55 protein-coding genes, 1 tRNA gene and 5 pseudogenes (1 of these 61 only partly in view) are annotated in these 55,955 nt (G+C 61.9%); 31 read left to right on the plus strand and 30 right to left on the minus strand.

What is annotated here, in order from left to right:
- The 3 genes from NMAG_RS06905 to NMAG_RS06915 all read left to right on the plus strand — a co-directional run.
- Positions 1-87: the 3' portion of a DUF367 family protein gene (locus NMAG_RS06905; RefSeq protein ID WP_004217245.1), read on the plus strand. It extends 441 nt beyond the left edge of the window; 87 of the gene's 528 nt are visible here — the last part of the coding sequence; the start codon falls outside the window, past its left edge; the stop codon is at positions 85-87.
- A gap of 55 nt (positions 88-142) precedes the next feature.
- On the plus strand, positions 143-292 hold the full coding sequence (locus NMAG_RS06910; RefSeq protein ID WP_004217246.1) for a 50S ribosomal protein L40e: 150 nt from the start codon (positions 143-145) through the stop codon (positions 290-292).
- A 350-nt stretch (positions 293-642) separates the two neighbouring features.
- The gene (locus NMAG_RS06915) at positions 643-1,359 is read left to right on the plus strand and encodes a hypothetical protein (protein ID WP_049916424.1); all 717 of its coding nucleotides are present in this window, start codon (positions 643-645) and stop codon (positions 1,357-1,359) included.
- A 120-nt stretch (positions 1,360-1,479) separates the two neighbouring features.
- Here the strand turns inward: NMAG_RS06915 and NMAG_RS06920 are convergent, their stop codons facing one another.
- On the minus strand, positions 1,480-2,091 hold the full coding sequence (locus NMAG_RS06920) for an MBL fold metallo-hydrolase (RefSeq protein ID WP_004217249.1): 612 nt from the start codon (positions 2,089-2,091) through the stop codon (positions 1,480-1,482).
- Positions 2,092-2,289: 198 nt separating this feature from the next.
- Here NMAG_RS06920 and NMAG_RS06925 point away from each other — a divergent pair, with 198 nt between their 5' ends.
- Both NMAG_RS06925 and NMAG_RS06930 read left to right on the plus strand, forming a co-directional pair.
- Positions 2,290-2,484 (plus strand): DUF5786 family protein, encoded by a 195-nt coding sequence (locus tag NMAG_RS06925; RefSeq protein ID WP_004217250.1) that lies wholly within the window; start codon positions 2,290-2,292, stop codon positions 2,482-2,484.
- 33 nt (positions 2,485-2,517) lie between these two features.
- Complete coding sequence (locus tag NMAG_RS06930) at positions 2,518-3,279, plus strand: endonuclease dU (protein ID WP_004217251.1); 762 nt, start codon at positions 2,518-2,520, stop codon at positions 3,277-3,279.
- A 6-nt stretch (positions 3,280-3,285) separates the two neighbouring features.
- Here NMAG_RS06930 and NMAG_RS22755 read toward each other — a convergent pair whose 3' ends face one another.
- On the minus strand, positions 3,286-3,777 hold the full coding sequence (locus tag NMAG_RS22755; protein ID WP_004217252.1) for a DUF192 domain-containing protein: 492 nt from the start codon (positions 3,775-3,777) through the stop codon (positions 3,286-3,288).
- On the opposite strand from NMAG_RS22755, the gene NMAG_RS06940 reads away from it, so the two are divergent.
- Positions 3,776-5,608 carry a M3 family oligoendopeptidase gene (locus tag NMAG_RS06940; protein WP_004217253.1) on the plus strand — a complete coding sequence of 611 codons (1,833 nt, stop codon included), beginning with the start codon at positions 3,776-3,778 and terminating at the stop codon, positions 5,606-5,608. The genes NMAG_RS22755 and NMAG_RS06940 overlap by 2 nt on opposite strands.
- A gap of 83 nt (positions 5,609-5,691) precedes the next feature.
- Positions 5,692-6,294, plus strand: coding sequence for a uracil-DNA glycosylase (locus NMAG_RS06945; protein WP_004217254.1), 603 nt, complete (start codon positions 5,692-5,694; stop codon positions 6,292-6,294).
- 4 nt (positions 6,295-6,298) lie between these two features.
- On the opposite strand, the gene NMAG_RS06950 is transcribed toward NMAG_RS06945, so the two are convergent.
- Positions 6,299-6,703, minus strand: coding sequence for a nuclear transport factor 2 family protein (locus NMAG_RS06950; RefSeq protein WP_004217255.1), 405 nt, complete (start codon positions 6,701-6,703; stop codon positions 6,299-6,301).
- Between the two features lie 879 nt (positions 6,704-7,582).
- Here NMAG_RS06950 and NMAG_RS22435 point away from each other — a divergent pair.
- Positions 7,583-7,777: pseudogene (locus NMAG_RS22435) on the plus strand (IS5/IS1182 family transposase); the annotation flags it as partial.
- An 8-nt stretch (positions 7,778-7,785) separates the two neighbouring features.
- Here NMAG_RS22435 and NMAG_RS20860 read toward each other — a convergent pair.
- Positions 7,786-8,786, minus strand: a protein-coding gene (locus NMAG_RS20860) for an IS630-like element ISNma6 family transposase (protein WP_012996521.1) whose coding sequence is annotated in 2 segments (ribosomal slippage) — positions 7,786-8,294 and positions 8,294-8,786 — 1,002 coding nt in all. Because the reading frame shifts where the segments join, the coding sequence is not laid out codon by codon here.
- A 210-nt stretch (positions 8,787-8,996) separates the two neighbouring features.
- Here NMAG_RS20860 and NMAG_RS21365 point away from each other — a divergent pair.
- The 4 genes and pseudogenes from NMAG_RS21365 to NMAG_RS06970 form a co-directional block, all read left to right on the plus strand.
- Positions 8,997-9,513, plus strand: a pseudogene (locus NMAG_RS21365) (transposase); the annotation flags it as partial.
- A 192-nt stretch (positions 9,514-9,705) separates the two neighbouring features.
- Entirely contained in the window at positions 9,706-10,383 is a 678-nt protein-coding gene (locus NMAG_RS21550) for a hypothetical protein (protein ID WP_012996522.1), read from the plus strand.
- A gap of 167 nt (positions 10,384-10,550) precedes the next feature.
- On the plus strand, positions 10,551-11,213 hold the full coding sequence (hisH, locus tag NMAG_RS06965; RefSeq protein ID WP_004217260.1) for an imidazole glycerol phosphate synthase subunit HisH: 663 nt from the start codon (positions 10,551-10,553) through the stop codon (positions 11,211-11,213).
- 172 nt (positions 11,214-11,385) lie between these two features.
- Entirely contained in the window at positions 11,386-11,937 is a 552-nt protein-coding gene (locus NMAG_RS06970) for a hypothetical protein (RefSeq protein WP_004217261.1), read from the plus strand.
- A gap of 135 nt (positions 11,938-12,072) precedes the next feature.
- On the opposite strand, the gene NMAG_RS06975 is transcribed toward NMAG_RS06970, so the two are convergent.
- Positions 12,073-12,429, minus strand: coding sequence for a hypothetical protein (locus tag NMAG_RS06975; RefSeq protein WP_004217262.1), 357 nt, complete (start codon positions 12,427-12,429; stop codon positions 12,073-12,075).
- A 113-nt stretch (positions 12,430-12,542) separates the two neighbouring features.
- Between NMAG_RS06975 and NMAG_RS06980 the strand changes: the two genes are divergently transcribed.
- The 3 genes from NMAG_RS06980 to NMAG_RS06990 all read left to right on the plus strand — a co-directional run bounded on the left by NMAG_RS06980 (position 12,543) and on the right by NMAG_RS06990 (position 16,267).
- Positions 12,543-13,664: a tRNA (guanine(26)-N(2))-dimethyltransferase gene (locus tag NMAG_RS06980; RefSeq protein WP_004217263.1), complete on the plus strand. Its 1,122-nt coding sequence runs from the start codon at positions 12,543-12,545 to the stop codon at positions 13,662-13,664.
- 45 nt (positions 13,665-13,709) lie between these two features.
- A complete protein-coding gene (locus NMAG_RS06985; protein ID WP_004217264.1) occupies positions 13,710-15,164 on the plus strand; it encodes a YihY/virulence factor BrkB family protein in 1,455 nt (484 codons plus the stop codon).
- 191 nt (positions 15,165-15,355) lie between these two features.
- Positions 15,356-16,267, plus strand: a complete 912-nt coding sequence (locus NMAG_RS06990) for a phosphatase PAP2 family protein (protein WP_004217265.1) — start codon at positions 15,356-15,358, stop codon at positions 16,265-16,267.
- 64 nt (positions 16,268-16,331) lie between these two features.
- On the opposite strand, the gene glnA is transcribed toward NMAG_RS06990, so the two are convergent.
- A complete protein-coding gene (gene glnA / locus NMAG_RS06995) occupies positions 16,332-17,687 on the minus strand; it encodes a type I glutamate--ammonia ligase (protein ID WP_004217266.1) in 1,356 nt (451 codons plus the stop codon).
- Positions 17,688-17,813: 126 nt separating this feature from the next.
- On the opposite strand from glnA, the gene lrp reads away from it, so the two are divergent.
- Positions 17,814-18,278 (plus strand): HTH-type transcriptional regulator Lrp, encoded by a 465-nt coding sequence (gene lrp / locus NMAG_RS07000; RefSeq protein ID WP_004217267.1) that lies wholly within the window; start codon positions 17,814-17,816, stop codon positions 18,276-18,278.
- Positions 18,279-18,685: 407 nt separating this feature from the next.
- Here lrp and NMAG_RS07005 read toward each other — a convergent pair.
- Positions 18,686-19,432 (minus strand): annotated as a pseudogene (locus NMAG_RS07005) (ABC transporter transmembrane domain-containing protein); the annotation flags it as partial.
- Between the two features lie 160 nt (positions 19,433-19,592).
- Between NMAG_RS07005 and NMAG_RS07010 the strand changes: the two are divergent.
- Together NMAG_RS07010 and NMAG_RS07015 are read left to right on the plus strand one after the other, a co-directional pair.
- On the plus strand, positions 19,593-20,741 hold the full coding sequence (locus NMAG_RS07010) for an extracellular solute-binding protein (protein WP_004217271.1): 1,149 nt from the start codon (positions 19,593-19,595) through the stop codon (positions 20,739-20,741).
- Positions 20,742-20,778: 37 nt separating this feature from the next.
- Positions 20,779-23,952, plus strand: a complete 3,174-nt coding sequence (locus NMAG_RS07015; RefSeq protein WP_004217272.1) for an ATP-binding cassette domain-containing protein — start codon at positions 20,779-20,781, stop codon at positions 23,950-23,952.
- A gap of 93 nt (positions 23,953-24,045) precedes the next feature.
- On the opposite strand, the gene NMAG_RS07020 is transcribed toward NMAG_RS07015, so the two are convergent.
- A complete protein-coding gene (locus tag NMAG_RS07020; RefSeq protein WP_004217273.1) occupies positions 24,046-24,339 on the minus strand; it encodes an ArsR/SmtB family transcription factor in 294 nt (97 codons plus the stop codon).
- Positions 24,340-24,466: 127 nt separating this feature from the next.
- Here NMAG_RS07020 and NMAG_RS07025 point away from each other — a divergent pair, with 127 nt between their 5' ends.
- Positions 24,467-24,775 (plus strand): amphi-Trp domain-containing protein, encoded by a 309-nt coding sequence (locus NMAG_RS07025; protein WP_004217274.1) that lies wholly within the window; start codon positions 24,467-24,469, stop codon positions 24,773-24,775.
- Positions 24,776-24,793: 18 nt separating this feature from the next.
- Here the strand turns inward: NMAG_RS07025 and NMAG_RS07030 are convergent, their stop codons facing one another.
- The 4 genes and pseudogenes from NMAG_RS07030 to NMAG_RS07040 form a co-directional block, all read right to left on the minus strand.
- Positions 24,794-26,230 carry an ABC transporter substrate-binding protein gene (locus NMAG_RS07030; RefSeq protein WP_004217275.1) on the minus strand — a complete coding sequence of 479 codons (1,437 nt, stop codon included), beginning with the start codon at positions 26,228-26,230 and terminating at the stop codon, positions 24,794-24,796.
- A 90-nt stretch (positions 26,231-26,320) separates the two neighbouring features.
- Positions 26,321-26,461, minus strand: coding sequence for a hypothetical protein (locus tag NMAG_RS22020; protein WP_004217276.1), 141 nt, complete (start codon positions 26,459-26,461; stop codon positions 26,321-26,323).
- 299 nt (positions 26,462-26,760) lie between these two features.
- A complete protein-coding gene (thsB, locus tag NMAG_RS07035; RefSeq protein WP_004217277.1) occupies positions 26,761-28,413 on the minus strand; it encodes a thermosome subunit beta in 1,653 nt (550 codons plus the stop codon).
- A gap of 211 nt (positions 28,414-28,624) precedes the next feature.
- Positions 28,625-29,434: pseudogene (locus tag NMAG_RS07040) on the minus strand (SOS response-associated peptidase).
- A gap of 252 nt (positions 29,435-29,686) precedes the next feature.
- Here NMAG_RS07040 and NMAG_RS22635 point away from each other — a divergent pair.
- Positions 29,687-29,812: a hypothetical protein gene (locus NMAG_RS22635; RefSeq protein WP_004217278.1), complete on the plus strand. Its 126-nt coding sequence runs from the start codon at positions 29,687-29,689 to the stop codon at positions 29,810-29,812.
- Between the two features lie 322 nt (positions 29,813-30,134).
- On the opposite strand, the gene NMAG_RS07045 is transcribed toward NMAG_RS22635, so the two are convergent.
- From NMAG_RS07045 to NMAG_RS07080, 8 genes are all read right to left on the minus strand, one after another.
- Positions 30,135-30,215: transfer RNA gene (locus NMAG_RS07045), tRNA-Ser, on the minus strand.
- A gap of 135 nt (positions 30,216-30,350) precedes the next feature.
- Positions 30,351-30,578 carry a hypothetical protein gene (locus tag NMAG_RS07050; protein ID WP_004217279.1) on the minus strand — a complete coding sequence of 76 codons (228 nt, stop codon included), beginning with the start codon at positions 30,576-30,578 and terminating at the stop codon, positions 30,351-30,353.
- An 86-nt stretch (positions 30,579-30,664) separates the two neighbouring features.
- Positions 30,665-31,045, minus strand: coding sequence for a Rid family detoxifying hydrolase (locus tag NMAG_RS07055; protein ID WP_004217280.1), 381 nt, complete (start codon positions 31,043-31,045; stop codon positions 30,665-30,667).
- A gap of 171 nt (positions 31,046-31,216) precedes the next feature.
- Entirely contained in the window at positions 31,217-32,428 is a 1,212-nt protein-coding gene (gene ilvA, locus NMAG_RS07060; protein WP_004217281.1) for a threonine ammonia-lyase, read from the minus strand.
- A gap of 233 nt (positions 32,429-32,661) precedes the next feature.
- Complete coding sequence (locus tag NMAG_RS07065) at positions 32,662-33,363, minus strand: gamma-glutamylcyclotransferase family protein (RefSeq protein ID WP_004217282.1); 702 nt, start codon at positions 33,361-33,363, stop codon at positions 32,662-32,664.
- 185 nt (positions 33,364-33,548) lie between these two features.
- Positions 33,549-34,697 carry a citrate synthase gene (gene citZ, locus NMAG_RS07070; RefSeq protein WP_004217283.1) on the minus strand — a complete coding sequence of 383 codons (1,149 nt, stop codon included), beginning with the start codon at positions 34,695-34,697 and terminating at the stop codon, positions 33,549-33,551.
- Between the two features lie 231 nt (positions 34,698-34,928).
- Positions 34,929-35,300 (minus strand): VOC family protein, encoded by a 372-nt coding sequence (locus tag NMAG_RS07075; protein ID WP_004217284.1) that lies wholly within the window; start codon positions 35,298-35,300, stop codon positions 34,929-34,931.
- Positions 35,301-35,506: 206 nt separating this feature from the next.
- Complete coding sequence (locus NMAG_RS07080) at positions 35,507-35,872, minus strand: cell division protein SepF (RefSeq protein ID WP_004217285.1); 366 nt, start codon at positions 35,870-35,872, stop codon at positions 35,507-35,509.
- Positions 35,873-36,079: 207 nt separating this feature from the next.
- On the opposite strand from NMAG_RS07080, the gene NMAG_RS07085 reads away from it, so the two are divergent.
- Both NMAG_RS07085 and gvpH read left to right on the plus strand, forming a co-directional pair.
- A complete protein-coding gene (locus NMAG_RS07085; RefSeq protein ID WP_012996528.1) occupies positions 36,080-36,841 on the plus strand; it encodes a DUF1028 domain-containing protein in 762 nt (253 codons plus the stop codon).
- Positions 36,842-37,194: 353 nt separating this feature from the next.
- Positions 37,195-37,746: a gas vesicle protein GvpH gene (gvpH, locus tag NMAG_RS20865; RefSeq protein WP_012996529.1), complete on the plus strand. Its 552-nt coding sequence runs from the start codon at positions 37,195-37,197 to the stop codon at positions 37,744-37,746.
- Between the two features lie 213 nt (positions 37,747-37,959).
- Here gvpH and NMAG_RS07095 read toward each other — a convergent pair whose 3' ends face one another.
- Complete coding sequence (locus NMAG_RS07095) at positions 37,960-38,439, minus strand: RNA-binding protein (protein WP_004217290.1); 480 nt, start codon at positions 38,437-38,439, stop codon at positions 37,960-37,962.
- Between the two features lie 164 nt (positions 38,440-38,603).
- On the opposite strand from NMAG_RS07095, the gene NMAG_RS07100 reads away from it, so the two are divergent.
- Together NMAG_RS07100 and NMAG_RS07105 are read left to right on the plus strand one after the other, a co-directional pair.
- Positions 38,604-39,236 carry a TMEM175 family protein gene (locus NMAG_RS07100; protein ID WP_004217291.1) on the plus strand — a complete coding sequence of 211 codons (633 nt, stop codon included), beginning with the start codon at positions 38,604-38,606 and terminating at the stop codon, positions 39,234-39,236.
- Between the two features lie 89 nt (positions 39,237-39,325).
- Positions 39,326-39,625, plus strand: a complete 300-nt coding sequence (locus tag NMAG_RS07105) for a DUF7562 family protein (protein ID WP_004217292.1) — start codon at positions 39,326-39,328, stop codon at positions 39,623-39,625.
- Positions 39,626-39,681: 56 nt separating this feature from the next.
- Here the strand turns inward: NMAG_RS07105 and NMAG_RS07110 are convergent, their stop codons facing one another.
- The gene (locus tag NMAG_RS07110; RefSeq protein WP_004217293.1) at positions 39,682-40,758 is read right to left on the minus strand and encodes a DUF5787 family protein; all 1,077 of its coding nucleotides are present in this window, start codon (positions 40,756-40,758) and stop codon (positions 39,682-39,684) included.
- A 294-nt stretch (positions 40,759-41,052) separates the two neighbouring features.
- Positions 41,053-41,973, minus strand: a pseudogene (locus NMAG_RS07115) (DUF7351 domain-containing protein).
- Positions 41,974-42,300: 327 nt separating this feature from the next.
- Between NMAG_RS07115 and NMAG_RS07120 the strand changes: the two are divergent.
- From NMAG_RS07120 to NMAG_RS07140, 5 genes are read left to right on the plus strand one after another with little or no spacing between them, the layout of a single operon-like run.
- Entirely contained in the window at positions 42,301-43,530 is a 1,230-nt protein-coding gene (locus NMAG_RS07120) for a translation initiation factor IF-2 subunit gamma (protein ID WP_004217294.1), read from the plus strand.
- 39 nt (positions 43,531-43,569) lie between these two features.
- Positions 43,570-43,956 carry a PIN domain-containing protein gene (locus NMAG_RS07125; protein WP_004217295.1) on the plus strand — a complete coding sequence of 129 codons (387 nt, stop codon included), beginning with the start codon at positions 43,570-43,572 and terminating at the stop codon, positions 43,954-43,956.
- Entirely contained in the window at positions 43,957-44,526 is a 570-nt protein-coding gene (locus tag NMAG_RS07130) for a DNA-directed RNA polymerase (RefSeq protein ID WP_004217296.1), read from the plus strand. It begins immediately after the preceding gene.
- 2 nt (positions 44,527-44,528) lie between these two features.
- Positions 44,529-44,726, plus strand: a complete 198-nt coding sequence (spt4, locus tag NMAG_RS07135) for a transcription elongation factor subunit Spt4 (protein ID WP_004217297.1) — start codon at positions 44,529-44,531, stop codon at positions 44,724-44,726.
- Positions 44,727-44,739: 13 nt separating this feature from the next.
- Positions 44,740-45,342 (plus strand): GTP-dependent dephospho-CoA kinase family protein, encoded by a 603-nt coding sequence (locus NMAG_RS07140; RefSeq protein WP_004217298.1) that lies wholly within the window; start codon positions 44,740-44,742, stop codon positions 45,340-45,342.
- Positions 45,343-45,424: 82 nt separating this feature from the next.
- Here the strand turns inward: NMAG_RS07140 and NMAG_RS07145 are convergent, their stop codons facing one another.
- From NMAG_RS07145 to NMAG_RS07165, 5 genes are all read right to left on the minus strand, one after another.
- Complete coding sequence (locus NMAG_RS07145; RefSeq protein WP_237076822.1) at positions 45,425-48,598, minus strand: hypothetical protein; 3,174 nt, start codon at positions 48,596-48,598, stop codon at positions 45,425-45,427.
- A 227-nt stretch (positions 48,599-48,825) separates the two neighbouring features.
- Positions 48,826-49,821, minus strand: a complete 996-nt coding sequence (locus NMAG_RS07150; protein WP_004217301.1) for a fumarylacetoacetate hydrolase family protein — start codon at positions 49,819-49,821, stop codon at positions 48,826-48,828.
- Positions 49,818-50,642, minus strand: coding sequence for a cyclase family protein (locus NMAG_RS07155; RefSeq protein ID WP_004217302.1), 825 nt, complete (start codon positions 50,640-50,642; stop codon positions 49,818-49,820). Before NMAG_RS07155 ends, NMAG_RS07150 begins: the two co-directional genes overlap by 4 nt.
- Positions 50,643-50,786: 144 nt before the next feature.
- Positions 50,787-51,269 (minus strand): hypothetical protein, encoded by a 483-nt coding sequence (locus NMAG_RS07160; protein ID WP_004217304.1) that lies wholly within the window; start codon positions 51,267-51,269, stop codon positions 50,787-50,789.
- Positions 51,266-51,922, minus strand: a complete 657-nt coding sequence (locus NMAG_RS07165) for a nucleotidyltransferase domain-containing protein (RefSeq protein WP_004217306.1) — start codon at positions 51,920-51,922, stop codon at positions 51,266-51,268. Before NMAG_RS07165 ends, NMAG_RS07160 begins: the two co-directional genes overlap by 4 nt.
- A gap of 174 nt (positions 51,923-52,096) precedes the next feature.
- On the opposite strand from NMAG_RS07165, the gene NMAG_RS07170 reads away from it, so the two are divergent.
- Complete coding sequence (locus tag NMAG_RS07170) at positions 52,097-53,182, plus strand: geranylgeranyl reductase family protein (RefSeq protein WP_004217307.1); 1,086 nt, start codon at positions 52,097-52,099, stop codon at positions 53,180-53,182.
- A gap of 108 nt (positions 53,183-53,290) precedes the next feature.
- On the opposite strand, the gene NMAG_RS07175 is transcribed toward NMAG_RS07170, so the two are convergent.
- Positions 53,291-53,914: a hypothetical protein gene (locus NMAG_RS07175; protein WP_004217309.1), complete on the minus strand. Its 624-nt coding sequence runs from the start codon at positions 53,912-53,914 to the stop codon at positions 53,291-53,293.
- Between the two features lie 181 nt (positions 53,915-54,095).
- Between NMAG_RS07175 and NMAG_RS07180 the strand changes: the two genes are divergently transcribed.
- Positions 54,096-55,532, plus strand: coding sequence for an MATE family efflux transporter (locus tag NMAG_RS07180; protein ID WP_004217311.1), 1,437 nt, complete (start codon positions 54,096-54,098; stop codon positions 55,530-55,532).
- Positions 55,533-55,550: 18 nt separating this feature from the next.
- Here the strand turns inward: NMAG_RS07180 and NMAG_RS07185 are convergent, their stop codons facing one another.
- Positions 55,551-55,940, minus strand: coding sequence for a hypothetical protein (locus tag NMAG_RS07185; protein WP_004217312.1), 390 nt, complete (start codon positions 55,938-55,940; stop codon positions 55,551-55,553).
- Positions 55,941-55,955 lie beyond the last annotated feature (15 nt).

Here is a 55,955-nt window from a genome sequence, read left to right on the forward strand (position 1 = left end):
AACTGTGCCGACTCGACCGAGGTCGTCGCGGTACAGGAGGAGTATCTGGCCGACGAGGCGGACGGCGACGGAACAATGTCCGAGTAGCCCGCCAGCGCACAGGACCACAGCGGTTATATGCACCACGGGCCAACGGGGCGACATGCCAAGTTTCGACGCCGCCGAAGACCGGATGCTCAACAAGATGATCTGCATGCGCTGTAACGCACGCAACTCCGCCGAGGCCAAGCGCTGCCGCAAGTGCGGCTACAAGAACCTCCGCCCGAAGGCCAAAGAGCCACGCGCAGCATAAAACGACAGTCGTCCGGTTTGGCCACGCCAGTTCGTGGCCGGTGGGCGATCCGTTTCTACTTCGCTTTCGACGCCGCTTAGTTGCATTTTTCTGGACCGGCTCGGGAACATGTTCCACACGACACGCCGTCCCTGAACTGACTGAACCGACTCCAAATTGCCAGCGCGTACATCTCAATCTGGGACTTGTTGGCTACCTTTCCTACGAATCAGCAGTCCCTACGGTGATTCACCGAGACCTGCGACGAATCAAAGGGACTAATTAGATCGATTATCATTCGCAGCTATGGATAGATCAAATTCCATGAGTGTGCAGATCGATAACTGGTCCGGACGATGGAGGGCAAACTGATGCACCCGCTGCTTGTCGACGCGCTTCGACTCGAGTTCGAATCGAGTGCCTACAGTGTGATCGAACTGCTCCCCTCGTTGCTTGCGGCAGTCCTGTTCGTCGCAGTTGGTATCTACGCGGGTCGGAAGATTCAGCCGGTCGTGAACGACGCTTCACAGCAGGCCGGTCTCGACGACCACGTCCGGGAAACGCCGTTTGGAACACTGGTTCCAGACGACACAGCAGCAGTCTCGCGGGTAGTTGCCGTCCTCGGAAAGTACTACGTCGTCCTACTCGCCGTCTTCGCCGCCGGGTCGCAACTCGAGTTGCAGTTCGTCACAACCTGGAGCGAGTATCTCCTCATCACCGTTCCATCAGTCCTCATCGGGATCACCATCCTCGTCGTGGGTGTCTTCGTTGCCGACGCCGTCGGCGACATCGTCCACCAGTCAGGGCCGGTCCAGTCGTCCGGATACGCCTCGCTCATCGCTGGGGCGACGACGGCGCTCGTCTACTTTGTCGCTGCAGTCATCGGTCTCGACATGATGGGGCTCAACGTCGCTATCCTCTACACGTTCGGGCAGGCATTCGCCTTCGGTGCCGGCCTCGCCGTCGCCCTCGCCATCGGTATCGCGTTCGGGCTGGGTGGAAAGGAGTACGTCGAAGCCAACGCCGACGACTGGTTCGACGGGTCCGAGAAATCCACTGCCGATCCGGCCCCTGCAGCCGACGACTGAACCGATTTTCAGAACCACAACTCAATTATTTTTACGCGCCGAGTACACGAGGATCGAAGCCCGTAATCGACGCTAGTGCTGACAGAAACAAAACCGGCCGACCCGACGAAACCGGTGCAGTCAGCCCTCCGGATACTTCGGCTCGCGCTTCTCGGCCCGCCCGAGTGCGGTCTCGACGACGTCGCGAACGTCGCCGTGGAAGACATCGCCGTGGCCCGCGTACATGTGCTCGACGGTATCCGGGAACTGCTCGAGCAGGCGCTCGATACTTTCGATAAGCTGTTCGCGAGACTGGCCAGCCATGTCTGTGCGTCCGAAACTGCCGTAGTCGAACGCGCCGTCGTCGTGGACGACCACGTCACCCGAGAACAGCGTCGTCTCCGAGACGAACGAGACGTGATCGTCCGCGTGCCCCGGCGTGTAGACCACGTCGAACGTCTCGTCGCCGATCTGGACCGTATCGCCGTCGTCGATCGAGTGATCCCGCTGTGGATGGTGGTTATAGGCGTACACCGTCGGATCGAACGCCTCGCAGACCGCGTCGAGTTGACTCACGTGGTCGCCGTGCTGGTGTGTCAGAACGACAGCGTCGACGTCGTCCGTGTGCTCACGAATCGCGTCGACGACGCCGTCCCACGCGCCCGCGTCGACCAGGGTCGTTTCCTCGCCGACCACGAGAAATGCGTTACAGGTGAACGTCTCCGCGTCTTCGGTGACGTGGTGTACCTCCATAGGGGTGTACTCGAGTGCCGGGATCAAAATCGTGCCGTCTGATTTCGTCGCCCTGCCAGACGAAAGTCCGGTGACGCGCCGCCCAAAACCGAGAGTCGTGACGTAGGGGCGCTTTCAGGCCACTTTCACCCAGTTCATAAACGAATATAAACGAGTGACCACGGAATTTTTGAACGCCGGGGTCCAAGGAGATACTGTATGGGATTCGGAAGCTACGACGAATCCGAGCAGCAGGAAGTGGACGCTGATTTTGACGAGGATGACGCCGTAAAATCAGGGGAGAACAGCCACAATGGAACGATCGAGTTCGAAAACGGGGCGTCGAGCGACGAACTTCTCGACCGTCTCAAGGATATCAAGGACGAGGACGAGGACGAGGAGGACGACGGCTAACGCCAAACTCGGTTTTAATCGCAGGCAGCGCCGATGAAGTCCGGGGTGCGGGCGCTGGGCATCGCCGAATCGTACCGCGGCCGTCGTGAGCACGAGCGACGAGGACAGTATCGACGTGGACGGAACCAGTGTCAGTGTACTCGAGACGTCGCCAGTGACGACGATGCTGGAAACGGTGACGGCAGTGGGAGCGATGACGGCAGTAGCGGCGCTGACGATAGCGTGGACGCCGCCCACCGGAACAGGAGCACCCTGGCCGGTGCCGTCGTCCGCGCCGACCGGGTCGTCGATGGCCTCACCTACGGCCAGTGTGCGGTCGGCGGAACCGACGCGACCGACGCCATCGTCTCGCTCCTGACGGACCTGGAACGGCCGGACGTCCGATACGTGCTGCTCGGTGCCATCGCCCCGGCGTGGTACAATATTCTCGACCTGTCGCGGATCCACGAGGCTGCCGAGCGCCCGGTCTTCGCAGTCACCTTCGAAGCGAGTCCCGGACTCGAGAGCGACCTTCGAGAGGCCTTTTCGGGTGAGGCGCTCCAGCACCGTCTCGCGATCTACCGACGCCTTCCGCCGCGAACCGCGGTAACGGTCAACGACGAAACAGTCTACGCCCGGTGGTTCGGCTGTGAGCGTGAGGAGGCCGTGTCCGTAATTCGGTCGTTTACGCCGGTCGGTGGGCGACCGGAGCCGATTCGCGTCGCCCGGCTTGCGGCTCGAGCTGGTGATGCCTATCGACCGGCTTCACAAGACGATCACGACGACGAAGACGTCGAAGACATCTACGACGAGTAACACTCACTACGACGCTGGCACCGTCTCCTCGAGGTCGAACGCCAGCACGTCGCCCTCGCTGACGTCGTGTTCGTCCGTCCACCCGTAGACCACCTCGAGGACGTACAGCCCGCGTCCGGGATACTCGTGGTCAGCACCGTCCTCGTCCGGACCGGGTTCTGGCGCGTGGTGGATTCCAGTGATCGTGCCCTCGTCGTCGGCGTAGATGGTGTCGATGCCGTCGAGACCACTCTGGAGACAGACGGTGGGGGTCACCGGAGCGGCGGAAGTGACTTCTGTTCGTTCCCCTGAGAGGTTCTGAATGAATGTGTGACGTTCCGGCCCGAAACCAAGTAGCGGTAGCCTCGCGGCAGAGTGTGTTAGAACAACACAGAGTGGGCGAGCAGTTACGTGCTCGCCGTCGAATCGTTCGATAGCCAGTGAGTGACGGATGACCCAGTAATTCGCCTCGTTTTCCGGCCCTGCACCGCTTGCACACCGCTCCGTCACGACAGACATGACAGACTATCCAACACGCAACGAACTGGACGACCAGTACACCTGGGACCTGACCCGCCTCTACGAGACCCCCGCCGACTGGGCACGCGCCGCAGACGAACTCGAGTCCCAGCTCGAAACGCTACACGACCACCACCAGCCGACCGACTCACCCGCCGCGCTGGCAACCGCACTCGAGTCCATCGAGTCTGCGCTGGTTACCAAGGGTCGGCTGACCCTCTACGCGCAGTTGCACCGAAACGAGCATCCGACGGACGAGAGGCGGCGCGACCGCTACAGTCGCGGGCAGCGACTCGCCGCCAGGGTCGACGAGGCCGTTCGCGGACTACAGCGGCGGATTCAGCGCGATGCAGCGAGCGTGCGTGCCTTCCGCGAGGAGGGGGACAACGAACTGGACGGCTGGCACGCCTACCTTGACGACCTCCTCGCGCAAGCGCCCCACACCCGCGACGCCGACACCGAATCGGTCGTCAGCGCGTTCGCACCCGTCATCGAAGCCCAGACGGACACGATCGCCGCGATCAAGACTGCCGATTTCGACCCGCCAACCGTCGAGGGATCGGACGGCAATCCGGTCGCCATCGACCACGGAACGTATCGGGAGGCACTCGAGAACCCCGACCGATCGGTCCGCCGACGAGCACACACGGGGTACATCGACGCGCTGGCCGAGCACGACCACGCGCTCGCGGCGGCGCTCACCGAGAAGGTGCGTGCTCACGCGGCCCTTGCAGCGGTTCGAAACTACGAGTCAGTCCGCGAACTCGCGCTCGCAGAACCGAGCTATCCCGACACCGGGATGCACACCTCGTTTGCCGAAGCGACCCACGACGCGGTTCTCGAGAACGTCCGCGATCACCTCGAGGCGTATCACGGGCTACTCGAGAGCCGCCGCGAACTGCTCGACGTCGAAACGCTGCGTCGGTGGGACGAGCGGGTACCCGTGGTTTCCGACGGCGCGGACGCACCCGAAATCACGTTCGAAGAACTGTGTGAGCACCTCCTGGCTGCGGTCGAACCGCTCGGTGCGGACTATCGGAACCGACTCGAGACGCTCCTCACGGAGCGGCGAATCGACGTCTACCCGACAGCGCGAAAGCGGACGGACATTCCAGCGTACTGTCCCTCGAGCCCGGACGCCGGTCCATTCGTGCTCGCGAACTTCCGCGAAGACGTGCGGACGGCGTTCTACCTCGCGCACGAACTCGGCCACGCGATGCACATCGAGTGTATGCGGGCGTCTCAGCCGCCGCGGTACGTGAACAGCCCGCGGCCGACCAGCGAGGTGCCGAGTCTGGTCCACGAACTGCTGTTAGCCGACCATCTCCGCAAGAAGGGTGGCCCGGAACTCGCCCCGTTCGTCCGCGAGCGCCGAGCGCAGTTCCTCGCCGGCAACGTGTACGGCGCTGGCGAGAGCGCGACGTTCCTCCACAAGGTGTACCGAACCGCCGAGTCGGGGACCGACCTGACGCCGACTGGGCTGTCGGAGTTGTACGCGGACATTGCCGCCGAATTTCGTGCGCCGGTTGCGCCGCCGGAGGGTGACACGGCTGCAGCGACGCGCGGCGCACCCTGGCGACAGCAGTCGTACATCCGTGATCCGTACCATAACTACCAGTACGTCACCGGCACCGTCGCGGCCGTCTCGGTTGTCAGGCGGCTTCAGTCGGGTGCGCTTTCCGCCGGAGAGTATCTCGAGTTCCTCCAGAACACGGGGCGGCGCGAGTCGAGTGTGTCGTTCGACGCGCTCGGCGTCGACGTGACGGCGGCCGAGCCGTACGAGCGCCTGGCGAGTGCACTCGAGTCGATTCGGGCTGCTCGGCTGGGCTGACCCGGGCCGACCCCGTCGCAGAGATGGAACGGCGTGCACCTGCGACCCGAAAGACGTAGTAGGCGGCCGTCTGAGCCACACCTATGGGAGAGATGGAGGACCTCTGTGTCACCGAGTGTGAGCGCTGTCCCGCACTCGTCGACTCTCGTAGCCAGATCGTCAACGGTACCGGCCCCGAAGACGCCGACATCCTGTTCGTCGGCGAGGGTCCCGGCGCACAGGAGGATAGCCAGGGCGAGCCGTTCGTCGGCCGCAGCGGCTCCGTCCTCGACGACCAACTCCGAATCGTCGGCCTGGATCGCGACACCGTCCGCATCACCAACTGCGTGCGCTGTCGCCCACCCGAAAATCGCGATCCGACGACAGACGAACTCGAGAACTGCCGCAGCTACCTCGAACAGGAGATTGAACTGCTCGACCCCGACGTGATCGTCACACTCGGAAAGGTACCCACCGAGCACTTGCTCGACCGCGACGTCGCCGTAACGAAGGAAGCCGGCTCCGTGGAGGACGTTCGCGTCAACGGCACACCCCGACGGCTCCTGATCTGTGTCCACCCCGCAGCGACGCTGTACGACCGAAGCCAGGAGGAGACCTTCGAGTCCGCACTCGAGCGCGCCGCCGAACTGGCGGGCGTCGACGGCAGCGAGAACACGAGCGGGCAGACGCGGCTCGACGGCTTCTAGAGACTCAGACCTCGTCTCGATCCGTAAACGTATACCGCCGCGCAATCCGGCCGTCCTCGAGTTCGTGGAAATCCGCGAAGCCGAATTCGACGGACTCGCCGTGCTGGTCGCCTGAGAAACTACCGCGGACTGCCGCCGTGTTCGTCTGTTCGTCGACGACGACATCGTGGACCTCGTGGCTGCCGTTCTCGAGTGGGCGGCCCTCGAGGTAGAACTCGTGGAGGGCCTCGCGGCCGGTGATCGCGCCCTGTCCGGGGCGTTCGTAGCGGACATCCTCGGTGAACAGTTCGACGAGGTCGTCGTAGCGTTCGTCGTCGACGGTGTCGTAGTAGTCGTGGACGATGGTTTTGGTTTCTGGGCCGGAAGTTCTGTTGGTTCCCGCGGTAGCATCAGTCTCAGAGTCAACCATACTAGTTATAGGCACTCGTTGATCTAATATATAGTGAAGACAAGGATACAGTCGGTTATAATGGTCACAACATGCCTGATTCAGAGACGGCAACAAACGTTATTTGATCCAGACAATAGCCCACTACATTTAGATTCTGAAAGAAAACACACTGATTTATTGTTCTTCTGAGTCACTCCTTCTATTGGGAATCTCATGGAGATTTGGTAGGGATTCTCTTTGCTCAATCGACATTATACGCTCTTCATTTATGTCAATATGAATCCGATCAAAATCATTAGGTAGGGTACTACCTCCACGGACTCGAGTACCAGTGTCACAACTAGTGTCACTAACACTGTCTGATACAAAATTAAGTATATATTCATTGCCACTACTTTCAACTAAATCCGTGCTGATTGAATCTGTCTCTTTATTGCAAAGTGTAATATCAAATGTGACAACGAACTCAGAATCATAAGATACTATGTGAATCCATTCATCTGGTGATTCACCATTCATATTCGTAAACTCAGTTGTTGAAACTGATAATGGCCTGTCATTTTCACCAGAACCATTATTCTCAGACCTAAGCACATTTCTCTGGCAACCAGAGAGGATCGAAATAATAGTGGATGCGCTTATTAAGTGCATTTTCCGTCGTGATATCTCGTTCATATATGCATAGATACTACTCTATGTGTGGTTATAATTTTGTCGGACACATACATCATAATTGGGGACTTACAGGATAGAGTAATAGAATCTATCTTGACGGACGTTTCCAGGAATCCTTAGTATTAATTTCAATAAGTGTGCTATTATAGAAATATTTTAAAGTTTGTGAATAAGTCATAGAACAATAACCGCTTCAAAGAGCAGGGAGAATGCTGTGATGGCATGCGCTCAGCGACCCTGCAAAACAATCCTACGATAGAGTCGGGCTTCAATGCCGTGGAGACAGGGGTACTAGCGATGTCTGAGCATCTCCCCCTCGAACTTCTTGGAGAGTTCGACGTGTTCGCCCCGGAGAAGATGCGGCGAACACGAGACCACGGACCACCAGAGCTGATGCGTGGCTTTCTTGATTGCTATAGTAGACGTTAGAAATAATCACTCATTTTTGGAAGCGACAGTTGGTCAAGAGCGGTATCGATTACCGTCGTGAGTTCGTCTAACGAGTCAAAGAATCGGTTGCTTAGAGCGTCTTGGAGCTGTCTCCAGCACTCTTCGACAGGATTGAGTTCCGGTGAATACGCAGGGAACGTGACGAAGGTGAGGTCGTCACGGGCCGCCAGGTCCGTGACGGCCGACGCCTGAAAATACGGCGCTCCATCAAGCACGACGATCAGATCATCTTCGAACTCTTTGCATAATACGAGAATGAAATGTTTTGCGTGATCGGCGGTGACGTACTCGGTGAATCGTGAGAAAAAGCGTTCGCCGTCTTCGGTGACCGCGCCGAGCAGACACGTCCAGTCGCGTTGGCCAGAGAGTTCGACGCTCGGCCGCGTGCCGCGAGGAAACCACGCGGCACGCGGCTCGACCTGCACCGATTTCTTGGTTTGATCGATACAGACTATTTTGGCGTCCATCTCCGATCGCTTTTTTTGATCTCGTCGTGGAATTCTTCTCGGTCGGATTCTTCGGCTTCGGCGGCTGTGCGGCGAGGTTTTTGATAACTGAGTCCAGCTTCTTTCAAGAGCCGCCGGCAACTCGGATAGGAGTACTCGACGCCGTAGGTTTCTTCCAGAAACTCTTGGACGAGCGCCGGCGTCCACGCCGGCGCGTCCATCCCAACCTCTTCGGGCGGTTCGTGAACGGTTTGTTCGAACTCTTCTTGCTGTGATTTTGAGAGCTTTCGTTTTCTCCCGGTTCGATGAGCATCAGAGACGGCTTGCTCAAGCGGCTCGTCCGTATCAAGTCGCATCAGCCAACTGTAGATCGTTCTTCGACCGGTGTCGTGCCACTCTGCAAGTTCGGTTTGCGTCACACCGCTCTTGTACGCAATCGCCGCTAACAACCGTTGTGTCGGCTTGTTTCCCTCGACATTGTCGAGGGCATCTTGGAGTTCTTCGACGGAGATCTCGTCGAGATGGTCCATTTATTATAACAACAATTTCTGAGCGGAAAGTTCTAACGATTACTATAGTATAAGGAGATTTACGGATTCAGCTCGTTGAGCAGGCCGCCCTAGTGATCAAGAGAAGTTTTGCAAGTAGGAAGCGATCGATTGAACTAGGGTTCGGGTACAACTGAATGCAAGACCAGTGCTGGCTTCTCGTAACTGGCAATACTAAGGTCAAGTATTAGCCGCAGCCTGCTCGACTTGACCCATTGAATTGATTCGACCGACATGAGGGGTGCCTGCAGACTAAGGTGCGTCAAAATGCTACGATTCCAAAGCTAACGAGTACTACCAGGGCTACGGCTGTACGGCCGTCTCGACCGAACAACAAATCCCGATTGACGCCGAATTCACCGAGAGCAAACAAGCCCCAGAAGGGACGGCGATGTGCGTCACACGTGACGCGCTCGTTGTCAAGAAACAGATTTGAGTGGTCGGTGACAGCACCTGCGATACGCTCGACTAGCACGAACACCTGCTGGCCTCAAGGGTCGTGTCCACCATACAACGTGCGAAACACCGACGAGCCGAAAGACATTGAGTACAGGGTTGAAGATTGCATCGAAGAACACAGCGAGGATATCTAACTGAAAAATCGACCCTATACGAGACGCACACCTGTCGTACGGGCGTTGAACGAACCAATGAATTAGTCAGGGACTGCGGTCTCAGGCGAACCCACGCCCGAGCACTAATTCACGCTGTGTCTCTACCTCGCCGTCGCAATCACCAGCCCCACACGAATAAAAACAATTCAGGAAGTATGTGAATTCGGTGTGTTAAACCTTCTATGGCACTCCACCATAAATATAATAGGATAGAAATTATTATATACCCTGAAGGAAACTAGAAATTGTATAAAATACATTCAAGAAGTATCATCATAGCATTGGTAATGATTATGAGTATAAGTTTAATAAGTATGTCTGGTGTAGCAGCACATGAACCGAAAATAAAAGAAGATATTGAAACAAGCAATGAATCTTCAGATGAGGTTATAAATTCCAGTAACTCTTCCGATCATGTCACTATATCCAGCGGCAACAAGTCAGATCTAGTAACTCCCAACGGAATCAATCAGTCAAATAGTTCAAATTATACAGTTCACTCCCAAGAATACTCTGACAGTGATTTAACAGAGGATACTTCAAATCGTGGACACCAGGACCTATATAGCGAAGTTGAGGGTGAACGAGAAACTGATGGTCTTCAACTTGCTGCAGAAGGTGAAGGCCAGACACTTGTTGCGTTTAATGAAATACCTGATGAAGTTACCCTGACTTCAGAGATACAGTTTAGTGGGGCTAGTGTTTCTTTATCAGTACCCCCGGGAGTGGATTTTGAGCCAGATGGTTCTACGGCTACTGTAACCATGGTAATAGATGGTGATGAGTTTGATGAGGACGAGGATTGGCACAATATACAGCACACGTATTCAAACGTAGAGGCAAGTTCATATGTATCCATATATGGAATATCACAAGAAGATACAATCACATTTGATTACGGTACAGAAGCAGTAACACTTAATCAGGAAGTTGGACAGGACTGTATAACAATCTGGTCCTGTTGAATTGACCATATAAACATTATTACATACGATTTCACAATATTTATACTCCTTCATTTAGGTCGAGAACTGAAAACAGTCTCGGGTAGCGCGGTATCCTCTTCGGGCCGACCGCCTCCTAAGATTGCACGAATGGCAATACACTTCAACGCGCCGCCCCCAGAGCCGGTATGAGCACCCTTGCTGCTGACGCGGAGCAGTCTCTCGCCTCCGTCGTCGTCGTCGACTACGGGCTAGGGAACCTCCGAAGCGTGACGCGCGGACTGGAACGAGCGGGTGCCGACGTCGAGATTACCGACGATCCGGACGCGTTCGCCGACGCCGACGGTGTCGTCCTTCCCGGCGTCGGCGCGTTCCGAGAGGGCGTCGAGAACGCCGATCCGATTCGCGAGGACCTCCTCGCCGTCGCTGAACGCGGCCAGCCGCTGTTCGGCATCTGCCTCGGTATGCAGATGCTCCTGACCGCAAGTGAGGAAGGGACGACCGACGGCGAATCGGCCGTCGAAGGACTCGACCGCATCCCCGGGACGAACGTCCGCTTCGACGACGGACAGAAGGTTCCACACATGGGCTGGAACGAACTGACCGTCGAGCGCGACCACCCGCTGATTGAGGGCGTCGATGGAGAGTACGCCTACTTCGTCCACTCTTACTACGCGGTCCCTGACGACGAGGCGAGCACGGTCGCGAGCACCGATTACGAGCGCGAGTTCCCCTCGATCGTCGCCAACGAGGCAGGGAACGTCTTCGGTACCCAGTTCCACCCAGAAAAGAGCGGTGAGACAGGGCTGCAGATTCTACGGAACTTCGTCAACATCTGCGCAGACGACTGACGACGCGTCCGTTCAGTACGTCTCATCTCCGCGTCCGGTCACTACGCCTCGATACATCGCCACCTCATGTCGGCGACAGTCGACAGATGGCAAGTGGCAGATGACAGGTGGCAAGTGACAGATGACAGGTGGCAGCACTTTAATCGCACCCACAACATACTACACAGACGTCATGGGACAACTCCAGCGCCAGATTAGCCTCGTTCTCGGCGCCGTCTTCGTCACCGTCTTTGGATTGACTGTCGTCGGCGAACTGCTCGCACTCGAGTCCGGCGTCTGGACCGGGACCGGTTCCGGAATGGAGACTGACGACGGCACGTCGCCTGGAGCGGCCGAACTCGACCCGATTGCCGTCGGCGGTGCTGCGCTCGTGTTGCTCGGGTCGGCTGCGTTCGTGCTCGCGGGCATCCGCGAATTTCTCAGCGTGGCCGGACGCGAGTTCAACTGGTGGCAGCTGATGAACTTCGGGTTTTGCGTGATGGCGCTTGGCTGGGTCGGACCGCTGGTGTCAGCGATTCAAACAGACGTTATGCCCGCGCTGATCCCGCTCGCGGTCGCCGTTGCGACGCTTGGGTTCGGACTCGTCCGACTCGGACGCGAGCAACCGGATGCGATCGCCGCTACCGATCCGTTCCCACTCGAGACGGCACTGACAGTCGTCGTTGGTGGGATACTGGTCATTTTCTCGATTATGTACGTACAGCTGTTTTTCAGTCTTTACTGAGGAGGGTGCTGTTGCTGTCACTTCCTGTCGAGTAACGGTCATCTCGCTATCGTGTCGCTACTGCGTGTCTACGCTCGAATACCCACGTTACGTCGTCGAGTATCCATGACAAAACGCAGGCACCACCACACGATACTACAGCAACTCTCGAACTTCAGAATACCACATATCGTGGTAATCGACGTGTCCAACCCGGCGCGCGATAGCGACGGCAAGGACGTGCCAGCAGAGATCCGTTGGATCGTCTGCATCGAGGTTGTACTCGCTGTCCTTGCAGGTACAGCCACCGTCCTCGACAATGTACTCGTCGTCGTAGCCGACGACGATCGTGAAATCGCGGTAGGCCTTGACTCGATTCTCCCCAACGGCCTCGATGGCCTGGACGCCGCGGTCACCGTGGAGGCGCGAGATCTGTTGAACGACGTCGGGAGTCAACTCACCCGCCTCCTCGAGTTGGGCCTGCCAGCGCTCGACGGGAGTCACGTCCGGCACAGTCGTGACTGTGTGCCGGACTGTAAAATCGGTTTGGTTGTGCTCTTGTGATCGTCCCAGGCGCTCGATACCACGCCGCTTTTCGTCCGCTACCGACGAGAGATGAGGTAGATATGCGCGTCACTGAGGGTGGAGTCGAACTCGAGGTCCCGGGCGAGCAGACGGACGGGGTCGAGGAATCGGTCTTCTACAACCCGCGTCAGGAACTGAACCGGGATCTGACGATCGCGACGCTACGCGCCTACCGCGACCGCGAAGAGCGCGCGGAGTCCTATCTCGACGCAATGACCGCAAGCGGCATTCGTGGCGTCCGGGCCGCCGCCGACGGCTGGGAGGTCACCTGCAGCGACGTGAACGAGGATGCAGTCGAACTCGCGCGATCGAATCTCGCACGCAACGACTGCGAGGGAACCGTCGAACACCGCAACGGCAACGCGCTCATGCACGAGCAAGTGTTCGACGTGATCGACCTCGACCCCTACGGGACGCCGATGCCCTTCGCCGACGCCGCGTTCGCGAACTGCCGCGACCTGGTCTGTGTCACCGCAACCGACACGGCCCCGCTCTGTGGTGCCCACTTCAACAGCGGCGTCCGCTCCTACGCCGCCGTGCCGCGAAACACCGACTACCACGCCGAGATGGGTGTGCGCATCCTCCTCTCCGCACTCGCCCGCAGCGCCGCTCGCTTCGATGTCGGCGTCGAACCGATCCTCACCCACGCGACCAGCCACTACGTCCGAACGTACCTCGAACTCGAGCACAAGGCGACCTCGGCCGACGCGGCCGTCGACGAACTGGGCTACATCCACCACTGCGAGGACTGCCTCTACCGCGAACACGAGAACGGTTTGATCGCCGACCCGGTCGAGACGTGCCCACACTGCGACGGAAACCGAATGCTCACAGCGGGGCCGGTCTGGCTCGGCTCGATTCGCGACCCCGAGTTCGTCGCCGCGGTGCGCGAGGAAGTGTCCGCGCCCGACGAGTTCGGAACGGCCGAGAAGGCCCGCGAACTGTGTATCGAACTCGAGTCCGAACTCGACGAGCCGACTCACTACGACCAGCACAAACTCTGTCGCAACTGGGGGCTGCCGGCGAACGCGATGGACGACTTTCTTGCCGATCTGCGCGAGGCGGGTTACGAGGCCTCCCGGGCGCACTACGGCGGGACGACGTTCAAGACGGATGCGAGCGTCGACGAGATCCGCACAGCAACGGCAGACAATCTCGTCTGAGAGAGGGGCCGCCCGTATTTGGTCGTCCCCCACGTCTAGTCACCCGTGCTCGAACGCAGGGACGACCACATCGAAACCGGTAGGCGGATCGTTCGCCTCGCGCGCACCGAACAGCTGACGCTGCTGTCCGCCGGCGTCGCCTTCTACGGCTTCATCTCGCTCGTCCCACTCATGTTGTTGGCGCTCGGGATCGCCGCCTCGATCGGTGGTGACGCCCTTGTGAACCAGCTCACCGCCGGGGCCGGCGACGTACTCACGCCAGCAGCCCAGGAAGTCCTTGCAGAGACGATCGTTGACGACACCGGCCGGCAGAGTGCAACCGTCGTCGGCGCGCTTGGACTCCTCTGGGGTGCAAGTCGCGTCCTGCGCGGTCTCGACCGCGCGTTCTCCGAGGTGTACGGCACCGCCGGCTCGAAATCGCTACTCGATACCTTCTGGGACGCGATGGTCGTCTTTCTCGCCATTTCGGCCGGCCTCGCACTCGTCGGTGGACTCGAGTTGGTCATCCAGTTCGTGCCGGTCGTGCGGGCGATCGGGCCGCTTTTCATCCTGCTCGCGTTGTTCGTGATGTTCCTGCCGCTGTACATCGTCTTTCCGGGGAAGGACGTCGGGTTTCGAGAAGCGATTCCCGGTGCACTCCTGGCTGCCGTGGGCTGGCTCGCGCTCAGTCGTGCCTTCTCACTGTACGCAAACGTCGCGACCGGCTACGCGCTGTATGGTGCGCTCGGCGCGGTCTTTCTGGTGTTGATCTGGCTCTACGCCGGCGCGATCATCCTCATCTTCGGCGCGATCTGCAACGCCGTTCTTGCCGGCCGTGAAGTGGATCGGCAGCTACAAAGTCCCGGCGCTCGACAGGTTCAGACAGAAGCGATGACCGACGACGCCACGGGGGCCGACGAGGGGACGCCGACGGAGCGCTCGGAGTCGTCCGAACCGACCGATCCGTCCGATCCGTCCGATCCGTCCGATCCGTCCGATCCGTCCGATCCGTCCGATCCGTCCGAACCGACTACCTCGGACGAACCGGGTGAGTCGAAGACACCGGACGCAGACGAGCGTGGACCGACTGAGACAGGGCGCACGAGGAGCACCGACCAGCGCCGACCCAGCGCCCGCACTCGAGACCGGTCGGACGATCCCGAAGTGCTCCGCGAGGAGATCGAGCGCCTGCGCGACCGCGTCGAGACCTTCGAGGAGAACGTCGAGCGTCGAACGGTCGAAAAGGAGTCACTCGAGAGCGAACTCAAACGCTACGTTCGCCGGCGGGTCCGTCACAGTCACGCCCACGGCTGGGGGCCGTACCTCGTGTTGCTTTATGGAACCGCGATGGCGATTGCGGCGTTTTACTTCCTCAGCGGTGGCTGGGCAATTCTGGCGATGTTCGTCGTCTGGACGTCGACGCTGGGTGTCTACCTGCTAATGGTGTTGTTCGGTGCCGGCATGTCCGTGCTCGGGATTCCGGGGCGGCTTCGGAATCGGATTGGAGACTGGCGGTCCTAATTCTGCAGTCAATTCCGACCCTCGCTGTTACGTACCTGTTACGCACCTGTCACGCTCTAGCATAGAGTCCCGTCCGCAGCCATCAATCTGGACGCCACACATCCAGCACAACACAGCACACGCAGACAGTATGTTGTATTCAATCTAACTAATCGGTGCTTATAACAACGTGTTGGGTGTAGCGAGAGTCGATGTGGTTCGACTCCACCACCGTCGAAGCCGTCAGTGACCTCTTTCCCGAATGGGCCGCCCTCCTCTTTGCGCTCCTCTCACACCTGGGGAGCGTCTGGTTCGTCGCCCCAGTCGTCGTGCTCGCCTACTGGTTCGGCGACCGCGAGCGATTCGCCCCCTGGCTCGCCATCGTGATGGGCGGCTACGCCGTCATGGTCGGGCTCAAGGGGCTCTTCGCGACACCACGGCCGGATGTCGCCCCACCGCTCGCTCCCGCGGATCTTCAGATCGGCCTCGAGCAGTTCTACGCCCCCGCCGTCGAGGTCGCCACCACCAGTTTCCCCAGCGGTCACGCCATCGCCGGCACCGTCATCTGGACCATGCTCGCACTCGAGTCCCCTGTCGGGACGCGCCGCCAGCGCGCTCTCGTCGCGGCGGTGATGATCACGCTCGTCTCGCTTTCGCGGGTCGTGCTCGGCGTCCACTTCCCGATCGATGTCATCGTCGGCGTCGCCGTCGCGCTCGGCTATCTCGCAGTCGCGCTCACCGTGCGGTCCTGGGTCGGCGCTCGCGACGCACACCGCGCGGCGAGCGCGCTGTTCGTCCTCGCCGGCACAATCGCGTTGCTCGCGCTCGTGACCGGCAACCGACTCGACGGCGCGGCACTGCTCGGCGGCTCGGTCGGTGCAGCCATCGTCTGGCAGTACGCCCCGCCGCCGCGGACGCCGTGGCCCGTCACCGCAGGCGTGCTTCTTCGCGCCGCGGCGGGAGTTGGGGCGCTGGCACTCGTCGCGCTCGTGTTGGTGGTACTCGAGTCCCTGCTGGTCTGGTTCGCCGTCGGAATTGCGGGTGGCGTGACGGTGGTCGGGTTGCCGCGGTTCGTAACGGAACAGTCGTCGCGGCGGTCACAGGTTGGTGCTGTCGAGCAGTAGCCCACGGCTCGTCCAAACCGGTCCACATACAGCATTGAGAAACAACGGACAGAGTGGTGGTGACCTAGAACGTCTCGAGGTAGCGGTCGAGTTCCCACTGGGAAACGTCGATCAGGTACTCCTCGAACTCCTGGCGCTTTGCCTTGACGAACTTATCTCCGACGTGTTCGCCAAGCGCCTCGTAGACGACGTCGTCTTCCTCTAAGGCGTCGATAGCGTCGCCGAGGTTCGACGGCAGCGTCTCGATACCGTACTCCTTGCGCTTCTGTTCGTCGAACTCGTAGATGTTGTCACGCACTGGGTCGGGACAGTCGAGGTCGTTCTCGATGCCGTTCAGTCCGGCGTGGATCATGACGGCGATCGCGAGGTACGGGTTACAGGACGGGTCGGGCGAGCGCAGTTCGACGCGCGAGGCAGCGGGCACGCGGGCGGCCGGCTTGCGGATGAGCGACGAGCGATTGCGGTCGGACCAGGCGATGTAGACGGGTGCTTCGTAGCCCGGTACGAGGCGCTTGTAGCTGTTAACTGTCGGGTTTGCGACGGCCGTGATTGCGGGTGCGTGCTCGAGGATGCCGGCGGTGAAGGCTCGTGCCTCATCCGACAGGTCGAACTCGTCGTCGCTGTCGTGGAAGGCGTTTTCGCCGTCCTCGGTAAAGAGTGAGAGGTGCGTGTGCATACCCGAGCCGGCGACTTTTGCGATCGGCTTGGGCATAAATGTCGCGTGGTAGCCGTGTTCGGCAGCGATTGCCCGAACGACGGTACGGAAGGTAGCGACGTTGTCGGCCGTCGAGAGCGCATCGTCGTACGTGAAGTTGATCTCGTGTTGGCCTTCGGCGACCTCGTGGTGGCTGGCCTCGATCTCGAAGCCCATGTCCTCGAGGCCGTAGATGATGTCACGGCGAACGTCGCTCGCGAGGTCCTTCGGTGCGAGGTCGAAGTAGCCGCCGGCGTCGTTGGTTTCCGTCGTCGCGCGGCCCTCTTCGTCCTCCTCGAAGAGGAAGAATTCCGGTTCCGGCGCGGCGTTGACCGTGTATCCCATCTCCTCGGCGCGCTCGAGTGCACGTTTCAGTACGTAGCGTGGATCACCCTCGAACGGTTCGCCAGTCGAGGTGTTCACGACGTCACAGATGAGACGAGCGGATGCACCATCCTCGCGGTCACGCCACGGCAGGATGGCGAACGTATCCGGATCAGGAGTGAGTCGCATATCCGACTCCTGAATCCGAACGAAGCCCTCGATAGAAGAACCGTCGAAGTAGATACCCTCAGCGAAGGCCTTTTCGGCCTGTCGTGCCGGTATCGAGACGTTCTTGACAGTTCCGAGAATATCAGTAAACTGGAGACGAAGGAAATCGATATCGTGTTCCTCGATCTCGTCGAGGACATCTTGTTCGACAGCCGTGATGTTTCCGCTTGTCATCTTTCTTGTCGTGGTAGCCAAGTAACTCCCCGATTAAAACCCTACTGTTCTGAGCAATTCTTCGCTCACCGGAGTGGAATTGAATATTCGTAAATTTCTAAAGGCCTCGATGAGTGGGTGAACGTGATGACGTACGAAAATCTCGATGCAAAACTAGTGAATGCCCTCCTCGGGGATGGGCGTGCGAGCCTGCGCAGCCTCGCAGAAGAACTCGACGTATCGGTCACGACGGTCTCGAATCACCTCTCGGATCTCGAAGACGAAGGTGTCATCGAGGGGTACACACCCAGAGTCGACTACGACGCCGTCGGCTACGATGTGACCGCCGTCATTCAGCTTCAGGTCGAGGGGAACGCTCTCCCCGGCATCACGGATACACTGCGTGAACACCGCCAGATGATCAGTGTCTACGAGGTCACCGGTGATTACGACGTGATCGCCATCGGCAAGTTCAAAGACACCGACGGCATGAACGACCAGATCAAAGAGCTGCTAACCGACCCCGACATCAAGGCCTCGAACACCAGCGTCGTGCTCAACGCCGTCTCCGAGAACGAACAGTTCGAACTCGATATCGACGAGGACGCCTGATCGAGTAGCGAGACAGCCCGACAACGTAGATTGACCCACTACTGGTCGGCGGTAGTAGCCACTGAGCGTCATATAGCAGCCACTGAACGCCACCGTCAGTACGCACCCGATCGCACGAGGGCAGCGCGGTGCGAAGCGGACGCTGCGAGCGATAGCCGCTGACAAGGCAAGGGCACTCGGTGTACACCAGTTTCTGTTGTTGCCATCGAGAGAACCCGGGACCGCACAGTCTTTGCTCGCTTTGGACTCCACTCGAGTACATTCACTCCGACCCGATCCGACTCGATCCCACTCACTCCGACCCCACTCGAATCGGTACAAACGACACGACTACTCGAGTTCCTCTGTGACTGGCACCGACTCGAGGTGACCTGCCTGTGCCTTCCAGAGGGCCGCGTACCGACCGTCTGCATCGAGGAGGTCTTGGTGAGCCCCATCCTCGCGATGGCGTTCTCGAGGCGGGTGTTGAGCCGACCGACGGCAGAACGCTGGCGGACGTACCGGGGTTCGACGACGCGCATGAACCAGAGGGTAAAGAGCACCATCGCGGGCACCGCGAACAGGGTGACAAATGCGAGTTGCCAGTTCAGGTAGAACAGGACGCCGGCGATGCCGGCGACCATCACGATGAGGCGCGCTGAGTTCATCAGCGCGTTGTCGAGGAAGAGTTCGAGGTTCTGCGTGTCGTTGTTGAGGACGGCCATGACCTCGCCAGTCTGCTTGTCGTCGAAGAAGGCCATATCCAGCCGCTGCATCTTTTCGAAGCACTCGACCCTGACGGTGTGCATCACGCTGTGGGCGAACAGGTTGGCGGTGACGCCGTAGATCCAGGTGAAGACGGCGACGACGACGAACGAGACGGCGATGGCGACGATCGTGAACCAGAACTGGGCCATCGGCTCGGCCGGTAGCCAGGCGTCGGAGACGAGCGGCAGTTCGAACGCGCCGTCCGCGTCGGTGAAGATCGCGTCGATGGCGACGCCGAGCAGGAGTGGCGGAACGAGACTCGCCATCCGCGCGACGAAGTTCGCAACCATACCCGCGGAGAACCAGCCCAATCGGCCCGGTGCGTACGACAGAAAGAGTCTCGAAATCGGCCGGTCGACGTCCTCACGATAGACATCGAACGGCGTCTCGTCGGTCTCGGTAGTCACTGACACCCGCTATTGTTTCGAATCGCAAATCCACATCGAACGAATACGCCGACGGAGGGCACCCGGTACGACACCGCCACGACGCGTGTATACTTTTCCAACGGACGACTATACCCGACTCTCGGGCTTTATGCAGCCGGCTGCCGTGATATTGTCCGTCATGCACGGATCGGACGGGACTCGAGTACCTGGCCATGATCACGGCGGTCGACGCAGTCGCAGCTACGATCGGCGACGATTTCTCGCAGCAGCGGGGGTCGTCTCGGCGGGAGTCGTGAGCGGCTGTCTCGGACTCGGAGACGACGAATCGGACGTGCTCGGGGATCCCGAGTATCGGGAGGGGCGACCCGATCCGGGTGGTGTCTCGATAGAAGAGATGCCGGATCTGAACGGAGATTTGACGATCTACTCTGGGCGCAGCCAGCCGCGGATCGGCGAACTGATCGAGTACGTCGAGGCACAGTACGACGAACTGACCATCGAGGTCAGATACGACGATACCGCGGACCTGATCAGTACGATCGAGACGGAGGCCGAAACGCCGGCGGACGTCTTCTACGGCAGCGAGACACAGTCGATGACCCACCTCAAGGACGAGGGTTACACCGTCGAGTTGCCTGACGAAGTCATCGATTTGGTCGACACGGGCTCAATCGATCCGGACGGCCACTGGACGGGTTTCACCCGCCGATTTCGGGCGATGGCGTACAACAGAGACGCGTACGATGCGGACGAGCTACCGGACGACATCTTCGCCTATGCGGAGGACGAACGATTCCAGGACGAGATCATGTGGCCGCCGGATCAGGGCTCGTTCCAGGCGTTTCTCACCTCGATGCGGCTGCTCCACGGCGAGGAGGAGACCCGCTCGTGGGTCCAATCGATGACCGACGACCAGGGTGTCGAGGCGTCTCCGGGCGGCGACAGCGCGCTGGCACAGGCCGTCGGCGACGGGGAGGTCAGCGTCGGGCTGACGAACCACTACGTCGTCCGCGACCACGGCGGCGACTCCGTCGGCCTGGCGTTCACCAGCGACGACGCGGGGGCGATGTACAACGTCACCGGCGGTGCGGTGATGGCCGACAGCGACGACACCGAGACCGCCGCGAACTTCGTCCAGCACATGCTCTCGGCGGAAGCCCAGGAGTACTTCGCGACGACCACCTGGGAGTACCCCGTCATCGACGGCGTCGCCCCACTCGAGGAACTCCCTGGCACAGACGAGTTCGAGCCACCCGAGTTCGACCTGAACGAGCTCGACGATCCCGACCCGACGCTCGAACTCCTGCGCGAGGAGGACGTTCTCTGAGGACGCGGGAAACAACATCGACGTTCCGAGTGACGACATGGGACCAGATCCATTCCGGACGGACGACGGCGTGACAGCGCCGGCGAGTGCCGAGCGAGCGCACGCAGTAGCCTCCGAGGACGAGGCCGCTACGGACGCCGAATCGGGGGACGAGCAGCGCTCGCGCCCGTGGGGACTCACCCTGCTGGCCGCCGCCGTCGCCGCCGTGATCGTTGTTCCGGTCGCCTGGATCGGCGTGATGGCGCTCACCGTCGATCTCGAACGGGCGCTGTCGATCGTCTTCCGCCCGATGACGCTCGAAGTCCTCACGAACACGCTCGTCCTGATCGCGCTCGTCACCACCTTCTCGGTGCTCATCGGGGTGCCACTCGCGATACTGACGGTGCTGACGGACCTCCCCTGCAGGCGGTTCTGGCTGGCCGCACTCGCGCTCCCGCTCGTCATCCCGAGCTACACCAGCGCGTATGCCTTCATCTCCATCTGGGGGCCACACGGGCTGGCCCAGTCGCTCGTCGAACCGCTCGGCATTGCCTCGCTGCCCGAACTCTACGGCATGCCCGGCACCGTCGCCATCCTCACGCTGTACAACTACCCGTTCGTCTTCATCACCACCGTCGCGGCGCTGCGCGCGTTCGACAAGACGTACATCGACGCCGCTCGCACCCTCGAAGACAACCTGTTCGGCGTCTTTCGGGAGGTCGTCCTCCCGATGACGAAACCCGCCATCGCCGCCGGCGCGCTGCTCGCCGCCCTCGAGACGGCCGGCGACTTCGGCGTCCCCGCCATGTTGCGACTCAACGTCTTCACGCGCCAGATCTACGTCGAACACAACGCGCTCTCTCACGACTACGCCGCGATGCTCTCCTTGCACCTCGTCGCAATCACGCTCGTCATCCTCGTCCTCGAGTACGCCGTGCGCGAACACCGAACGATCCACGGTGGGAGTCGCGGCGGCTCGCGCTCGTACACGTTCCACCTCGGTGCCTGGAAGTGGCCGGCGCTGGCCGTCTGCGCCGCCATCGTCGGCCTCGCCGTCATCCTGCCGGTGTCGGTGCTGCTCTGGTGGCTCGTCCGCGGTCCCGAGACCTACGTCGGCGCGTTCGGCTTCCGACTCGAGTACGCGCTGAACTCGGTGTCGGTCTCGCTGCTGGCCGCGCTCGCGGCGGTCGTGCTCGCGCTGCCGGTTGCGTACCTCTCTGCCAGATACCGGTCGCTCGCGTCGACGGTACTCGAGCGCGCGACGTACGTCGGCTTCGCCGTGCCCGGCGTCGTCATCGGACTGAGCCTTGTCTACTTCGGATCGGCCTACGCACCGACGCTGTACCAGACGATTCCGTTGCTCGTTTTCGCGTACGTCGTGCTCTACCTGCCGCTTGCGGTCGGTGCGGCCAGGACGGCGTTTCTCTACGTCAACCCGCGGTTCGTCGAGGCCGCCCGGTCGCTCGGCTGTCCACCGCGCACAGCGTTCCGCCGGGTGACGCTCCCGCTGGTCGTCCCTGGACTCGTCGCCGGCGGCGCGCTGGTCTTTCTCCACGGGATGAAAGAGCTACCCGCAACGCTCCTCCTCCGCCCCGCCGGGTTCGACTCGCTCGCGACGTTCATCTGGATGGCCGAGCGCAACGCCTACTACGGCTATGCGGCGGTTCCCGCGCTCGTCCTCGTCTGCGTCTCAGCGCTGGCAATCGTCGGCGTGTTGCCTGGCAATGGCACCGAACTCTGGCGGCGTGTGCGTCGCCGTATCGGGACCAAACGTATGAACTCGCCAAATCAGAACGACGAGACGACCGACCGCGACGACACAGACCCGTTCAACCAATCCGGTGGTCCACCCACACGGACGCGGAGCGCGACTGACGGCGGGAACCCCGTTCAAGACGACACACCCAACCGCTCTCGATCGGACAACGAGGAATCCAACCGTTCGCTATCGGACAGCGATGCGTCGCCCGTACTCGAACTCGAGTGCGTCACGAAATCCTACGGCGCGCGACCCGCCGTGTCGGACCTCTCGCTTTCAGTCCAGGAGGGCGAACTGCTCACGTTGCTCGGCCCTTCCGGCTGTGGGAAGACGACGACGCTGCGCCTGATTGCGGGACTCGTGCGACCCGATAGCGGCACCATCCGGATCCGCAACGACTCTGTGGCAGACGCCGCTGACGAGACGTTCGTCCCATCCGAAGAGCGCGACGTCGGCATCGTCTTCCAGGATTTCGCGCTCTTCCCTCACAAGACGGTCGCGGAGAACGTCGCCTTCGGCCTCGGTGACCGTGATGGGGCCGGCGAGAATGGACGGCCTGCCGACGAAATTGTCGACGACCTACTCGAGTTAGTCGGGCTCAGTGACTACGGCGACCGGTTCCCGGATGAACTCTCCGGCGGCCAGAAACAGCGCATCGCGCTGGCGCGGTCGCTCGCCCCTGAACCGGACGTGTTGTTGCTCGACGAACCGCTGTCGAACCTCGACGCCGGCCTTCGCGTTCAGATGCGCGAAACCGTTTCGGAAATACTCGACCGGGTCGACGTGACGGCGGTCTGGGTGACCCACGACCAGACCGAGGCGCTCTCGGTTGGCGATCGGACCGCCGTAATGATCGACGGGGAGATTGCCCAGGCCGATTCCCCGAGAGCGCTGTTCATGCGCCCCGAATCGCGGGCGGTCGCCGACTTTCTGGGACAGGCGAGCTACCTCCCCGGACGACAGAACGCCACCGGGGTCGTCGAAACGCCGATCGGAACGCTCGACGGAGATCGTGTAGCAGTGCAGTCCAGCGCTAAACGGGGTGGGTCTACGGACCAAGAGCAGGCACAGGAGCGCAACGACAGTGGCAACAGTAGTGACACCGACGCCGGTGCAGACGCCGACGCCGACGCCACCAGCAACAACGAGGACAACAGCAGCACCACCCACAACCTCAACCTCGACCTCCTCCTCCGCCCCGACGACATCTCCATTACCAACAGCGCATCTGACACCGCCGACGGCCGAATCGTCCACCGCCAGTTCACCGGTTCGACAGTCCGCTACCGGGTGGTACTCGATTCTACACCCGGACTGGCAACCGCACAGTCAGTCGACCAACGTGGCGAGGATATCGCCGATGGCGCGCCGGTACTCGAGTGTCGCTGCTCACACGAGACGTGGTACGAGGTCGGAACGCCGGTGTCGGTGTCGATTACGGCGAGTCATTCGGTGCCGGCGTTTCCGCAGTAGGAGGTTCGGACGTGGACGTAGACACAAACGTAGACGTGGACGTGGATGTTGACATGGTGAGACGGGCTGTCGAGAACTGGGTCGAAAGTGGACTTAGTCAGTCTCCGAAACTTCCGGCTCGGTTTGGTCCGCCTGCAACACGAACGTCCGCTCGGGCGGCGGCGCGAGGCGCAACTCGACGGCTGCCGTCAGCCGATAGTATTTGCGATTCCCACGCATGTACCAGTCGACCAGACCGGCTTCCTCGAGCGTCGAGAGGTGGTGAACCGCCGTCTTGCCGTCCATCCCGACCGCTTCCGTCAGTTCCGAGACGTACTTCGGCTCGCGGGACAGTTCGCGCAGAATCTCGAGTCTGGTCCCGTTTCCCAACGCCTCGATGAGTGACATAGGACAGTCGTCGACGGCCGCCCACAGAAACGTTGTGTTGGTACGAACACCTGACAGACCAGATTTCGTGGTTGTCGGTTCAAAATTAGGTCCAGGTTTATGGCCATCCTCGTCGTAGTTCGAGGGCATGAGTGACCGGGTCAACGTACCGGACGACCGCGAGCGCACGCAACGAACGATCACGGACGGCTTCTTCGAACGCGAGGTCTACCTCTCCCGCCAGGAGACCGCTGCCTTCCTCCGGGACCTCGCAGACCAGATCGAAGCCGACACGAACGTCACCGTCGCCGGCTCCGAGTGGGAGATTCCCTTCGAATACCGCGAACCGATCGAGGTGGAAATCGAGTTCACGAAACAGCGCGAACGCGAACTCGAGATCGAACTCGAGTTCAGCGAGGCGACCGACGCCGGGGGGTCGGGACTGTCGGTCCGGTGAGCCAAGCGTACAGCAGCGTCAGGCACGTCGGCTCTCGAGTACACCGCCCTGAACGAGCGCCGCGCGGAGTCGCTGCCAGTCGTCAGGTGTGTGCCACCCCCAGCCGTGTTTTCGGACGCCGTCGCTCCGGGCGAACTGATCAGTCGCGAGTCGAAGTGTTCGGTCGATCCGATCACGAGACTGCGCCTCATCGGCGCCCCCTACCCTCATCGTCCGGTCGGCAATCGCCGTCGCAACCGACGAGGGGCAGTGCTGCACCCATCCCCAGGTTGCCGTCACCGCCGCAAGAAATGCCCGGATCCGTGCCCGCGTCTCTGGATCAGTGAGCCCCTCGCGGCTGGCGACCAGTGCCGGACCGTACACTGGATACTGTTCCGCGATCGAAATCACGTCGACGGTCGCGCCGTTGCGCTCGAGTCGTGACGCATCCGCCGCCACGCCCGTGATCGCGTCGACGTCACCGGACTCGAGTGCGGTTCGTTCCTCGCCGGCCAGTTCGACGACGTCGACCGTGTCCCGGATTCCGGCCTGGGAAAGCAGCAGCTGGCCGAGAAGGCCGGTCTCCGACGCTGGCGGCATGCCGAGTCGACGGCCACGAAGCTGGTCGAGGCGCTCGAACGGCTCGCCGAACACGGCCCGCGTCGTGTGAAGGACGACGGGTGAGCGCGGGAGGAGGACTGCAACTGGCACGACATCGCGGCCAGCGGCGCGCTCGCAGAGCACGGTCGCCGCGCCCGCGACGGCGAGGTCCGTTTCCTCGTCGTCGACGACCGTTTGGACGGCTGCACTCGAGCCGGCACAGGCGTGGAACCCAAGTCCGAGTTCGGACTCAGTCTCGGGCTCGAGCCCGGGTTCAGGCTCAGGTTCAGGTTCGGGTTCGGATTCGGACCCAGTCGTACAGTTGAGTGTACCTGTACCTGACTCGTCAGCAGCAGCCGCAACCGGACCGAACAACGCCCCGTGGAAACCGTTCGGGTGCCAGTTGAGTGCGACGCGCACCCGTTGTGGGGTTTCGGTCCGGTGTTCCTGGTCTGAACCGATCGGCGTTCCGGTCCCGGTCCCGGTCCCGGTGCCGGTGCCGTCGTCGTCGAACCGCGCTGCCTGCCGGAGCAGACGATCAGCGTGCTCATCGGCGACGTCCCGGGCAGTCGTCGCGAGTGAATCCACCGCGTGCCACGCGTTCGGCGGCCGCCCCGGCGATGAGGTCTGGACGGTCGTGCGTTCGACGAATCCGCGCTTCTCGAGACGGTCGAGACTCGTCCGGGCGGCGTTCTTGCTCAGTCCCGTTCCGATATGGATCGCAGTCAGCGTCGCTGTGCGATCGAGGTCAGCCTCCCGACTTCGACACAGCAGGTACGCGAGGACGCGGCCGGTATTCTCGCCGAGGCCTGCCGCGAGCCGTGTGATGAGTGGCTCGTCTGCGTCCGTAAGCACCGGGAACGTTCGCCTGTCCATGGTCTGGTGAGGTGCGTACCGAGCTACCACGGCGAGGCGCATAAAGTCGGAGCCGCCGGTCTCCAGGTCACATCGGCGTGGATCGCTCGCTCAACGGATATACAGGACGAGTATCCCCAGTGCGAGCAGTAACAGTCCCCACCAGAGCGAGTCGCCGGGGAGCACTTTCAGAACGAGCGTGACGACGCCTGAAGAGAACAGCGACCAGCCGATTGTCGTTTGATATGCCATACGGAACGGACGTGATCGAGACGCATAATTCACCAGCCTGCTGGGACCGGAAACGACTCGCGGTATCGATACCGATCGCGAGAGCACTGCTGGCGAAACAGGCGTCACCTGGTGTGCGAAAAATGAACGGCGGTACTCGAGTCCGATCTGTACTCGAGTCCAATGGTGAGCGGACGGTTCGAGTGGGGCTGTACGGGTTGTACGTGTGCAGTGTACGGGTGTACGGGTGTACAGGCCTACGAGAGTGCGTGTACGCTGTACGGGAGCGCGGTTGGATGGGGTGTGTAACCTGAGTCGAGTTACATCATGCCGCCCATGCCGCCGCCCATACCGCCCATGCCGCCGGCACCTGGGGCACCGCCTTCGTCGTCGCCCTTGTCGGTGGAGAGGTCACCGGCGGAGATGATGTCGTCGATCTTGAGCACGAGGTTCGCGGCCTCTGCGGCAGAGGTCACGGCCTGCTCCTTGGCGTGGGCTGGCTCGACGACACCGGCGTCGTAGGTGTCCTCAACGTTGCCCGTGAAGACGTTCAGGCCGGCCTCGACGTCGCCGTCGTCGTGTGCGGCGCGGAGGTCGACGAGCGTGTCGATGGAGTCGAGTCCAGCGTTCTCGGCGAGCACGCGTGGGACGAGCTCGAGCGAGTCGGCGAAGGCCTCGACGGCCAGCTGCTCGCGACCGGAGACGGAGTCGGCGTAATCACGCAGGCGCGAGGCGAGTTCGACCTCGATCGCACCGCCGCCAGCGAGGGCGCGGCCGTCGGAGACGGTCTGCGCGACGACGTCGAGTGCGTCGTTGACACCGCGCTCGAGTTCGTCGACGACGTGGTCGGTGGAGCCACGGAGCAGGAGGGTGACGCCGTGGGCGTCCTCACCCTCGACGTAGAACAGTTCGTCCTCCTCGTCGCGGATGATGTCGCCGTGGCCGAGTTCCTCGTCGCTCACGCTGTCGAGGTCGGAGACGATGGCCGCGTTGACGACCTCCGAGAGGAACTCGAGGTCGGACTTCTTGGCGCGGCGGACGGCGAGGATGCCTTCCTTGGCAAGGTAGTGCTGTGCGAGGTCGTCGATGCCCTTCTGGCAGAAGACGACGTCAGCGTCGAGGTCAGCGATCTGCTGAACCTTCTCCTTAAGCTGCTCTTCCTCGCGGTCGAGGAACTGCTGGAGCTGATCTGGGTCCGTGACGGAGACCTCGGTGTCGATGTCGGTCTCTTCGACTTCGATCGGCTCGTTCAGCAGCAGAATGTCGGCGTCCTCGGCCGAGGTCGGCATGTTGTCGTGGACCGGGTCCTTGTCGATGATGCCGCCCTCGAGGAGGTCGGATTCGGAAACGCCGCGGCCGGTCTGGGTCTCGATGTTGAGGAACTCGAGGTCGACAACGTTGTTGCCCTCGTCGTCCTCGACGGTGACCTGGCGGACGGCCTCGACGATGAGCTCGGCGAGGTGCTCCTTGTTGACCTCGGTACCCTTGCCAGTCATCGAGGTTTCGGCGACCGAGCGCAGGAGGTCTTCGTCCTCGGTGTCGACGTCAACGGCGATGTCGTTGATCTCTTCGCGAGCCTGCTCGCTCGCCATGTGGAAGCCCTTGATGATCGCCGTCGGGTGGATGTCCTGCTCGAGGAGATCCTCGGCGTTCTTGAGGAGTTCACCGGCGATGGAGACGGCGGTCGTGGTGCCGTCGCCAGCCTCGTCCTCCTGGGTCTCGGCGACCTCGATGATCATTTCGGCCGTCGGGTTGTCGATGTCCATCTCCTGGAGGATGGTGACGCCGTCGTTGGTGATCGTTACCGATCCCATCGAGTCGACGAGCATTTTGTCCATCCCTTTCGGGCCGAGCGTGGACTTGACGGACTCAGCGACCGCACGGGCGGCGCTGATGTTGTAGTCCTGCGCGTCCTTGTCCTTGACGCGCTGGGAGTCCTCGCTCATCACGATCATCGGCTGTCCCTGCTGCATTCGCTGGCTCATAGTCAGCCGAATCATTGATTGTGATTCTATATAAAAGCACCGATTCAGAGAAGTCTGTGTCAGGAACAAACACCCTCCAGAAACGCAGGAAAACCACCGTAGAGCACGCCGATCCACTCAGAACGGTCGTCTCCCGTCGCATTCGTTAGATGCCCTCACAGGACGCGACATCCCACCATCTTTAAGTATACCTTCTCGGTTAGCGTGACACCGGCTCGACCAACGAATTGGAGTCAACGCCTGGATCATTGACCGCACTCGAGACCGGATACGTACGCATCTCCGCGGCGGGATACGGTGTGAACAGGTCCGCTGGGTCCTCGCCCGAGAGCCACCGTTGCTCGTCGGCGGGGTCGAGAATAACCGCCATTCGGTGGTGGAGGTCCGCAACGAGGTCGTTCGGCTCCGTCGTGATGATCGTGAACGTCTCGAGTGGCCCCCGGTCAGCACCACCAGTACCAGTGTCACTTTCGGTGACCCCGCCGCCGAACGCGTCGAGGCCGGCCTGGGTCGTCTCGTCCTGGGGCCGCTCGCGGCGAACCCAGAGCCCCGCCAATGCGAACGGCCGGTCGTCCTCAAAGGCAACTCTGTAGGGCTACTTTCCGTCGTCCGTCTCGACCCACTCGTAGAAGCCGTCGGCGGGGACGAGACAGCGCCCGGCCGCGGGCGTCTTGCGGTCATGTGTGTCCTGCTCCATCTCTGCACTCTCTACACCCTCTGCATCCCCAACCGTCGCCTGCCGATATGCGTCCCGAAAACTCGGCTTCTCGTCGACCGTCTCCGCACGCGCGTTGATGATCCCACCGCTCGCATCGTCGGCCCACGTCGGCACCAGCCCCCACTCGAGTTCCCGGATCGTCGTCGGCGTCTCGTCGGTGATCACCGGGAGGTGCTGGCCGGGAGCCATGTTGTATCGCGGGGAGAACTGCTCGCCATCCGATGCAAACCGCGCACCGAACCGGTCTTCGAGCTCGTCCTGTGCGAGCATGAGTGTGTAGCGACCGCACATACTGTTTCTCTTACCGGCGCGGATAAAGCGTTGTTCGCTCGGTGCCAGACAGGTTGAGGATCGGGAGTGAGAGTACCTGGGCCCAAGATTGCAGCAGAGTTGCTCAGTGCCCATCGTTGTGCCGTGCGAAACGAACGGTCCGCGACGTAGCGGGTGGCTACTTGCCGGTACGCGCTGCGTACTGCCTTGATGAATGGTCGTAGGCCCATCGTTACGATAGCGGTTCTTTCCAGAGTGTGATCCGGGCCAACGATGACGACAACTGGGTCAGACCGCTACGAAATGATCGTGTGTCAGGACGGAAAACTCGAGATCCGAGACCGCGAGAAGGCGAACTGCTGGATTGCGACGGATTCACCGATCGAACTCGAGCGGTGAGCGCGGTGAGCGCATCCGGTGGGACCACATCCGTCCGCTCGAGCCGCAGGTGTCGACGCTACTCGAGAGGGGCCTGCGAGAGTAGGATCGCCTGAACTCGCTGTATTCTGCCGATACGACCCCGTGAGCGTCACTGACTCGACACACTCGACAGAGCGACAGTAGACCACGGTGCGCTCCACATCGCTCTCGGTTTCAAATTCCGCATGTGACGTTTCCGGAGTTCGGTTAATTCGCGTCGCTACGCGTCTCGCGATTTCACCGCGTGACCGTCGTGGTGCGTCGCGCCACGCATCGCTCATCGGTGTTGAACTCCGAGAAACGCCAGGACTGGGATTTGAACCCAGAATCCCAAAGGGAACACGCTTTCCAGGCGTGCGCCTTACCGTTCGGCCATCCTGGCTCACCTTATCGTAACCACGTCCCTCGTTTAACTCTTACTTTTAGTCGTCGTCAGTGTCAGCCGTCGTCAGTGCCGGGTGTCTGCGGCCATGTCCCTGATCGTGCACGTCTCAGTACCCTCTACCCACGCGCAAAGTCAGTCCTGCGTCCGCTCCGACGCTCGCTTCGCCGACCAGGCCGCCACCCGGTACTCGAGTACGTACGCGCTCACAGCGGTCCCCACACCGACGAGGACTGCGACGACGAATCCCTGGACGATCGAGACCAGCGGCTCGACGACCAGCGCGTAGCCCTGGACGAGGACCAGAAACGCCATGAAGCCGACCGCGCCCCATAGCAGGGCAGATTTCGTTCGTGGGTTCATTTGTCGTTCAACTCCGTCGTTCAACTCCGTCGTTCAACTCCGTCGTTCACACTCCATCGTCCACTCAGGAGAGTGCAAAACGGCGATTACTCGAGTGATGCGATCGCTTCGATTTCGATGCCAACACCCTTCGGGAGTGCGGCGACCTCGATGGCGCTGCGGGCTGGTGGCTCGTCGTCGAAGTAGCTGGCGTAGGTGTCGTTCATCGCGTCGAAGTCCTCGATGTTGTCGAGGAAGACGGTGACCTTGAGGATGTCCGCGGGGGTTGCGCCGGCTTCGTCGAGGACGGCGACGAGGTTGTCGAGGGCCTGTTCGGCCTGGACATCGATCGGTTCGTCATCGAGGAGGTCGCCGTCAGGCGTCAGGGGAATCTGGCCGGCGGTAAACAGCAGGTCGTCGTTGGTTGTCGCCTGGCTGTACGCGCCGACTGCTGCTGGTGCCTCGTCGGTGTCGATGATTCGCTTCATACCCGCTACTGCTTCCCGATTGATCTTAAATGCAGGCGAAACGCGATGGATTGTCGAGAATCAGCGTGCGGGTGTGCGTCGTGAGCCACGCATACGGATTCCTGTACGTCAGTTCCTGCGCAACCGCCCATGGGTCGCGGTTGCGCCGGGAAATTGTTACAGCAATCCGTATCAGGCCAGAATATCGACCACGTACCCCTCCTCACGGAGGGACTCCAGAAACGCATCGACGTGGTCAGGGCCGCGCATCTCGAGTTCGATCTCGACTTCCGTATCGCTCATCTCGACCTCGCGTGAGGTGCGATCGTGGTGAATCGCGTAGATGTTGACCTGATACTCGGTGAAAATCTCGAGCAGTTGCTCGAGTGCCCCTGGTCGATCCTTGAGCACGGTTCTGATCTTCAGATAGCGGCCGGTCTCGACGAGACCGCGGACGATGATGTTGGTGAGCGTGTTGAGATCCACGTTACCCCCGGAGAGAATCGGGACGATCGTCTCGCCCTCCTCGTAGTCGAAGTGTTCGAACAAGAGCGCGGCGAGTGGCACCGCGCCAGCCCCCTCGACCAGCGTCTTCGAACGCTCGAGCAGGTAGACGATCGCGACCGCGATTTCGGAGTCCGAGACCGTGACAACCTCGTCGACGTACTCCTGAATGTGGGCGAACGGCTTCTCGCCGACGCTTCGCGTCGCGATTCCATCAGCAATGGTGTCGACGCCGTCGAGCGAAATTCGCTCGCCCTTCTCGAGTGAGGTCGCCGCGCTCGACGCGCCCTCGGCCTGGACGCCGATCACGCGCGTCTCGGGTCGCTTCTCCTTGATCGCTGCGGCAACGCCGCTGATGAGGCCGCCGCCGCCGATGGGGACGACGACCGTGTCGACATCGGGGCAGTCCTCGATGATTTCGAGACCGATCGTCCCCTGGCCGGCCATCACGTACTCGTCGTCGAAGGCGTGGACGTACGTGCGATCTTCCGTCTCCTCGAGTTCGTGTGCGCGCTGGGCGGCCTCGTTGTAGTCTGTCCCGTCGAGGACGACCTCCGCGCCGTAGTTGCGGGTCGCCTTGACCTTCGAGATGGGTGCGTATTCGGGCATGACGATGGTCGAGTCGACGCCCGAGCGCGTGGCGGCGAGCGCGACACCCTGGGCGTGGTTCCCCGCGCTTGCGGTGACGACTCCTGCGTCTTTTTCCGCTTCCGAGAGCGTCGCGACACGGTTCGTCGCGCCGCGAATCTTGAACGAGCCCGTCCGCTGGAACGTCTCGAGTTTGAGGTGGACGTCGGCGTCGGTCATCGACGAATAGGTGTGTGAATATTCGAGCGGGGTATGTCTGGATGTTGCACGTACCCGGTCCTGGGCTTCGAGAACGTCAGCGAGTTCGATCATATACGTGCCTGTTCGTCATATATTGTAAGACTGTCGGGGACGATCGAGCGGGCGGACACCCCACCCCCACTACCCCGACAGGAACAGGAACGTGCTGCCAGCGGCAACACGACAGGGATACAGGGAATGCACGGCGTGTGACGTGCGAGTGTAGACGGGCACGCAGACACCATAAAACCCACCCCTCCAGAGTGAAAGTGTAATCGCAAGCAGGCGCCGGGTTCGAACCGCCGTCAGACGTCCGGCGGACGAGTGTCATTCGCCAGCCGAACCACGACATTGTGTGCCTCGATGTAGTCGCGAACACTGTCTTCGAACGTTGCTGCTCGGGGCCACTCGAGTGCCGACTCGATGCCGAGTCGATCGGGGTTGCCGACGTAGGTCCAGACCGGGGGCTGACCGTCCTCGTCCACCGGACGGCTGTCCGCGTTCGCGCCTGCTCCCAGGTCAATATCCGCATCCGTGTCCAGGTCCGCATCCGTGTCCTGGTCCACATCCGTGTCCTGGTCCACATCCGTGTCCTGGCCCACATCCAGATCCACATCCGCATCCACCTCCATACTCGTGAGCCACGGAACGCGGACACGAACGTAGAGTCCACGCCCGACGCCTTCGTACCGATCGAGTCGGTCGAGCCCCGAGTCGGTGACGGCAAGGAGTGTTCCGATCGTTTCGCCGTCTGTCGTCCTGCCGTCCGTTGTCTCGCGGTCCGTCGTCTCGTCCACCATCGCTGCGTCCCCCGTCGTCGAACCACCCGTTACCGACCCGCCCGGCGCGAGCGTCGGATACTGGCCGTCGACCTGACGACAGCCCTCGAGAACGGCGTCGCCGACGATTTCAGTGTCTGGCCACTCGGTACCGAGGACGGCACTGGCCTGTTCGCGGTCGGTCAGCGTTCCGTAAACGAAAACGAAAGCGGAGGCGTGAGTGCACACGGGACGATCGAACCATCTCGAGGCGGCTACTTTTCGGTTGCGACGCGCTCGAGATGACTTCGCGACGAGCGATCACGGTGATGGCAACCACAATCAAAACAAACCAAACAAACCAAACAAGCCAAACAAGCCAAACAAGCCAAACACGGCAAGAGCAAGAAACCAAACCGCTCCACGGCGTGCCGTTACCGCTCCGAAATCGGCACGAACTCCTGGTCCTCCGGACCCGTATACCGGGCGCGCGGTCGAATCAGGCGATTATCGTCCTGGTACTCGAGTACGTGTGCGATCCAGCCGCCGGCACGGCTCATGGCGAAGATTGGGGTGTACATGTCGATCGGAATGCCGAGCTGGTAGTAGACCGAGCCGGAGTAGAAGTCGACGTTCGGGGCGATGCCCTTCTCGACGAGGCCCTTCTCTTCAGAGAGGTACTGTTCGATGGTCGTGGTGTAGTTGTACCACTTGTCGTCGCCGTTTTCGGCGAGTTCCTTGCTCCGTTCTTCGAGGATCTTCGCACGGGGGTCTTTGACGTTGTAGACGCGGTGGCCGAAGCCGGGGATGCGCCGGCCTTCGTCGGTGGCCTGTTCGACCCATTCGCGGTGGTCGAGGTCGCTCTCGTCGATTTCGATCAGGACTTCCATGACGTCCTGGTTGGCGCCGCCGTGGAGCGGGCCGGAGAGCGCGCTGATGCCGCCGGTGACGGCGCTGTAGATGTCGGCCATCGTGGAGCCGATGACCATCGAGGTGAACGTAGAGGCGTTCAGGCCGTGGTCGGCGTGGAGGATGAGCGCCTGATCGAAGGTTTCGGCGGCGACGTCGTCGGGTTGCTCGCCGGTGAGCATGTAGAGGAAGTTCGCGGCGAGTCCCAGATCCGGGTCGGGATCGACCGGCTCCTCGCCGAGTCGGTAGCGTTCGAAGGCGGCGAGTGCGGTCGGGATCTTGGCGGTAATTCGCCGGCCCTTTCGAAGTGTCGCGTCGAGATCATCGGGGTCGGCGTCGGTCTCGGGTTCAGTTGCCGAGAACATCGAGATAGCGGTTCGGAGGGCAGCCATGGGCTGCTCGCCGGCGTCGGCGAGACGCTCCATCGTCGCGAGCACGTCGTCGCTGACGGTGCGTTCCTCGGTGAGCGCTTCGGTGAACGACGCGAGTTCGTCCTCGGAGGGGAGGTAGCCGTTCCAGAGGAGATAGAGGACTTCTTCGTAGCTTGCGCCACGGGCGAGGTCCTCGATCGCGTAGCCACGGTAGATTAACCGTCCCGCGTCACCGTCGATCGAGCTGAGGTCGGACTCTGCGACCAGGACACCCTCAAGCCCTTTTTTAAGGTCGTCTGCCATACCGTGGAATTTCAGTCGCCGATGGAAAAGTATTGTCGTTTTCTCGCCGTGATCTGTCAATAGACGGGAGCCACTGCCTGACTGCAGATTTCCGACAGTGGTGTCTGCTCACAAAGCACTAGCGTGAGGAGACGGCTGGTGATCCGAACCCGTCGGTAGGAGTCGCCGAAAGACAGTATGGCCCGGTCACACGAGACCAATGCGGACAGTCGCAAACAGTTTCGCGTAGAACTATAGCTGTTCGACGAGTTCAACGACGTACCCGTCCGGATCTTCGACAAAGGCAACTCGACAGCCGATGTCGTCCATCGTCGTCGGCTCCATCTCTACGGGTGGGTCCACCTGCTCGACCAACCGATCAAAGACATCATCGGTACTCTCGACCCCGACGGCGACGTGTGCCATCGTGCCAGGATCGATTTCGGGGCCGCCAGCAAGATCGTGTTTGAACTGGAACTCCGCGTTCTCACCCCCGATGTAGACGTTTTCGACACCATCGTCCGTCTCGAACGACCAATTTTCCGTCAGGCCGAGCGCGTCGACGTAGAAGGTTCGCGTTTGCTCGAGATCCGATACCCAGAGTGCCGTGTGAATAACGTCCATGCTACCAGTGAGACGGACTATTGTAAGTCAGTTCCGGCGTCAGAGCAAGCGACCGCGAGTGTGTCGAGAGATGGGAGAGCAACTCGTCGCTCTATGATCGCTCTATGGTCGCGTGAGCGCAGACTCCAAAGAACGCTGAACCGACAACGAACGCTGAACCGACACTGAAACAGACACGAAGGAGCGAGCGATACCGACGGCGAACGCTACAACTGCTGGCCGAGTTTCTCGCGACTGATGTGTACACCAGTCGGTGTGATGATCATCTGATCTTCGCCCTTACGGACAATATCGCCGTCAACCTCCTGGGCGACCTGCCGAAGTTCGTCGACGATGTGCTCGACGGTGCTGTCTTCGGTTCGGAGCCGAGTGATATCCGCAATGACGATGTCGCCGTCGTAGACGGCGTCCTTGATATCGATCGCGTCCGCCTGACTGCCAACTTCCGCGATGTGTACCTGCATCGCCGCCGCGTCGGCCGAACTCGCCGAAACGTCGTCGAGATTCAGTTCGACGTAGTCCTCGGCGGTCCGCGACTGGTTGCCACCGAGAATCTTACTCATCAGTCCCATTGCCGTTACCCACCGGGGCCGCCAGTATAGTTCTTACGTCAGACGGACAGTCAGTCAGCCAATGATATCAGCTGGTTGTCTCCCTCAGTAGTGCTACCACACTGGACCGTCAACGTCCAGCAACGCACGCCCAACTACTCACACCAGCAACCTCCGCATTAGCCGCTACCTCCACGCTTTTTGACTCTCAGTCCGTCACCCCAGCCAATGACGTTCAGCATCTGCGTCCACGAATCCTACACGACCCCCGATGGCGAGGAACACGAGCGCTTCGGCGTCGCCGTCACAACCCGCCTCCCCGGCGTCGGCACGCTCTGTCCCTTCGTCAGCGAAACCGGTGCCGTCGCCACCCAGAGCCTCGTCAACGTCGACCTCGGCCGCACCGGCATCGAATACATCGATGACGGCCTCGGCGTTGGCGACGCACTCGAGTCCCTTCTCAACGCAGACGAGGGGGCACCCCAGCGCCAACTCCACGGCGTCGACGCCCAAGAGACGTTCGCCTTCTCGGGCGCGGAGTGTGGCGAGTGGTTCGGTCACCAGGAGGGAGAGCACTTCACCGTTGCTGGGAACCTGCTCACCGGCGAAGCGGTACTCGAGGAGACAGCCGCAACGTACGCGGACGTAGCGGTGCACGAGACGACGGACGAGACGGACGGGAGTCCGCGCGAGGGCGACGGTCCGGAGCCGCTCGCAAAGCGACTCATCGACGCGCTGGCAGCGGGTCATGAACAGGGCGGCGACAAGCGCGAGGGGCTGACGGTCCAGAGCGCGGCTGTGGTCGTCGAGTCGACGGAGTCACACGACGTGACGAAGCCGTACAACGATCTGCGCGTGGACGCGACTGAGACGCCGATTGCGGACCTGCAGGAGACCTACAAGCTCGCGGTGGATGGATACGAAGCAACACTCGAGCGATACGCGGAGGCGTACGAACAGGATTCGCTCGACGAAGCCACAGAGCGTTGAGTGGTGAACCGCCTGTAGATGGACGGAGACACCAGGTTTTGAGAGGCAGACAATTCTGAAAATCGTCCACGGTCCACTCGGTTTTCGTTTAGCGACCCGCTCCCGGTCACCGAACTGGCATCCGACGACGAACACAATCCTGTCCGTAGAGTGTGGCGGCAGTTCGCCTGCAGGGAGATATAGTAACAACTGCAACTAGTTACACACTGATCGCACAGCAGTCGTGCGATCAGGTGTGTATCGACTTGCAGTGGCTACTATAGATGACGGTACTGATGACTCACAACAAGTGGAGGGTCCAGTAGTTTATCCCGCCGCACACCATATAATCGCACAGCAAGTGGTGGACATTCATGGACAATGAAGATAAAAATGATCGCGAAAACAGCAACTCATCGAAATCCGATAGTCCACGAGAGGGGAACTCGCTTGGAGCCGCTCTTGAAGCCTCTCTACAGGCGGGGCTGCGATCAGTAGCCAATGGATTGCGGAATGCAGTTGAAGGGGACTCGAGTACAAGCGGGACAGCGCCCTCCAGAACACCGTCTCAACCACATCCGTCTGCTGATAGAAAGCAAACGAAGCAGAATCGTCGTGCAGAGGCCGTGAGGCGGAAGAAACGGACACACGAATCTAAATCTGAAGACTGCTTAATCGACACCCGCTTCACCGACGACGAGTTCATCATCATTGCTGATCTGTTTGGTGCCCGTTTAGACGACATCACGGTTGGTATCAACCCGAAAACAAACGAGCTCGTCATCAAGAAGACTGAAACTGTTGTTGGACGAGTTGACCTTCCGTGGACCTCGCCCGAAATGCAGAACGCGTGGTTCAATAACGGGATCCTTGAAGTCCACATAAAATCAGACGACTCCGGTTCGATCAGCAACTCACCGTCTTAGATGATCGAGTTGTGCAACCACTGTATTGATCTGGATACTACTCTGTGAGTTACTGGTTGACCGATCGTCCCTCCATCTGTACGACGCGGTCGACACGCTTCGTCGATGAACTCGGATCGAGTGCCACAGTCGTGTGCTGTATGTAGCACGGTTCCAAAAATCGACCCCCGTTCGGGAATCTCAACAAGCCCGACTGAAAGTGTGTGAGCTACGTTACGCCGTAAATCCGTACAACTCGTCGCCGACGTGGTGCAACGAATCGACGACCTTCCCCTCGTTGCCAGCCATCTCCGAGCCCTCGACACGGGCACGGCCGATCGCCAGCACCTTGCCGTGGGACTCCTCCGCGATGACGACCAGGTCGTCCGGCGAAATGTCTGCCGTCGCCTCCGTGATCCCCGGCCGCATCACGTCCGCCCCGTCGCTGACGAACGAAATCGCACCAGCGTCGACCGTCACCAACCGCCGTTCGGGCTCGTAGGCGTTCGCACCGCGAACCGTCAAAAACGGTACCTCGTCGAAGAACGCAACCTGTGGCTCGCCGTCGATGAGAATGACCTCACGGTCCGCATCCTCGAACTCGACGCGCTCGTACGTGTCACCATCAGGTGAAACGCCCAACTTCTCAGAGAGATCGGACTCGAGTGCCGAGACGTCGTCGCTGCGAAGGTGGTGGCGAGATTTGACTTCCATACCCGTGCTACCGCACGAACCCATTTAATAGAATAGATTTGGTGCGGACTGCGGTCTCGTGGACTGCAGTCTCGTGAACTGCAGATAACGAGGATCGGTGCCTGCACACGAGTGCCCGCGAGTTGGCTGCGCATAATCATGGTTTCTGCCGGTGTACGGCAGCTATGATCGACTCGCTCGGCGGCGAGGGAACGGACCGAATAGAGGGGTTGAGCGACGGGTTGTTCGCGATCGTGCTCACATTACTCGTGTTGCAGTTCGAGGTACCGGAGGTCTCTGCGGGGGAGTTGCCGGGAGCGCTCGCAGAGCAGGAGACGCTGTTGTTCAGCTACCTGCTGAGCTATTTGGTGGTCGGGATCTACTGGATCGTTCACCACAATCTCTTTCGGAACATCGTCGACCACGATCGGACGTTGCTGTGGTTGAATCTCCTGTTCTTGCTCTCAGTTTCGTTTCTGCCGTATCCGACGGAGATCATGGGACTGTACGGGACGCAGTTCGCCTGGACGCTGTATGCGATCAACGTCGTTCTGGTCGGAACGTTCCTGACGCTCGTCTGGAGTTACGCCGCGCGGTCGGGCTTCACCGCAGACGATGTCGACGAACGGACGGCGCAGCTAGTAACGATTCGCGGGCTGATTGCGCCCGCCGTCTTCGTGCTTTCGATCGGTGTTGCAGTTGTCGAACTCTGGCTCGCGTTCTTCGTTCCGATACTGATCGTACCTTTGCAGTGGCTGTGGGTGCAGTACTACCGCACCGACCGGTCCGATCGAGCGACCAATTCGAACGGCGACTAGTTCCTCCGCCGACCGATTCTCTGCGTAGACACTCGCGCTAAAACGAACGTGTGACAATTGCTAAGTAACCACACAGCATTGAAGTAGCTATGTGGCCATGGTCCTCCCGGTCCCCATCGGCGACGGTCACGTGTCTGGCCTGCGGCGAAGGCGTCTCGCGGTCCGCTGCCAGGGAGTACGACAAGTACGGTAACCAGTGGGACCGCCGCGACAAGGAGTTCGAACATCTCTGTCCGACCTGTCACAACGAGCTTTGTCACCAGCCGCGCGACGAACTCGAGGACATCCTCGTCGAACTACAGGCGGGCGAAGAAGAGACGGCAGCGTTTCTGTCGAGCTATCTGGCGACAGTCGAGGACCGCTATGGGCGCGTCGAAGAGGAGTCCTGAGTGCGACGTGAGCCACAGCGGCTGCGCAGGCTGAATTACGCTGCGCGGCCCAGAACTCACCGGAACTGATCCAGTCCAGACTGCCGGCGACGGCGTCCCCGAGGCGACGCGCGCCAGGGTGTCTGCCGATCCCGTTCTGACTCGAGATCAACCTCGGGGGCAGTCGCCGATTTGTAACCCGGACAGTCGGGACCGCAATCCGCGTTCGCGTCAACGAGGTCGCCCGCCCACGTGCAGTGGGGGAGCGTCACACTCGCCTCGTCGGACGCGACACAGGACGCACAGGCGGGGAAGTCGTACGTCCGCCAGCCCTTGCCGTAGGCTCGTTCGGCCAGTCGACGCCGCGCTCGTGCCTTTGCAGCGGCTGAAACGGGTTCGATTTCGGTCCGGCCTGGTTCGAACGCAAGCGGTTCGATGCCCGGTTCGGCGGTCGGTAACGGTGTTGGCTCGCGGACGACTTCGATCTCGACTTCGACACCAGCCTCGACATCGACCTCGGCTTCGGCCCCGGCCCTGACCTTGGCCCCACGTTCCAGTGCTGAGGAATCAGTACTCTCTCGGTCCCGATGCACCCGCCAGACGCCGACCGGATCAGGAAGTCGATGCAGGTGGGCCCGCGTGACGTAGCTCTCCGTCGCCAGAATCACTTCGTCGACGAGCGCCAGGCTCACGTCGGTTCGGAGTTGCATCTCGAGGTCGCCGGGCCGGCCAAGATCGGGTTTGTTCTCGATGGCGACGATGCGGTCGTACCAGTCTGGATACCGGGCGACCTGCCGGACGTACTCGCGACCGTTGCGCCGCTCGGATTCGAAGAAGCCGATCTCGCAGGCTCGTTCCACCGCTCGGCGGGCATGGGATGGATGACAGTCGAAGGCGTCCTTCCAGTAACGCGCTCGGCCGGGACCGACGGCGGATTCGATTGCTGCGTCCGGAATGTCTGCGTCCGTAATCGCAGTTCGCTCGTCGAACTCGAGTCCTGGTTCGATGCAGACGAGGTCCAGAATCCGGCCGCCAGGATCAGCAACGCTTCCGCCGAGCTGGCGGGCGATGAGCGGGTTAGCGCCCACTACCGGCGGATTGGAGGATCGCTCGAGGTGCGCACAGAGCGCGAGTTCGAACGCGAATTCGGACACACTCGAGCAAGGCGCGCAAGCGAGAAAAGCGGTCGGATTCGGGTGGTAGACTACTCGGACGATTCGCGTCGCGGCAAGATCACGATCAGATCACTCTCGCGTCGAATCGCAGTCTGACCCGTCTCACAGCGAGCAGGCCCGAAACGAACAGGAAGTAGCTACCAAGAACACGCTGACAACGATCACAACGGGATGGTTCCCGACAGCGGTGGTGATTGTCAGCGCAGCGAGCACCGATGCCACGATCAGGATCGCTAGCCTGAATGCAACGATGACCGCGTACTGAATTCCGTTTCAGTCGCTGGTCGGACTGGTTTCGTGGGTCTCGAGAACCGTCAGATCGTCGTCTATCGTCACGTGTAGCGCATCTCCGTCGAGCGGAATGCGGATCTCGAGCTGGTACGGATCACGGTCGACGATGCGCGTGAACTCGTTGGAGACACACCACGGCAGCGTCCAGTAGGGTTGGCCGTCGAGCGAGACGCCGCGGTCGCGGTGGAAGGTGACGACCTCGGAATGGTCGAGCAGTCGGAGGCCGGCGGCCGAACAGAGGGTATGCGCACACTGCTGGCACTCGTGATCCACGCGAAGGGTGACGCCGAGACAGCAGTCGTCCTCTTCGACGATTCGGGTTTCCATCCGGCCGCTACACTCCGGACAGACACCGTCAGCTGCCAGACAGTGCAGATGTCGCACTCGTTGGTCGAACGCATCGGCGATTTCGGTTCGCGTCCGGTCGGCCAGGCCGCCGGGCGGAAACGCGTACTCGCCGTGGCCCTGGCCGCAACTCCGGCAATCGATGGCGAGCCGTTCGTCCTCGTACGTCGCCGCCAGTGGGCTGTCGCAGGCGAAACACGCGCCCGCAACGTCGAACGGTTCGATCGACGGGTGTTCGTTGAACGAGCCCGCGATCACCGACCGAACCACCTTCTCACCGGCGTGTTTGAACACATATCCATCCCCCTGTTGGGTGACGAAATGGCCCACCAACTTCTGGAGGTGGTAGTTGAACTGCGCCGAGTCGCGCATGCCAACCTCGCGTCACAGTTCCGAGAACGACACGGCCGACTCGTCGGCAGCCCACAGCGCCTCGAGAATCGAGAGTCGAACCTCGTTGCCGACCAGCGCGAACGCCTCGGCAGGGTCGAGACAGTCGGTGCACTCGAGTATCCCCTCGGCGTCCGGGGGCTTACTCGCGGTGTTTGACTTGCTCATAGCGTGGTATACGTGAGTACGTACCAAAATCGTTCGCTCAAGTCATATTTTATAGCCCAGTTTACATTTCTGGCGGGGTAGTTGGGCGGTCAGATGAGGAGGTCAACCAATCAAAATCGTCGAGAACGGGAGCCGTCACGCCCGGATGGTGATCATTGAAGGGGGACACAGCTCGCCAGTACCTGTTGCAGCCTGCGAAATCGAGGAGATAAATCGCACGCCGAGACTACCAGACTGACAGGACGGTCACGGCGACGCAGACGCCTGCAGAACAGTAGGTTTATCAATCGCACGAGGGAAGGCCTACCTAAGATTACTCATCGTCTTATGGCAGGAACTCAACAACCGGAGGTGAACATCGGGCTCGTCGGCCACGTCGACCACGGCAAGACGACGCTGGTGCAGGCGCTAAGCGGCTCGTGGACGGACCAGCACTCGGAGGAGATGAAACGCGGAATCTCCATTCGGCTGGGCTATGCGGACGCAACGTTCCGCGAGTGTCCCGACCTGGAAGAACCCGAGCGTTACACGGTCGAGGAGGAGTGTGCAGACGGCTCAGAGAGCGAACCGCTTCGAACCGTCTCGTTCGTCGACGCACCGGGCCACGAGACCCTGATGGCGACGATGCTCTCGGGCGCATCGCTGATGGACGGCGCCGTGCTGGTCGTCAGCGCGAACGAACCCGTCCCACAGCCCCAGACCGAAGAGCACCTGATGGCGCTCGACATCATCGGAATCGAGAACATCGTCATCGCCCAGAACAAGGTCGACCTCGTCAGCACCGAACAGGCACAGAACAACTACCAGCAGATCCAGGAGTTCGTCGAGGGTACCGTCGCCGAAGACGCGCCGGTCGTCCCCGTCTCGGCCGGTCAGGAGGTCAACCTCGATCTGCTGATTCAGGCGATCGAAAACGAGATTCCGACGCCCGATCGCGACCCTGACGTCGACGCACGGATGCACGTCGCCCGCAGTTTCGACATCAACAAGCCGGGAACCAGTGCTTCGAATCTCACCGGCGGCGTCCTCGGCGGCAGTCTCGTCGCGGGTGAACTCGAGTCCGGCGACGAAATCGAGATCCGACCGGGTCGCGAGGTCGAAGAGGGTGGCCAAACCGAGTACGTCCCGATTCAGACGACGATCCGCTCGCTGCAGGCAGGTGGCGAGACGGCCGATACCGTCACGCCGGGCGGCCTCCTCGGTGTCGGAACGGGGCTCGATCCCGCGCTGACGAAGGGTGACGCCCTCGCCGGACGCATCGCGGGTCCACCTGGCTCGCTGCCGCCAACCTGGCAGCAGTTCACGATGGACGTCGACCTGTTAGAGCGCGTCGTCGGTACCGACGGCGGCGAGGTCGACGATATCAGTACTGGCGAGCCGCTGATGATGACCGTCGGCACGGCGACGACCGTCGGCGCAGTGACGAGCGCCCGCGAGGGCGAGTGTGAGGTCAATCTGAAGCGACCTGTCACCGCCGAACCGGGCGCAAAAATCGCGATCAACCGTCGCATCGGCGCTCGCTGGCGGCTGATCGGTCTCGGAACGCTGCAGGAATAGCACACTGGGCCGAAAACACTGCACGCAGATCACGACACGATGAGCACCCGAGTTGCCCTCGACACGAGCGCGTTGATGATGCCAGTCGAACTCGACGTCCGGCTGTTCGATGAACTCGAGCGCCTACTCGATTCGTTCGAACCGACGGCACCGCAGGCCGTCATCGAAGAACTTCGCCGCCTCTCTGAGAAGGGCGGACGCGAAGGCACCGCCGCGAACGTCGGTCACGACCTGGCGACCGAGCGCTGTCTCGTCGTCGACACCGAGGCATCCTACGCCGACGACGCACTCGTCGAACTCGCCCGCGAGGGCACCGTCGACTACGTCGTCACCAACGATCGGCCGCTGCGCGACCGGGTACTCGAGGAGCACAGACCGGTAATTGCATTACGCGGGAGAAACAAGTTAGCGATCACTCAACCATAGATGTACAAACGGGTTAGATTGAAGGATACGGTGGAGGTACCGCCGGAGGAGCTCGGCGACGTGTCGCCGACGCTCGTCAAGCGACTGCTACAGGACAAACTCGAGGGACGCATGGACGAGGAGGTCGGAAGCATCGTCTCCGTCACCGAGGTTCGAGATATCGGTGAGGGAACAGTGCTGCCGAACCGACCAGGCGTCTACTACGAGGCCGATTTCGACGCTGTCACGTTCGATCCACAGATGCAGGAGGTCGTCGACGGCACCGTCGTCGAGGTCGTCGAATTCGGCGCCTTCGTCGGCATCGGTCCCGTCGACGGACTGCTCCACGTCTCCCAGATCAGCGACGAATATCTGGCGTTCGACGCCGAGAACCAGCAGCTCGCCTCGAACGAGTCCAACCGCACGCTGGGTGTTGGCGATCCGATCCGCGCCCGCATCGTCACCAAGAGCATCGACGAGCGCAACCCGCGCGACTCGAAGATCGGGCTCACGGCAAAACAGCCCGGTCTCGGCAAGCACGACTGGCTCAAGAGCGAACACGAGCACCAAGAAGCAACCGCAGGTGAATAACGATGGCAGCCGACCGTCTCGTCTGTCGTGAGTGTCACCGGGTCAACGACCCGGATAGCGAAACCTGTGATGCCTGTAACTCCTCGTCGCTGACGGAGGACTGGGCAGGCTACGTCGTCATCGCCCACCCCGAAGACAGCGAAATCGCAAGCGAGATGCAGGTCACCGAACCTGGCGCGTACGCGCTCAAGGTCCGGTAATCAGCCGATCGCTGTGACACCCGACGACACCAGTACGAACGCCGCAGGCCGTGACCGCAATCAGGAGTACGAGCAGCTACTGGTTCTACCCGACGACCTCCGCCACGAACTCAAGGAGCCGATGGGCCCGATCGAAACCGACGCCGAGCAGCTACTCGAGTCCGTCGATGGCCCGCTCATCGCCGTCGGCGACGTCGTCACCTACCATCTTCTACAGGCTGGGCGCGTCCCGGACGTGGCGTTCGTGGACGAGCGGACCAAGCGCGACGCCGTCGACGAAGAGATCCGCGACACCGTTGCGACGGAGCCGACCCACGAGGCAATCAACCCGCCGGCCGAACTCTCCGGCGACGTGATCCGCGCGCTCCGCGAGGGGCTCGACGACGAGGAGCCAGCGACAGTGCTGGTCGACGGTGAGGAGGACCTCGTCGCCGTTCCCGCAATCGCCGCCGCGCCCGAGGGTGCAAGCGTGGTCTACGGCCAGCCCGACGAGGGGATGGTCCACGTACGGGTGACGAGCGAACACCGCACGGAGATGCGCGAGTTACTCGAGCGCTTCGACGGTGACGTCGAGCGACTCTGGACGCTGCTCGAGTCACCGGTAGACGACGCATAGCGGACGTTCGCAGCGAACTCTTCTGAGAACGCTCCACTCACGTCACAACACGTCACGACACGTCACGAAGGAGGAGACGCTATTACGATTCCCTGCCAGATCCATTGTCGTGACTCGATCCGGTCTCGTCACCGTCGGCTTCGTCGCTCGAGGGCCAGTCGCTTGCGAACTCAGTATCGCCATCACTCGAGTGCCAACCGGTTCCGGAGGGAGACTCGTCACTGGTACTCGAGTCCCTGCCATCGGTCGGACCACTGCGGCCGGAATCGCGCGAGTCCACGGCTGTCGGTTCCTCGGACGCGGCGTCGTCACTGAATCGGCTCCCGTAGATGAGCAGCGGCCAACCGACGAGGCCAGCAGGGACGAGCCCGACGACGGCGAAGAACAGGCCGGCCGGCCCGGCAGCGAGCACGCTACCGAGGACGACAACGGCTGGGATCGCGAGCAGCAGGTTTCGCATCCGCCGGCGACGACCGCGGTCGCGGTAGTGGCCGGCCGTTGCCAACAGGACGACTCCGCCCGCGAGCAGCGCGTTCTGGACGACGAACACGGTCGAGGAGGTGGCGGAGACGACGGCCGCGACGACGGCGGCGATCAGCGCGAGCGAGAGTCCGGTTCGGCCGCCGATCGTCGTCGATTCGCGACGAAAGAGCCGGGCCGTGAGCCAGCTCCCCACGACGGTGAATGCGATCCCGACCGGCGTAAGCAACGCCGAGAAGCCCCCGAGAAGCAGTTGCCGAGCGAATCCCCACTCGTCCTCGGCGATTGACTCAACGGCTGGTGACGAGATGGCGTAGTAGGTCCCGTTATCGACGACGATTCCAGGGTTCGGGACGCCCTCGTCGACCGTGTCGTCGGCGTTGGTCACGGACATCTCGTGGTCAGTCACGGGCATCTCGTCGTCGGAGTCGGGGTCAGTGTCAGTGTCAGTGTCAGGGTTGGGGTCAGTGTCGAGACCCGAGTCTCGAGTGTCGTCGACGACCTCTCGTTCCAGCTCATTCGCCTCACCGTAGGGCGTCGCAACGTCGTCCATGACGGTGCTGGTTGTCGTCGGTTCGAGTTCGATACGGAGTTCGCCGTCACCGTCGGCGACAGAACCCTCCCACTCGTAGTATTCTCCCTCGTAGACCGCGTACGATGGGGGCTCGCCGAACCACGTTACCGTCGCGACCGCCTCGAGTTCGTCTGGATGGTCGCCGTCGGATTCGTAGGTACCGTTCGCGGCCGCCTCTTCGACCGCCCGTTCGACGTCGGCAGGCGCGTCGGTGAGTTCGTCCTCGAGATCGAGGACTGCGGGGGCGACGGCCGCCTGCGCGAGTTCCGTCTCGGGATCGAACGACTCCACCTCTGCGGGCTCGGACATCGACAGCATGTCACCCATGATGATCCCGAACGAAGCGGTGAGAACGAGCCCGACGGCCAGAAGTCCGACCGCCGCAACGAGTCGTTTTCGCGAGTACGTTCCCGTCCGGATCGAGTCGGGCCCATCGGTCGGGTCCGAGGCCGAGCGCGGCCGAGACGGTGGCCGCTTCGCGACGTACCAGAGCCCGACGACCACGTTGACCAGCCAGATCGCCGCGAGGACGACGACCGTCTTCCGGTATTTCGGCCAGCCGGCGGCCGATTGGGTTCCCTTCGAGTCCGCGTAGATGCCGATTGGAATTCCGAGCCAACTCCCGATGAGGAGGCCGCCGAGCGTCATCTCCGAAACGAGTTCGATCTCCGCTCCGATGGCGACGAAGACCGCCGCCCAGAGGACGGTACTGAGGAGAACGACCCAGCGCCAGTACGAGTGAGGCAGCATCGGCGGGCCGCCGGTTCCGTTCCCCGCGCCGCCGCCGTTCGGATCCGCGGACGCGCCGTCCGTTCCCGCGGTCGCGCTCGCGCTCGTGGTCGTGGTCGTGGTCGCGTCCGGAGACGCGGCCGCGGTCTTCAAACGGTCCGTCTCTGCAGCTGACGACAGCGTCCGCTCGTCGTCCTCATCCCCGTCGGTCCGCCCCGAGACGGTGTTTGCGGCCCGGATATCCGCCTCGGACGCTTCGACGGTCGCCGTGGGCATCGCCGACGCGTCCGTGAAGCCGCCGGACTCGGTCTCGAGTCCGGCCGGTCGGTCGTCGCCGGTCGGAGCGGGGTCCAGCCCGTACTCCCGCTCGAGTCGCTCGATGCGATAGTTGATCGACGGCTCGATGATGGTCAGCCAGTTGAGCCGATCCGGGAGGACCGTGTCCTTCTTCGCTTCCGGAATGATACCGAGTTCCGACCCGATGCTACGATAGGCGGAGCGAACGGTGTCGGCTCCAAGGCGCTCGCTCGCAAACCGGTCCGAATGAACGACCCGGTTACGCCCTCTGTAGCTGTAGTACAGGAACAACGGGAACGCAAGAACGAAGGCGGCGAACGCCGCGTCGACGAAGGCGTTCGCACCCGTATAGTATCCGAACGCACCGAGAACGATACCGACGAGGCCGACGGCCGCGACGAGTCGGAAATACGTCGGCAGCGTCGGTCCGCTCCTGCCTTCGGCCTGCGCGAGCGCGACCGCCAGTTCGTCGTCGGTGACGCGGTCGAGGAAGCCGTCGTGGACCCAGACGGCTCGCACCGCTTTGCGACCGACGACGCGGAGGGCGGTCTGTGGATCCGAACCGCTGAAGACGAACACTGACCCCGGGTTGCACCCGAAGCGGTCGTAACAACGGTCGATGCGCGCGCGCTCGTCCTCGGTCGGATCTCGAACCGAGTCGGCCGTCACCGCCTGTAGCGGCTCGATCAGAGTGAGATAGCCCACCCAAACGACGATCGCTGCCGGAAACGTCCAGACGAAGTCGCCGGGAAGGAGCCCGTACCAGTCGAACTGGACGACTAGCGTCAGTGCGAACAGGGCGACCGTGTCGGCGAGCCACCGACGACGACGAAAGGCGGGGTCAACCGTGAGTGGCTCCTCCCGGAGCCACCTCCGGAACGGCCGCTGACCCCGACGGACGGCGAGCAGGCCGACCACCGCCGTTCCGGTCATGGCCGTCGCATTCGCGGCGGCGAGCAGTTCCGTACGGCCGGTATCAAGACCGAGCTCCGTGACGAGAGTCGACGCGAGCGGATACAGCGCGTAGATCGCGAGCGTCCCCACTACGACGGTCCCGAACAGGAGTAGTCGGACGACGGCATCGAGTCGCTGACGCTGGTCCGTCAGCACATCAGATCGACAGAGAACGACGGCACTGGCCCGAGCACCGGCGAACGCAGCGATCCATAGTCCCACCGACAACCCAAGTGACAGAAGCGAATCCATATACTCGTTACATTAATCGAAGACTATTCGGTATTATAACTATCGAGATGGTTGACAGAACGGTGAATGATCCCCCCACCTTCGTCAGCCGGCGCCTCGTGAGTGGTACAGAGGATCGCGGGCAATACCGCTGGCAGAAGTAGAGTACTCCGAGAGGGCAACGTTCGTACGACCAGCAGCGTGTTTGGGGAGACCGATCACTCGACGACCGTGTGTTCGAGTACCCCGATCCCTTCAATCTCGAGGGCCACCGTATCGCCGTCCTCGAGCCACTGGCGGAGTTCGAGACCACAGCCCTCGCCGACGGTGCCGCTGCCGATGACGTCGCCGGGGTGGAGCGTCTCGGATTGTGAGACGTGTTCAATGATGTCGGCAAACGAGTGGTACATCTCGTCGACAGTGCCCTCTGACCAGACCTCGCCGTTGACGCGGGCGGTCATCGGGGCCTCGAGCACGTCGATATCTCCGGCGGGGACGAGGTAGGGGCCGAGCCCGTTCGCGAAGTCCTTTCCCTTCGCGGGTCCGAGTCGGGCCTCCATCTCCTCGCCCTGCGTGTCACGGGCGCTGAAGTCGTTGAAAACCGTGTAGCCCGCGATGTACTCCTCGGCTTTCTCGGCAGGGATATCCCGCCCGCGCGTGCCGATCACGGCGGCAATCTCCAGTTCGTAGTCCATGATCCGCGAGTACTCGGGCCACTGGATGGTTTCGCCCGGTCGGACGACGCTGTCCGGATTACCCTTGTAGTAGACCGGCAGCTCGTACCAGACGTCGGCGATGTCGCCGTCCATGCTATTTTCGACGTGCTCTTCGATCGCCATGAAATCCCGAAGCGAGTTCGGCCGCGGCAGCGGCGCGAGCAGGTCGTACTCGCCGGGTTCGTACTCGATCTTCGCACCGGCGGGGCCGCGTTCGGCGCTCGTCTCGGCGGCGTACTCGAGTGCCTCCCGGGCGTCCGCAATCGCGCGCTCGCCGCGTTCGAGGAAGGCGATCATCTCGGGTGGGATGTGGGCGTGTGCGAGGTCTGCGGGGGCGGGTTCGCCCTCGGACTCGAGTGCGGCGCTGTAGGCGGCGGTGAGGTCGACGAGGGTGGCCTCCCCGGCCCCATGGCTGTCTGTGTCGCTCGCCTCGGCGACGGCACCGATGCGTTCGACGGGGCCGACAGGGGTATCGACTTCGAAGGTCGCGAGTTTCATGTATCCCTCCTCTCGGAGTCGTCCTCAAAAAGCGCAACGGGGCGCACCCAGCCCGCGCTGCCGTTCTCGATCGTGATGGGGAACGCGACGAGCGGGATCTCCGTCCGCCGCGGGAGGGCGTCGAGGTTCGCCATCTTCTCGATCTGGCAGTACTCGACCTCCCGGCCCGCGAGGTGAGCGGGCCAGAGTTCGGCCTCGTCGCCGGTCTCCGCGTAGCGCTCGGCCATCGCCGTGAACGGCTTGTCGAACCCGTAAGCGTCCGTGCCGATCACGCGCACGCCCTGCTCGACGAGGAATTTCGTCCCCTCGGCGCTCATCCCAGGGAACTCCGTGAGATACTCGGGGCACCCCCAGTACTCGTCCGCACCAGTCTGGATGAGGACGATCTCGCCCGGCGAGAGCTCGTGATTCAGGTCCGCGAGTTCGGCCTCAATCTCCGCGACCGAAATCTCGCTGCCCGCCTCCTTCCACCGGAAGTCGAGAACGACCGCGTGACCGCGACACCACTCGAGTGGCACCTCCTCGATGGTCTTCGCCGGCTCTCCGTCGACCTCGAGGCCGTAGTGTGAGGGTGCGTCGAGGTGCGTACCGGCATGAGGAATCACGTTGAGTTCCTCCCAGGCCAGCCCCTTCCCGTCCGGGAAGTCTTCGGCCTCGATATCGTACCCCTGTTCCCGCAGCGTCGCGGCGAGTCGCTCGGCACCCGCCTCGTGGTCGAAGGCATCGATCCGGGGCGGTGTCGGTTCGCTCGGAACGCCGTCCTCGAGCCCGATACTGAGGTCGATCAGCGTCCCGTCGGTGGCCGTGATCGCGTCGTGCATACGGTGGGAGACTGCGTCGGGGAACATAGTAGCTGGTGCCGCCTTTATGTACCACTTCCGACACTTTAGCAGGAAGACTACTATGTGCCAAGGGCTGCGTCAACGGCGAGAAACTCGCCAATCGTACGGAAGGCCTGACTGCAGTCACTCGCAAAGGCAGTCCTGCGTCCGAGTCAACTGAACAGTCTCGTCGTGGAGTTGCACTGCGAGGTCGTGAATCGTCCGTGCCCGGTACTCGCCGGCGACACCGGTCCGGTAGTAGGACTCCGACCGGTTCTCAATCCAGAGTTCTTTAAGCCGATCAGCGACGCCTCTCGAGAAGAGCCCTGCCCTCACACCCAGGTCGTACACTTCGGTGTGACGCTGACCGGCGACATCGTATCCCTTCTCTTCGACGTAGAACTGGATCGACCGCTCGATAGCGACAAAGGAACTCTCGATGATGACCGTGTAATGGCCGTTCCGTGCAAGCAGAAAGCTGGCAGCGTCGAGGAGCCGGCACGCCTTCCGCAACTGTAGAACGGCCGGGTCGGTGACGTACTCGAGTCCAACCTCCGGCTGCTCGGGCTTTCGCTGGAACGCGTCTTCTGCGTCTGCGAGTGCTGCTTCGAGGTCTGTCGACGTCATCCGTCTACCCCGAAGACATCACGCTTCACCCGACGGAGCGTCTCGCTCTCGACGAGGGGAATTCCCTCTTGCAGAATAGGGCGCAAATCATCGCCGCGCTTGCGGGCGCTCTCGGGTGATTCAACGAAAACCTCGAACTCGTATCGATCACCGTCGACCGGTTCGGCTTCCAGATCTCGGACGATGTCCGAGACGGTCCGTCGCGCAGAAACCGGGTCTTCGTTTTCGCCGACGAGGACGAAGACATCGATGTCGCTCGCGCGGTCAGCCTCCCCCCGCGCCACGCTTCCAAAACAGAGGACTCCCGCGATCGATGCTACGTCGCCATCCATCCGCTCGACAAATTGTTTGAGAGGATCACGGAACTCGGCTTGGGGAATTTCGAGAAGCGGGTCATCGCCGTCTCGGAGTCGACGTTCGTCGATCCGGAAGAGGGTTCGATTCCCGGCGTCACGTCTAACGATGAGCCCCATCGCCTCGAGGAGCGCAAGCCCCTTGGAGACGCTGGGACCGCCGTATCCGGTTAGTCGCTGTAGCTCCCGGTTCGAGAACTCCTCGGTCGGGTTGCGGGCGAGTATCTCGAGTGCTTCATCCATTGCCGCGTACCGAAAGACCTGCTCGTCCGGGAGCGGCAATCGTACTTCGACGGCCATTCGTTATATTCTATGTAACGCATTATGCCAGATATAACTATCGTCTACTAGCCGGAATCTCGGTAGTAGGTGTGACAATCTGTTTGAACTCGGGACGGCAACGGAGAACGCACACGACTGACCAAATCGAGACGTTCGACAGGATATTTACCGACCGCCGTGAACGTGACGGACATGTACGATTTCGTCGTGGTGGGCGTCGGCCCCGCCGGCGCGCGGTTCTCTCGACGGGCTGCCGAGAAGGGATTCGACGTGCTCGCACTCGAGAAGGGTACCGTCGGCACGCCGCTGGCCTGCTCGGGACACGTCAGCACCGACATCTGGGAGTTCACCGGCCCGGGTGCACGCGAGGACCTCTTCCAGAACGAGATTTACGGTGCGCGATTTCACGTCGGCGGGCCGAACAGCGACGAGTATCCGTTCTACAAGCGCGAGGTGGCCTCGAACGTCATCGACCGCGTCGGCCTGGATCGCCACCTCGCCGAACTCGCGCGCGAGGCTGGCGCGGACGTTCGTGAGGAACACACCGTCACTGACGTCCGTGAGCACCACGACCGCGTCGAGGTCGACGTGAGCGGTCCCAACGGTCCCGTTACGTTCGAGGCGAAGATGGTCGCTGGCTGCGACGGCCCGCGTTCGCGAGTTCGGGGCGAACTCGGCCTTCCCGAACCCGACGAGTTGCTCCACGGGGTGCTCGCGTTTTCTGACGAGGCGGACGACCAGGACTTCGTCGACGTCCACCTCACCGCACCGACGTTCTTCGCGTGGCGCATCCCGCGGGGTGACGCCGGCGTCGAGTACGGCCTCGCCGCACCACCGGGCGTCCAGGTCACGAAGCACTTCGAGGAACTGATCGACGGCTACGAGATCGACGTCTCGCATCGCTGCTCGGGTGCGATTCCGATCGGTCCACCGGATCGCGTCACGAGTCGCCGTGGTTTCCTCCTCGGCGACGCGGCCGCCCAGACCAAGCCCTTCACCGGTGGCGGCATCCTTTACGGCATGACGAGCGCCGACCATGCGGCCCGCGAGATCGATCCCGATCGGCCGACAACGCTCGCCGCCTACGAACGCGCCTGGCGCAACGATATCGAACGCGATCAGGAACTCGGCCACTGGCTCCGCCGGGCGTACTCGCTGCCCGAACCGGTCCAGCACCTCGGACTCCGCGCGCTCTCGGGCGAAATCGGTGTCCACATGGATCGGCCGACGTCACTGGTGTCGGCGAAGCACCTCAAGACGGTCTTCTCCTGGCGCTGAGTCACGCTCCGGCGTTCGGTCGATTCGTGGGTTCGTTGGTTCCGTGGGTTCGTGGATTCCGTGAGCCCGTCGCTTGACTCGCAGGTGGCGTACTGACCACCTGTCTGATCAGGGCGACTCCGTCGGAGTCTGCTTTTCCCGCGGGGCGGGCGCTGCCGGCGTTCCGATACCGGCCAGATCCATCGCAATCGCACCGATTCCGACGTGAGTCACGACGAACGCGACTGCTGGCCCGACAGTGGGGACGAACGCGGTGCTCGCTGCGGCAACGACCGCAATTGCGAGGGCAACCGGCTGGCTGTCGGTGACGAGTCGGCCGACTGCCAGAAACCCAAGGGCGCTACCACAGAGTGCGACGACGAGATAGAGGACGAGCAGCGGAACCGACGCCCAGCCGATGAGTGGCAGTGCGGCCATGTAGCCGATAGCGATGACGAGGACGATACTGAGCAGTCCGTAGACGAACGCAAAGCCCGGACGTTTGCGGGCGAGACCGGTCAGTGCCCGGGTTGTGTCGGGCGCGAACGCGACCAGTCCGCCACCGACGAGTAGCGTCACGATCGCGAGTCGAACGTTCTCGGGGAAGAGCGAGGAGAAAATCGTCTCTGCGCCGACCTGTGCGGCGTCCGGGCCTTGTTGTGCGAGAACCGGTGTCGTGGCGGCAACTGTACCGGTGGCGGCGACGGCAGCGACCGCGGCGACAGCAGCGAGACGCGAGGAGGGCGGCTGCATACTGCGACAGTGCGACTGGACGGTATTAAATGTCTGTTTTACTGGCACGTTCGAGCAGTTGCGGTCCGCACTCCTGCACTGTGGGGACTGGTCCAGTCCCAGGAGCGCGGACGCAACCGGTAACCGGCAACCGAGTCGTCAAACGATAGACCGAAGGGAGCAGTCCCAAAACGACCACTCGATGGCAGGGCGATACGCCGGCGTCGTCGCGTTCGTCGCGAGCGTGCTCGAACGCCTCGGAATCATCAGTGCCGAGCGTTTTCGCCCGACGATGGACCTCGCGTGGCCCCGCATCGTCACCGGCTTCGCGATCATGTCGAAACAGACGGCCGACCTGGCGATGGTCGGGCTGGCAGTCGGCGTCACCGGCACCGCCGGAATGGCCTATGCGCTCGCGTACTGGGAACTCGTCACGATGCTCGGACTCGGGCTCGCAAGCGGCACCGTCTCGCTCGTCTCCCAAAACTACGGGGGCGAGGCGACCGAGCGTGCCTCGCTCGTCGTCACCCAGAGCGTCCTGCTTGCCGTCGTCTTCGCGCTCCCGCTCATAGCCGTCTTTCTCCTCGCCGCTGCGCCCCTGATCGGACTACTCGGCTCGAACCCGGAGGCCATCGAGCACGGCAGCACCTACCTCGTCTTCGTCGCGCCCGCTGTCCTGTTCGAACTCTGTAATCTGATCGCCAGCCGGACCTACACCGGCGTCGGCGACACCTTCACCGAGATGGTCGCCCGCGCGGGCGGCGCGGTCCTCAACATCCTCCTGAGCGGCCTGCTGATCTTCGGCTTCGACCTCGGCGTCGCGGGCGCAGCAATCGGGACGAGTCTCTCGACCGGCTTCGTGACGGTCGTCCTCGCCTGGGGAATGACCGGCCGCTCGTACGGCCGACTCGGCATGGAGCCGAGTCCGGTTCCGATCAGCCTGCGTGGACCGTGGTTCGACCTCAGCGTCGTCCGTGAACTCATCGAAATCTCGACGCCCGAAATCGGCCGTCGACTCGCGGGTGGCGTAGTCGTTTTCCCACTCCTCTGGATCGCCGGCAGCTTCGGTCCCGTCATCGTCACTGCACTCGAGGTCGGCCGTCGCGTCCGGAGCCTGATCAACAGCGTGAACTGGGGACTCTCGTTGGCTGCGAGCTCGCTCGTCGGCCAGCACCTCGGTGCAGGCGACGAGGACGAGGCGGGTGCCTACGGCGCGTCGATCATCCGACTCTCTACCGTACTCTACGTCGCGATTGCAGTGCTCGTGATCGCGTTCGCAGAGCCGATCGCGAGCGTGTTCGTCGAGGATGCGGGTGCAATCGAGGCTGCAGCGGTGTTCGTCGCCGTCGGCGCGGTGAGTGCGATCGGCTTTGGCATCGACGGCGCGGCAGCGGGCGCGCTACTCGGTGCGGGCGACACTCGTCTCCCGTTCGTCGCCTCGCTGGTCGGCCGCTACGTCTTCGCGCTGCCAGTGGCACTGCTTGGCATCGCCACTCCATTCGGCGTCGCCACTCCACTTGGCGTCGTCGCGCTCTACCTCGCGCTGTTACTCGAGACGTTCGTTCCGGGCGGAATCAACTACGCGCTGTTCAGGCGCGGGCGCTGGAAGGCCGTGAGTCGGCGGTACCGGCCGTCGTGAGTCGTGTCTGTCTCTGCATCATGCGTCGGCGGCCCGGCCGACGAGTCCACAGGTAATCGACCGTGGCTCGACTAGCTCCATCCCGTCGACGGCATCAGGAGTGAGCAATAACACGGTATCGTCCGGTAACTCCTCTTCCACCCGTACCGTTCGACCGAGGGCGTCCTCGAGTGCCTCCGGTGACGCGTCCGCCGCGAGATCGGTCGGCGGCTGGGGGAGGACGAACACGAGATCGGCGGGCCGGTCGTGCTCGGTCTCGGCCATTTCAAGAAGGTCGGCCAGCGCGTCAGTGTCGAGGGACTCGAGTGACCGGATCGTCACGCGTTCGGTGTCGGAGCCGGGAGCGTCGGCGGACTGTGTGCGGACGCGGTCTGCGAGGTCGGTGAAGTCAGTGTTCTCGAAGGTCATGTGCGTGGCGCCAGT

The organism is Natrialba magadii ATCC 43099 (genome assembly GCF_000025625.1).
GTDB classification, from domain to species: Archaea; Halobacteriota; Halobacteria; order Halobacteriales; family Natrialbaceae; genus Natrialba; species Natrialba magadii.

Coding starts and splice junctions, on each gene's coding strand:
- NMAG_RS06910 (WP_004217246.1), top strand. CDS start 143: ATGCCAAGTTTCGACGCCGCCGAAGACCGGATGCTCAACAAGATGATC.
- NMAG_RS06915 (WP_049916424.1), top strand. CDS start 643: ATGCACCCGCTGCTTGTCGACGCGCTTCGACTCGAGTTCGAATCGAGT.
- lrp (WP_004217267.1), top strand. CDS start 17,814: ATGACGTACGAAAATCTCGATGCAAAACTAGTGAATGCCCTCCTCGGG.
- NMAG_RS07030 (WP_004217275.1), bottom strand. CDS start 26,230: ATGGACAGGCGAACGTTCCCGGTGCTTACGGACGCAGACGAGCCACTC.
- NMAG_RS07150 (WP_004217301.1), bottom strand. CDS start 49,821: ATGAAACTCGCGACCTTCGAAGTCGATACCCCTGTCGGCCCCGTCGAA.
- NMAG_RS07095 (WP_004217290.1), bottom strand. CDS start 38,439: ATGGAAGTCAAATCTCGCCACCACCTTCGCAGCGACGACGTCTCGGCA.
- NMAG_RS06945 (WP_004217254.1), top strand. CDS start 5,692: ATGGGAGAGATGGAGGACCTCTGTGTCACCGAGTGTGAGCGCTGTCCC.
- spt4 (WP_004217297.1), top strand. CDS start 44,529: ATGGCAGCCGACCGTCTCGTCTGTCGTGAGTGTCACCGGGTCAACGAC.
- NMAG_RS07025 (WP_004217274.1), top strand. CDS start 24,467: ATGAGTGACCGGGTCAACGTACCGGACGACCGCGAGCGCACGCAACGA.
- NMAG_RS22635 (WP_004217278.1), top strand. CDS start 29,687: ATGACGACAACTGGGTCAGACCGCTACGAAATGATCGTGTGTCAGGAC.
- ilvA (WP_004217281.1), bottom strand. CDS start 32,428: ATGATCGAACTCGCTGACGTTCTCGAAGCCCAGGACCGGGTACGTGCA.
- NMAG_RS22755 (WP_004217252.1), bottom strand. CDS start 3,777: ATGTCTGTCGTGACGGAGCGGTGTGCAAGCGGTGCAGGGCCGGAAAAC.
- NMAG_RS06920 (WP_004217249.1), bottom strand. CDS start 2,091: ATGGAGGTACACCACGTCACCGAAGACGCGGAGACGTTCACCTGTAAC.
- NMAG_RS07055 (WP_004217280.1), bottom strand. CDS start 31,045: ATGAAGCGAATCATCGACACCGACGAGGCACCAGCAGCAGTCGGCGCG.
- gvpH (WP_012996529.1), top strand. CDS start 37,195: ATGGACAATGAAGATAAAAATGATCGCGAAAACAGCAACTCATCGAAA.
- hisH (WP_004217260.1), top strand. CDS start 10,551: ATGAGCACCCTTGCTGCTGACGCGGAGCAGTCTCTCGCCTCCGTCGTC.
- NMAG_RS07020 (WP_004217273.1), bottom strand. CDS start 24,339: ATGTCACTCATCGAGGCGTTGGGAAACGGGACCAGACTCGAGATTCTG.
- NMAG_RS07015 (WP_004217272.1), top strand. CDS start 20,779: ATGGGACCAGATCCATTCCGGACGGACGACGGCGTGACAGCGCCGGCG.
- NMAG_RS07120 (WP_004217294.1), top strand. CDS start 42,301: ATGGCAGGAACTCAACAACCGGAGGTGAACATCGGGCTCGTCGGCCAC.
- NMAG_RS07105 (WP_004217292.1), top strand. CDS start 39,326: ATGTGGCCATGGTCCTCCCGGTCCCCATCGGCGACGGTCACGTGTCTG.
- NMAG_RS07125 (WP_004217295.1), top strand. CDS start 43,570: ATGAGCACCCGAGTTGCCCTCGACACGAGCGCGTTGATGATGCCAGTC.
- NMAG_RS07170 (WP_004217307.1), top strand. CDS start 52,097: ATGTACGATTTCGTCGTGGTGGGCGTCGGCCCCGCCGGCGCGCGGTTC.
- NMAG_RS07180 (WP_004217311.1), top strand. CDS start 54,096: ATGGCAGGGCGATACGCCGGCGTCGTCGCGTTCGTCGCGAGCGTGCTC.
- NMAG_RS07075 (WP_004217284.1), bottom strand. CDS start 35,300: ATGGACGTTATTCACACGGCACTCTGGGTATCGGATCTCGAGCAAACG.
- NMAG_RS06930 (WP_004217251.1), top strand. CDS start 2,518: ATGAAGTCCGGGGTGCGGGCGCTGGGCATCGCCGAATCGTACCGCGGC.
- NMAG_RS06925 (WP_004217250.1), top strand. CDS start 2,290: ATGGGATTCGGAAGCTACGACGAATCCGAGCAGCAGGAAGTGGACGCT.
- thsB (WP_004217277.1), bottom strand. CDS start 28,413: ATGCAGCAGGGACAGCCGATGATCGTGATGAGCGAGGACTCCCAGCGC.
- NMAG_RS07175 (WP_004217309.1), bottom strand. CDS start 53,914: ATGCAGCCGCCCTCCTCGCGTCTCGCTGCTGTCGCCGCGGTCGCTGCC.
- glnA (WP_004217266.1), bottom strand. CDS start 17,687: ATGACAAGCGGAAACATCACGGCTGTCGAACAAGATGTCCTCGACGAG.
- NMAG_RS06970 (WP_004217261.1), top strand. CDS start 11,386: ATGGGACAACTCCAGCGCCAGATTAGCCTCGTTCTCGGCGCCGTCTTC.
- NMAG_RS06990 (WP_004217265.1), top strand. CDS start 15,356: ATGTGGTTCGACTCCACCACCGTCGAAGCCGTCAGTGACCTCTTTCCC.
- NMAG_RS06950 (WP_004217255.1), bottom strand. CDS start 6,703: ATGGTTGACTCTGAGACTGATGCTACCGCGGGAACCAACAGAACTTCC.
- NMAG_RS07080 (WP_004217285.1), bottom strand. CDS start 35,872: ATGGGACTGATGAGTAAGATTCTCGGTGGCAACCAGTCGCGGACCGCC.
- NMAG_RS07085 (WP_012996528.1), top strand. CDS start 36,080: ATGACGTTCAGCATCTGCGTCCACGAATCCTACACGACCCCCGATGGC.
- NMAG_RS22020 (WP_004217276.1), bottom strand. CDS start 26,461: ATGGCATATCAAACGACAATCGGCTGGTCGCTGTTCTCTTCAGGCGTC.
- NMAG_RS07050 (WP_004217279.1), bottom strand. CDS start 30,578: ATGAACCCACGAACGAAATCTGCCCTGCTATGGGGCGCGGTCGGCTTC.
- NMAG_RS07160 (WP_004217304.1), bottom strand. CDS start 51,269: ATGACGTCGACAGACCTCGAAGCAGCACTCGCAGACGCAGAAGACGCG.
- NMAG_RS07100 (WP_004217291.1), top strand. CDS start 38,604: ATGATCGACTCGCTCGGCGGCGAGGGAACGGACCGAATAGAGGGGTTG.
- NMAG_RS06940 (WP_004217253.1), top strand. CDS start 3,776: ATGACAGACTATCCAACACGCAACGAACTGGACGACCAGTACACCTGG.
- NMAG_RS07165 (WP_004217306.1), bottom strand. CDS start 51,922: ATGGCCGTCGAAGTACGATTGCCGCTCCCGGACGAGCAGGTCTTTCGG.
- NMAG_RS21550 (WP_012996522.1), top strand. CDS start 9,706: ATGATTATGAGTATAAGTTTAATAAGTATGTCTGGTGTAGCAGCACAT.
- citZ (WP_004217283.1), bottom strand. CDS start 34,697: ATGGCAGACGACCTTAAAAAAGGGCTTGAGGGTGTCCTGGTCGCAGAG.
- NMAG_RS07185 (WP_004217312.1), bottom strand. CDS start 55,940: ATGACCTTCGAGAACACTGACTTCACCGACCTCGCAGACCGCGTCCGC.
- NMAG_RS07155 (WP_004217302.1), bottom strand. CDS start 50,642: ATGCACGACGCGATCACGGCCACCGACGGGACGCTGATCGACCTCAGT.
- NMAG_RS07010 (WP_004217271.1), top strand. CDS start 19,593: ATGCACGGATCGGACGGGACTCGAGTACCTGGCCATGATCACGGCGGT.
- NMAG_RS07130 (WP_004217296.1), top strand. CDS start 43,957: ATGTACAAACGGGTTAGATTGAAGGATACGGTGGAGGTACCGCCGGAG.
- NMAG_RS06980 (WP_004217263.1), top strand. CDS start 12,543: ATGCGCGTCACTGAGGGTGGAGTCGAACTCGAGGTCCCGGGCGAGCAG.